The following is a 56887-nucleotide window of genomic DNA, read 5'->3' as shown; positions in this document are numbered from 1 at the left end:
AGAAGTGTTACGACCGGCAGGAGCGCATTGCGCCAGGCGTGGGAGAAAATGACGGCCTTCTCAGAGAGACCTTTTGCGCGGGCGGTTTTAATGTAATCCATGGAAAGTGAGCTGACCATGGCAGAACGGATATACCGCGTGGTGCTGGCCATGGAAGACATAACCAGGATTGCAACAGGCAGAACTAAGTGCCAAAGAATATCCTTGGTCTCAGCCCATTGCGTGGCTGCCTGCAGATTCGGGGTTTTCCAACCACTGACAGGGAACCAGCCGAGTTTAACGGCGAAGAAGTATATCAATACCAAAGCAGTAACAAAGGACGGGATCGAAACACCTACCAATGTTGCTACTTGGATAATTCTGTCGAAAACAGTGTTTTTCTTGACGGCCATCGCGATTCCCAGCGGAATGGTGATGAGCAATCCGAAAAAGACAACGAACAGGTTCATCAGAACCGTATTCTTCAACGGCACCTTGATGACATCCATAACTGGTTTGTTGTAGAGTGTTGAAGTTCCAAGATCAAGTGTGATCAGTCTGGAAAACCATTTCCAGTATCTGAGTGGCAGCGGGTCGTCCAGACCCATCTGGGCTCTTGTGATCGCATACATCTTTTGGAACGCTTCCGGAGACATGGTGGATTTTAAAGGATAGACCTTAGCCATCGCTGGGTCACCGGGAACGCTGTTATACATGAAAAAGATGATAACGGACAAGGCAACGAATACAAGTACGATATACATGAATCGCTTCAGTATATATTTTGCCATATTTTTCTCCCCCTCGTTTTAATCAATTTCTCTTTTAACGTGCAAATGAGGCCTTAAAAAGCCTCATTTGCTTCGTTAAAAGAATTATTTAGGTCTTAGTCCTGAACTGTTGCGTAGAGGATGGAATCCACTAAGCCACCGGTTGCGGAGGACTCGTAATTCTGAATCTTCGCATTGAAGAAGTCATGGATCTGGTTGGAATACAGTGGGAGGTCCGGAAGCAGTTCGTTCCATCTTGCGATGTAGTTCTGCCATCCTTCAAGGAATTTTTCCTTTTCGGTCGGAGCCACTTTCCAGAATCCTTCAGCCAGTTCTTCGAGCTGCTTGTCAACGATGAAGTTGGTGTTGTAGCCCTGAGCCAGTTTCTTCTCATCGGTTGTGTACTCATCTCTTGGTACATAACCAACTGGGAAGTTGGAAGCGAAGTTGAACATGTTGAATTCCTTAGCGCCGTATTTTTCACCCTGTGAAGCATCTCTGTAAACATAGTTCAGGAGTTCTTCGAAGGTCATAACGGTCTGCTGGATTTCCATACCGGCAGCAGCCACATCAGTGGACTTCTGCAGCTGGGTTACAAGCAGTTCGGAAACAGCGTTGTTCTCAGAGGATCCCCATTTGATGATGAGCGGCATGAACTCGCCCTTCTTGTCCGGGTTCTCTTTGTATCTGAGGCCAGTTCCGGAGTATGGTTTTCCATCCTTGTCCAGGTTCCAGCCGGCTTTGTCAAGGAGTTCCTTGGCAGCATTCAGGTCGTATGCATACTGGTTCAGTCTCGGTGCCAGGGCAGCCTGAGATTCTTTGTAGAACCACTGGCCTTCGCCGTAAGGTCCGTTAACAACAGTTCCAAATCCGCCAGTGAATGCCTGGGTGAACTTGTTTCTGTCCAGCAGGTGAGCAATCGCCTGTCTGACTTCTACATCCTTGGTCGGGTATACGTCAGCTACGAAAGCAAGCTTACCGTATCCTGCTCTGGGATATGCGAAGTAGTTGAACTTGTTGGATCCGTCTTCAACCAGGGTAAATCCTGCGTTGATTTCAGTTCCGGACATCATGTGGGTCAGAAGGTCAACTCCACCGGTTTTCAGCTCATCCATCGCGGTTGCGGATGTGATGTGTCTGAAGATTACAGTGTTGATGGAAGGTTTCTTGCCTTCCCAGTTTCCAACGTACTTGTCATTGATCTCAAGGACCATGATCTTGGAAGTCGGATCCCATTCTTTGACCTTGTAAGCGCCTGAAGCCGGTCTGTCTGGGTTGTTCTTCGCGCTTTCAATCGCCTTACCAAAGTTTTCTTCGGTGAAGTTGTCGCTGAAGTATGCACCCTTGCCGTCATCCTTGATCTCAACCTTGCCTGCTGCTGAATTGTTCAGCCAGTAGTCCAGATGAGTCGGTCCAACGGAAGCCTGGGTCAGTTCATAGAAGGAAGGAACGTATTCCTTATCGATGGTTACGGAGAACGTTTTGTCATCGATGAGGCGAACTCCTGAGAATTCCTTTGTTTTGCCTTCGAGGAAGTCAGCGTATCCTACATAGTAGTTACCATAGGTAGGCTTCGCATTAAGTTTCTGAAGGACCGGTGAGGAGAAAAGAAGGATCGATGCAACATAGTTGGTTGCGGTGATCGGAGTACCATCAGAGAATACCATACCATCATTGATTTTGAACTCGTAGGTTTTGGTACCATCTGCATTTTCGGTCACTTTGTGCTCTGCTACAACAGATTTGTTGATGAGCAGTTCGCCGTCCATTTTGGCTTCAACAGTTGCAGAACCTTCAACAAATGTCTTGATGTCGTTGTCGGTTGCATTGTTCTGCCACCAGGGAGGAGCAAAGTCACCCGTCGGCTCGGTTGTTGTTCCGATGATGACGGTGTTCTTGCCAGGGGTCTTGATGATGTCCGGTCTCTCGACCAGTGAGGCTGCCGTCAGCGGAGTCGTGGAGTCTGCAGTGGTTGTACCTGCAGGGGTTGAGTCCGCGGTTGTGGTTGACGGAGTTGATCCACCTGTTGTCGGCTGGGTAGCTGGGGTTGATGGTGTACAACCGGCAAGCACTGAGGCAGCCATAACGACAGGCAAAAGAAGTGATACGATTCTTTTCTTCATTAACTAATCCTCCTTAAGATTATCAAAATGAGTTGGTCCCATTAAAGATTAAACCTATATTAACACATCGTTCGACCTTTATACAATATTTATAAATCACTTTTTAAAATTACGGCCAGTGTAACGTTTAAATAAGCCCCATTCTATACATTCTTGTTTATAATTATGCATCTTCGCAATCCGGAACAAGCCGTATTTTGCTTTCATTGATAATTTCGTCGTAAATTAGCGAAATATCCATGCATAAATGACGAATTGGAAATCTAAACGCCTCGATTAAATCTGTTTGATAACGCTCAACAGGCCGTATTGTTCGAAAAGCCAAAACAATTCAATGGTTATTTAATGAGTTGTCATTTCTTTAAATAAACTGTTCGTTTTCGAGAATATCAGGGCCTTTTCCTCTTATTTTTTGATCATTACGATTCATCCAGCAGGATCCCTGTGCAATGAGTCGAAACTGAAGATACGATGTACACCTTACGGATTTGTCCGGCCAGATCTGCTTCGGTTTCAACCCGAACCTCGACAAAATGCTCAGTGAGTCCCCTCCCCATTGAACTATCACTGTGTTCAAACAGGATGGCCTGAACAGTCCCAATCAGACTGGCATGAAACAGATTCTCCATTTCATCTGAAAGGCTGGTCAGCTCATGGCTGCGGCGATCCTTGTCCGCCGGAGAAACCTGATTCGGCATGCCGGCAGCCGCGGTACCTGCGCGAGGGCTGTATTTGAAGACATGAGTCTTGGTCAGCCGCAGCCTTTTCAGGAAATCCAATGTTTCTTTGTGCTCATCCTCTGTTTCTCCGGGAAATCCGGTGATCAGATCGGTCGTAATACTGACCTGGGGAATTTGAACCCGAAGCGCATTCACAACTTCTTCATATTCCCGGGTAGTATAGCGCCGATTCATCCGCTTCAGAACTGAATCAGATCCGGACTGAAGACTTAAATGGAAGTGTGGACAAAGCTTCCTTAAGCGAGCGATCCGTTCCAGACGATCCCCTTTGAAAAACATTGGTTCGATGGAGCCGATACGAATACGCTTCAGCCCTTCAAATTGTTCCAGATCTTCAAGCAGCTCAATCAATCCATAGCTTGAATCACCCAGCAGAACGCCCTGATCTGGTTTATCCAGTCCATAGGAAGCAATATGAATGCCGGACAGTATCACTTCCTGAAAACCAGCCTCGACCAGCTGATGAATTTCCTTCAGGACAAGATCCTTTCTTTTGCTGGAGATCCCACCCCTGGCATAAGGGATCATGCAATAGGTGCAAAATCGGTTGCAGCCATCCTGGATCTTAAGAAATGCCCTGGTCTTGTCTTCAAAATCGCTGACATTCAGCGGCTCAAACTCATGGGAAGCCATGACGTCCGAAACCTCCACAATCCGCTCGCCAGTGGCCAGGCTGCGGTTAGCCAGTTCTACGACCCGGGATTTGTTGCGTGAACCCAGTACGATGTCAACTCCGTCAATGGCGGCGATTTCTTCCGGTGCAATCTGGGAATAACATCCGACCACGGCGATGACCGCATCCGGGTTCATCCGACGGGCGCGGCGGATCATCTGGCGGGACTTCTTGTCACCGGTATTCGTCACAGTGCAGGTATTAATGACATATACATCAGCCTTTGATTCAAAGGGAACTGCCTCGTAGCCGTCTTTTCGGAACAGCTCCAGCATGGCTTCCGAATCATAAATATTGACGCGGCAGCCCAAGGTTTCAAACGCGACTTTCATGAAGTTCCTCCTTCGCCGGACGAACACCAGCCATATCTCCGGCAATATACTGCAGGATCGATACAACACTAAGGGCACAGGTTTCTGTCCGCAGGATCCTGGGGCCCAGTGTAATTATTCTGGCTCCGTTCTCTTGCAGCCATTGGATTTCAGAAGACTCAAACCCACCTTCCGGTCCGACCACAATGCCAATTCGCCGCGAAGCGCGTATCTCATCCTCGCATCCGGCAAGACCGGTACCTTCCTGATTTTCATAAGGGACGAGAATCAGGTCCAATCCCCGCATTTCCTGTTCCAGTTCCGTCAGCTCGATGGGCTCAGCTACCTTCATAATCCTGCTCCGCATCGACTGTTTTCCGGCCTCCAGCGTAATCCGGCGCAGCCGGTCAAGTTTTTTATATTCCGACCGCACTTCCGGTATGACCCGTTGAGTAATCAGCGGCACCAGCCGCACAGCGCCAAGCTCGGTCAGTTTCTGACATACCAGTTCCATTTTCTGACCTTTGGGAAGTCCCTGAAAGATTGTCAATTCCAAAGGACTCTCATTGGTCTGGGCGATTTTTTCATCCAAACTCACCACAACCTCGGTCTTATTGATGGATCGAATCTCCCCCTGGTAATCCTGTCCGTCCAAATCGTTAACCAGTACCCTGTCCCCTTCCTTGAGGCGCAGTACCTTCCAGGCATGCTTGACGTCATCCCCGGTAATTCTGGCTGTCATCTCCGTAATATCCTGTGTAAAAAATTTATGCAATCATTGGCCTCCCATCGATCTTTTCATCAATCATATCGTATTGTCCGGTGATCCATGACGGATCGTTTTCAAATCCAATTATAACATGCATATTATTGGATTATTCACATCCTGTTTTCCTGCCTATGTTATAATACTCCGTAACTTAAACAGTACGTTTTTATTAAGGAGATGTTTTTTCATGAAAGAAGGAACCGTTAAATGGTTTAACCAGGAAAAGGGCTATGGCTTCATCGAAGTACCTGGTGAGAAAGACGTTTTCGTGCACTATCGTGCCATTATCTCAGATGAAATGAGAAAATCCCTCGATGAGGGCGATCGCGTCGAGTTTGAATTGGAAGAAGGCCCAAAGGGTCTCCAGGCAGCCAATGTTAAAAAACTGAGATAGCCCAGCAAACGAAACCACCCGACTCATACCGGCAAGACGGTATAAGTCAGGTGGTTTTTTTCATTGCATGGACTTGCGACATCCCCTCTTCCCGATCAATCAGTCAATGAACATTCAGCGTTCAGTGCCTGGATCGGCTGACGAATTGCCTGAATGAAATCCTAAGTCAGGGATTATTCGGCTGCTTTCAATCGAGCCACTACCGCCCGCCAGTCGTTCTCATTGCGCACTTCAAGAACTTCAAAGCCGGATGCACTCAGCTGATCGAGCACATCCTGTTCCCGCAGATGGATGATGCCTGAGCCGATGAACAGACCGCCCGGTTTCAGGACCCGGTCCAAGTCCTTTGCCAGGAAGATGATAACGTCGGCAATAATATTGGCGATAACTACATCGGCCTTGTCGCCGGTTTCATCCAGCAGGTTGCCTTCCTTAACCGTCACCTGGTTCATCTGATTGAGCCTGACATTGATATTTGCAGAATCCACGGCAACCGGATCCAGATCAATGGCCAGGACTTCCTTCGCCCCAAGCTTGGCTGCTGTGATTGCCAGGATTCCAGAACCGGTTCCCACATCAAATACCGTTTCTCCGCCCTTCACATAATCCTGAAGGATCTCAATGCACAGCTTGGTCGTCTCATGGGTGCCGGTACCAAATGCCATTCCGGGATCCATCTCCACCACCAGATCTTCCGGGGCGGCATTGTAATCTTCCCAGGTCGGCTTGATCACGATTCGGGAACCGATCCGGATCGGTTTGTAGTACTTTTTCCAGGAATTGGCCCAGTCTTCTTCGAAAACCTTTTTGCCCTCCACCCGAAATGGTTCGCTGCTGATTCCGAATTCTTTCAGTCCGACGATTCGTTCCCGCAAAAAGGACATGTGCTCTTCCATATTTTCGGTATCCGGGAAATACGCGGTCAGAACCGCTGCTTTTTCCCCTTCCGGGAACAGGTTTATATCGGCAAAATCCCAGGATAACGGTCCTGCTTCTCTTGTCAGAAGATCGGTGGGATCCTCCAGTGAGATTCCTTTGACATTCATTCCATACAAAATCCCTGTCACAGCCTCAATTGCCTCCAGAGGGACAACGATTCTGATTTCATTCCATTCACCATTCATGCTTTTTTTCCTTCCATTGATTCAAAATATCGTAGCGGGTGCGATCAATCCCAATCGGAGTGACCGATACAAATCCATCTTCCCAGGCCGCCAGGTCAGTTCCTTCAGAAAAAGGACGGTTAAGAGACAATGCCTGACGGGTGATCCGGATTCCTTTGGATTGGCTCCGGCTGCCGCCGGGGAAGTTGACATTGAGGACCGAATCGTCATGCCAGAGATTTTCCTCAAACAAAAATTCCAGAACCCGGGCCAGCTCCCGACGTGTCAGCGGATCATCACCCAGCGCTGAGGAGAAGGCCGCGGAAGGGATCCCATAAAGCAGTGCTTCGCTGGCCGCTCCGACTGTCCCGGAATAATTGATGTCTATGCCAAGATTCGTTCCATGGTTGATCCCGGAAAAGACGAAATCAAACGTCAGTCCCAGCCGGTCCATTGCCATAATCACACAATCCGCCGGCTTGCCAGTCACCTGATATGCCCGGATTCCTTCCAGAGCATGGTATTCCGTCACATGCAGCGGTTGGCGAACTGTAATGCCATGGCTCATGGCACTCTGCTCCTCCGCAGGTGCCACGACGGTAACATCGCCGAACCGGGCTGCGGTCTGTGCCAGCAATCGAATGCCGCCAGCGCTGATTCCGTCATCATTCGTGATCAGGATTTTCGGTTTTTCAGTCAGTTGTTTCATCTCCGCTCCTTCCAGGCAGTAGGAAATTGGATCTCTCCCGATGGGAGGGCACGGGTTTAATTCTCTGTGGTGTTCCCATTATAATCCAACTCCGGCTTTCGCAAAAGCCAGAGTTGCTCATACTCCAGCTCAAACTCCTGCTCAAACTCCTGCTCAAACTCGAACTCACGCACATGCTCCGCCTCCGAACATTAACGCCTGCTCATCCTCTTCAGGATTCTTGATCATGCATCAAGATTGAAGGTTCACTGTCCAGCCATCTGGAAACGAAGTAATTCTTCGGTCCGGCTCGAACGTGCCTCGGGCTCGAACGAGCCACGGCCCATGGAAATGGCCAAAGGGGCAGCGGCGCTGTTCCTTTGGCCATTTAAGCATTTGCCGTCAAAGCAATTTAGAATATCCCGAATTTTCGTTTTTTGTCGGCGGATTTCTTCTCACCGGCTTTTTTATCGGAGGCTGAGAATCCGGATGCTGCCAGATAAGCCTGCAGAGCTTCCTTCTGGGCATCATTGAGTTTTTGCGGCGTATCCACAATCACATTGACAAACTGGTCTCCGCGCTGATCCGATTTGGAATTGACCAGGGGAACTCCTTTGCCCTTGAGCCGGAATACCGTGCCGGATTGCGTTCCCGCAGGAATCTTGTAGCTCACTTCGCCATCCACTGTCGGGACACGGGTTTCCATGCCCAGGGCAGCCTGTGCAATATCAATATGCTTATCGATGAAAATGTTGGTGCCTTTGCGGACAAACGTTGAGCTGGGCTTGACCCTCAGCACCAGATGCACGTCTCCGGCGGGACCGCCTTTAAAGCCGGCACTGCCCTGGCCGCGCAACGGAATCACATTGTTGCTGTCTACGCCCTTGGGGATGTTCACCGTGACTTTGCGCTGGGTTCTGACCCGTCCCTTGCCGCGGCAGGTCGGACATGGTTCCTCAATTACCTCGCCTTCGCCATGACACACATCACAGACAGTTTCCGTCATCATATTGCCAAACATCGTCTGGCGCTGGGTGCGGATCCGGCCGGATCCCTGGCATTTGGAGCAGGTCCGTTTCTTGGATGGATCCTTGGCACCTGAACCATGGCAAGTATCACAGGTATCGTCCACTGTGAGGTTGATTTCCTTCTTCGTTCCGAATACGGCCTCCTCAAAGGTCAGATCCAGGTAGTATTCGATGCTTTCACCGCGACGGGGCGCATTGGCACTTTGCTGCCGACCTGATGAACCGGTGAAGCCTCCGAAGAACTGGCTGAAAATATCGCCCATATCGAAACCTTCAAAATCATATCCGGCATATCCTCCGCCCTGTCCGAAGCCACCATTGAAATCCGTGGTTCCGTACTGGTCGAACTGAGCTTTTTTCTGCGGATCGGAAAGAACCTGATACGCTTCATTGATCTCTTTGAATTTTTCCTCTGCCGCTTTGTCACCCTGGTTTCGATCCGGATGATACTTTATTGCCAGTTTGCGGAAGGCGCGCTTTATTTCTTCTTCGGTGGCATCCTTGGTCAGGCCAAGGAGCTCATAATAATCTTTATTGGCCATATTTACTCCCGTTCGTCAAGATTTTGAGAACCAGGCAGCCTGGTTCTCAAAATGACTTGTTGGTTATGATTTTTTCTGCTGCATGGATCACTCCATGACATTCCACTGAAACAGTGTATCAGAAATTACTGCTTGTCTTCAACCTCGAAATCTGCATCAACGACATTGTCGGGACCGGACTGTGACTGATCAGCTGTTCCCGCTTCCGGGCCGGCACCTTCCTCCGCAGAGGCCTGAGCGCTTGCCTGGTAAACCTTGGAGGATACCTCGTAGAAGGCCGTGGTCAGCTCATCCTGGGCTTTTTTAACCGCCTCCAGATCTTCGGAATCGGTCAGTTTCTTCAGCGCTTCGAGTTTCTCCTCGATGCTCGCCTTATCAGCGGCATCTACCTTGTCCTCGATATCCTTCAAAGCTTTTTCAGTCTGATAAACAGCCTGTTCCGCGTTGTTTTTGATTTCAACCCGTTCTTTCTTCAGGCGGTCTTCTTCCGCGAAGCGTTCTGCTTCCTGAACAGCCTTGTCGATATCAGCTGAAGTCATGTTGGAAGAGGCGGTGATCGTGATATTGGCTTCCTTGCCGGTTGCCTTGTCCACAGCGGTTACCTTGACGATACCGTTGGCATCAATGTCAAAGGATACTTCAATCTGCGGGATGCCGCGCGGTGCCGGAGCGATTCCGGAGAGCGTGAAGCGACCCAGTGTCTTGTTGTCCATGGCCATTTTGCGTTCACCCTGAACTACATGGACGTCGACTGAAGTCTGACCATCTGCTGCCGTGGTGAAGATCTGGCTCTTTTTGGCCGGAATCGTGGTGTTCCGTTCGATGATCGGGGTTGCAATTCCGCCCATGGTTTCAATTCCCAGGGTCAGCGGAGTAACATCCAGCAGGACAATGTCTTTGACGTCTCCGGTCAGAACACCGGCCTGAATGGCGGCACCCAAAGCGACCACTTCGTCCGGGTTGACACCCTTGGTGGGTTCCTTGCCTGTAAATTCCTTTACGATATCCTGAACTGCCGGGATTCTGGTGGATCCACCGACCAGGATTACCTTATCAATGCCGGATACTTTCAGTCCTGCATCCTCAATGGCCTGCTTCATGGGCTGCATCGTGGCCTTGACCAGATCGTCGGTAAGTTCATTGAACTTGGCTCTGGACAGTGACATATTGATATGCTTGGGTCCGGTGGCATCCGAGGTAATGAAGGGAAGGTTGATCTGAGCCGTTGTAGCGGAAGACAGTTCAATCTTTGCAGCCTCAGCAGCATCCTTGAGGCGCTGCATGGACATTTTATCATTGGTCAGATCGATGCCGTTGGACTTCTTAAACTCTTCAGCGATCCATTTTACGATTCTCTGATCGAAGTCATCTCCGCCCAGCTTTGTGTTTCCATTGGTGGAAAGAACTTCGAAAACGCCATCTCCAAGATCCAGGATGGATACATCAAATGTTCCGCCGCCCAGATCGTAGACCAGAATCTTGTGAGCGTCATCGGTTTTGTCAATACCATAAGCCAGGGATGCGGCCGTCGGTTCATTGACGATACGCAGGACTTCAAGTCCGGCAATTTTTCCGGCATCTTTGGTTGCCTGGCGCTGGCTGTCGTTGAAGTAAGCCGGAACCGTGATAACCGCCTGGGTAACGGTTTCGCCCAGGTAGCTTTCCGCGTCACGCTTCATTTTCTGAAGGACCATTGCTGAAATTTCCGGTGCGGTATACTTCTTGCCATTGACGTCTACTTTAAAGTCGGTTCCCATCTGGCGCTTGATGGAAGCGATGGTGTGGTCCGGATTGGTGATTGCCTGCCGCTTGGCTGTTGCTCCTACGAGCAGGTCTCCGTTGGGCTGGAATGATACGACGGAGGGTGTCGTCCGGGCTCCTTCGGAGTTCGGGATGACTACCGGGTTTCCGCCTTCCATAACCGCTACAACTGAGTTTGTGGTACCAAGGTCTATTCCAATTACTTTTGCCATAATAAGCCTCCTAAATATATCTTGAATCTAATATTTTGCTTGTTGTTTAAAATCAGCCTCGGTGAAGCATCCGCTGATTAGTTTGCTACTTTGACGACGGTATGGCGAATGACTTTATCACCGATCTTATACCCTCTTAAAAACACTTCCGAAATTTCTTTTTCTCCCTTATTATCATCCACTTCATGCATTACGGCCTCATGGTAATGGGGATCAAAGGGCTGATCCGTGGGAATTTCCTCCACCCCGAACCGCTGCATGGCCTGAACGAACTGGTCCAGCGTCATCTGAACGCCATCCTTTAATCCGGGCAGGTCATCCGTTTCCGAAATAAGCGCACGCTCCAGATTATCGATGACCGGGATAATATCCTTGAGCAGATTGGAAGTACACTGAGCGGAAAGCTCTTCCTTTTCCCGGGCAGAGCGCTTCCGGTAATTATCATACTCCGCAGACAGCCTGGTCAGGCGATCCTTGAATGCATCCAGCTCGTTTCCAAGCTTTTTATTCTCATCTTCCAGGTTCTTGATTTTTCGTCTGAAGAATATCATCTCATCCTCTTCTCCGGCGGAGGAAGCGGCTGCTTCGTCCTCACTGATTGTCGGGGCTTGCTCGTTCGATCCGTCGGATTCCGAATGAACCGGTTCCATCGGTTCCGGATCTTTTCCATTCGCTTCAGGGCTTTGACTCGCCATGGTCTCTTCTGCTCCGGCAGCCTGAGTCATTGCCTCTTCTTGCTTCAAAAGATCCTCTTTGTCTTTCCACTTATCCATCGTCCGTCTCCTCTGTGATATTTCTCAGTTTGCGGTTTAATTCATCAACAACACTCTTCAGGATTGAGCTCATTTTGGAATAATCCAGTCGCTTTGGTCCCAGGAGATTGATTGTTCCCACATCCTGTCCATTCAATTTATATTTAGCCGAGATAATCGACCAGTCTTTCGTTTCCGGTAAATTCGTTTCCTCGCCGATCACAATTCGGAATTCGTCCTCGCAATCTTCACAGGACTCGACATTGACCATCAGTTCATCGGGATTTTCCAAGACTTCCAGTACTTCTCTTGCCTTTTGGATATCATTGAATTCCGGATAGTCGAGGATATTGTTCTTGCCTTCTACGATGTAGCCATTGCTTTCATCGTAGAGCGCATCATGAACAGCGGCCATGATGGAGGCAAACAGTTCGGAATGTCCGGCCAGATCACGACGGATTGAATCCATAATTAAAATATCGATTTCCGAAGCTGCCAGTCCGGACAACTTGCCCGTCAAAAGATTCGACAGCATCAGAAGATCCTGCGGTTCCGGGACATCCTTGGTATCGAGAATCGTATTTTTCACCTGGTTGTTGCCAAGTACCAGCACCACCATGATGTGATGCTCACCCAGCGAGACCAGCTGAACCGTTCGGATCTGGGAAAATCGGGTAGAGGGCTTTCTGGTAATGATAGCCAGATTCGTCAGCTGCGACAGCATCTGCGAGGTTTGGCGGATGATCTTGTCTATTTGAAAGGAAGCGATGGACAGGATCTGCTTTTCAATCAGAGCAATTTCCTCTCTGGTAGCCTCTCCCCGTTCCATCAGCTGATCCACATATACCCGATACCCTTTCGAAGATGGGATCCGTCCGGCTGATGTATGAGGCTGCTCGAGGAAACCCATCTCTTCCAGATCGGACATCTCGTTGCGGATGGTGGCCGGACTGATGCCCAGGTCATATTTTTTCGCCAGGGTCCTTGATCCAACCGGTTCACCGGTTGAAACATAGTCTGAAATGATGGCTTTGAGTATTTCCAGCTTCCGATCATTCATTCCGTCTTCCAGCATTCCCCCACCTCCTTACTCTGTTAGCACTCATCTTGTTCGAGTGCTAATTAACCCATAACTAGGATATCATTTGAGGGAAACCATGTAAACCCTTTTTATTAGATTTAAATATTAAAAATACATGAAATCCAGGATTTCCTCACCCGATTTCTCGCTTCCGATTTCCTCAACCAATCGAACGCAAAAATAACCCTGAGCTCGCGCTCAGAGTTATTTTCATGAATTGAATCAAATGGGGTGATCGACAGACCAGCCCGATGCCTGCATGGGTTCGGCTGAACGGGTTCGCTGCACGAATTCTCATCGGCGTGTTGAATAAATTCTTACAGACTCTCCAAAGAAAATGATCTGGCTGTTTCGGTTTCTTCATTATATATATTTCAATCATCCGAAAGCCCGCGGAAAATTATGCAAAGTATTCAAATTCTTACTCAATCAAGGAAATCCTGTCCTTTTTTTCTGCTTGCATAGCTCTGCACCGATGTATGCCGGATTACGATTCGGAATGGGACTGATCCTCGACGACTTCTCTGGCCATCTGCCTTTGCTGCTGGGCGGCTTTTCTCTCCCCGAGAAAACGATCCACCTCCACCTGAGAGATGTCCGGCCAGGCATCCAGAATATAATAAAGATTGACTACATCCATGCGATTGTATTCCAGCAGGCGGCTCTTCTTTTCAGTCGGCATGCGCAGGATATAATTCGGATCGGCCATGACCGCGGCAAATGTCTTGGCTATGGTGGACCCTGAAATCGACGGACCCGTCCGTTCCACACCGGCGAATTGTTCCAGTGCGTTCAGACCGATCATTGCTGAGAAATCTTTATGGAATCGAGTCTGCAGGTCCACAACTTGAAACACCTCCCGCAGATTGGTGTTCAGTCCAAACTTGTGAAACATGGCGTGAAGAACCATCAGATCATTCCGGGCAGCGAAGGCAACCAGATGATCGTACCCTTCCCTGCGCTTGCGCATCAGATACTCGTGACTGCGGAGCACCATGGTCTTTAAATCCGTTTTATTTTCCAGGAAATACTGAGTGCAGATGAGTTCGTCGTTTTCCCGGACCGCAGCCCCAAAAATGCCCAGTGCAATGGGTTTATGATAAATATAATGTTCCAGGTCCAGATAAACGGACCGGGATGTCAGTTCTGTTTCCTCCGGCCCAGCCCCGGGATTGGCCGTCAACTCCCGGAGCTCCGGGCCATACAGCTTATACCGTGTGATTTGTTCGATCATCGACCAGCTCCACCTGACTCAGATTCATTCGATAAATCACATCTTTGCGTTCCACGATACAGGTTGCCTTGGCCATCAGCTCCGGATCATTCCGGACCAGGTTAATCAACTCCCTGGTTGGATTGATCAGATTGGGATAGCCAGTCAGGCGGAACATCGAGATATCCGCTGCCGTATCGCCGTAAGACCAGGACTGACTCAGATCGATATCATGGGTAACCGCCAGTTCTTCCAGTGCCTGCTGTTTGCTTTCGGCGGTCCACATGGGAATGATTTCTCCGGTATACCGGTGATTCCGATCCATCAGATAGCGGGAACCGCGAAAATCATCAAAGCCATAGAATTTCGCCATGGCTCCTACCAGTTCATACGGACTGCCTGACACGGTGATGCACATGTGGCCCTGTTCCTTATGCCACTGAATCCGCTGTCTGGTATACACATAAGTCCTCATGGCCTTATCTTCAATGACCCGCTTTACAATATGCTGAACCAGAGACCGATGATGTCCCATGATCGCCTGGGTATACATGCTGGACATCTTCAGCAGATACATGTCATATGTGCCCAGCCGGCGATCCCAGTTCACAAACTCCGGACGGACTTCATCATACCATTGCTCATAGCTGATGATTTCACATTTTACAAGCATCTTAAAGAGGTCAGCGATGAACCCTTCCCGGTATAGCGTGCCGTCAATGTCAAAAAATGCTGCAGTTTTTTTCATTCAGACCCCTTCTTCCATCTTTTATTTATTAACTCCTGTTCTCCTGGGCGGGCGAACTGGTTTAATATTCCATAATTTCTTGTCCGTGGACTCTTTCTCATCTTGTTCATGGCGTCTTTCAACAAGGCAACTCAGACTTAAGAACACATCCAGGGATAGCAACGTAGGCTGGTCTGCAGGCACAACAAGTCAGCCCCAATCGCCAAACCCAAATTGACCACAGGTCATCTCCCGAGTAAAGAATGAGATCACCAGGCCATCCGATCATCGGGTATTATATATATCTTCATTGTATCGATTTTCAGTCAGCCTGTCTTGCCAAAGATGATCTACCTGGTACGGTTATAGTAATTTTGCTTCAGATCCATCATGAGTTCCAAGTCACTGACAAAGTCATAGAGCGTAGCCCGACATTCAAACTCTTCTTTTGAAGCAGGCAGATCCATCTGATGGAAATGCTCCTGATACTGTCTGATCTGCTCGGCGGTGGATCCGGAAAACTCCATCTGATTCACCTGAAGTGCCAGCAGCTCGGTTAATCGGCCGACAATGGCAGTTTCCTGACCCGACCGTTTAATTCGGAGCAAATATCGCTCCAGATGCTTCATGACTTCCAGCTGACTAAGGCGCATATCCAGGTAACTGATCCGGTCCTCCAGGTTCCGCCTCTCGAAATTTGAGGATTCCTGTTCCACCCGCTCGCGGGCTCTCTCAAGCAGATTGGTCAGTTCAGCCATCAGATGCGGCCGAGGCGCCACTTCATCTGACTTCAGGCGGGAAGCCAGGTGAAGCAAAACCTCCTTCAACTTCTCCTCAATGGCTGCTACGTCTGCCTGCAATTGAGTTTCGATACTGGGAATGTGCAGGTTCACCAGCAGTGCACATCCAGCACCGATTACCATCTGCATAAACTCATTGCCCAGCCAGCCGGGCGCAACGGATCGAATGGCCAGCAAATGAGTCACCAAAACTGAACAAGGCACAATGGCTTCGTGGAATCCAAATCGAACCGCGATGGGTATAAACATTAAAAGGTAAAGACCGAATGCTACTGATGTGAACCCAAAGGTTAGAAACATCAGAGAACCGATGCTGAGAGCTACCAGTGTCGCGATGAGACGCTGCCTTGCCAGGTTAATGGATTTCCGTTTTGTATTCTGGACACTCAATATGGCAATAATTCCTGAGTTCCCTGCGTAACTCAATCCAATGAGCTGAGACAGAAATATCGCCGCGGTAGCCGCCACTGCTGTCTTCAGGGTTCGAAACCCAATCCTTGTTTTTATTAATTTAGTGACTTCCATTTTTCCCTCTTTTCCCCTGGATCCTCTGATCCCGCTGATCGGACTGTTTTAAAATGAATTGAATGTGCAGAAGCCGATGATTCCGGCGATTCTGTTCCGAGGGATCAAGCAAATTCATCGACTTGCAGAATACGTTTTCTCACAAATCAGTCCGATGTTCCTGAGACACCCGCTTATCCATTCGTGCTAGCCCAAGCTTGGCTGGAATCGCCACAACAGAGTCTTCCTGGTTAAATTTTACCGCATGACAAGGAATCTCGCTCACTTTTTTTCTGTGAAACCAGCGCTCCCGCTTATTTCTTGTCCAGGAACCCGGGGCTATTTGATCCGAGCAGCTGGTTCAAACAATCGAGGCAGCTGACGGTTACGTGTCCCGAGTGCGATTATCACTGTTGCTCCAAGGCTTCCGCTGATTATTCACTACCGTTGTAATGGCGAAAGATAAAATATTAACATTCGAAATGTTTTATTGACACGAAATCTTTGTAAAGATATAATGAACTTGAAGTTAATGATAATGATTTTCAATACTGATTAGTTCTTAAGGAGTGACCTTCCATGACAAACATAAATCGACTGAATATAGGCCAATCCGGCAAAATAGTGAAAGTAGAGGGCGATGCCCGTCTAACCAAGCGTCTGCAAGCTTTGGGATGCATTCCCGGCACGGTGCTGGAACTGGTGCGTATCGCTCCCCTGGGAGATCCGCTGGTGGTTTCCTTCCGCGGATTCAATCTGGCCATCCGTAAAAAGGATGCCTCTTCCATCTTTGTGGAGATCTAGGCTCTATGGTCATCGCATTGCTTGGGAATCCCAATGTGGGAAAAACGACTCTGTTCAATCTTCTGACGGGCAGCAACCAGTATGTTGGAAACTGGCCTGGCGTCACAGTAGAAAAAAAGGAAGGCTGGCACGGCGATATGAAAGTCGTCGACTTGCCAGGTATCTACGCGATGGATACTTACTCCAATGAAGAGAAAGTATCCAAAAACTTTTTAACCGAGGAAAAACCCGATCTGATCGTCAATATTCTGGACGCCTCGAACCTTTCGAGAAATCTTTATCTGACGAGTCAGGCTTCCGAATTCGGCATCCCCATGATCATTGCCCTGAACATGCTTGACATGGCAAAGAATAAAGGGATTCAGATTGACCCCGGCAAACTAAGTCAGAATATTGGCCTGCCGGTGATCCCCATCGTGGCTGCCAAGGGTCAGGGCATTGATGAACTGGTGAAACAGATCAAGTCAGGCGCAGGCCAGGTGACCTCCCTCCTGAAACCCCAGGCCAACGAAGCCAGAACTTACGAGAAGATCGATGCCATTGTCGCTGATTCACAGACTGGCGAAGGCAAAGTCCATGCGCTGACCGACACCATAGACCGGATTGTGCTGCATCCCGCAGCAGCTTACCCCATTTTCCTGCTACTGCTGTTTCTGGTCTTTAAACTGACCTTCTCCTGGGTGGGTGATCCCCTGTCCGGTGCCTTTGAAGAATACATCATCGGCCCCTTTGGAAGCCTGATTGACCACTTACTGGTCAATTCGTCCGACTGGTTCCGCAGCCTGGTTATCGACGGAGTCATTGGCGGAGTCGGTTCCGTGCTCGTGTTCCTTCCCATCATCATGACACTGTTTTTCGGGATTTCAGTTCTGGAAGAATCCGGCTACATGGCTCGGGCAGCCCTGATCATGGACCGTCTGATGCGCCGGGTGGGTCTTTCCGGAAAAGCGTTCATTCCCATGATTATCGGATTTGGCTGCTCGGTACCTGCGATCATGAGTGCCCGAACCCTTGAATCGGAAAAAGATCGAAAACTGGCGGCGCTGCTGGCACCATTAATGTCCTGCAATGCCCGACTGCCCGTATATATGCTGTTCAGCAGTCTTTTTTTTGCCAGGTACCAGGAGCTTGTGGTAATGAGCCTGTATCTTCTGGGTGTTTTCATCGCATTTATTGTGGGCCTGATTTTCAAGAATACTTTGTTCCGCAAAGAAGAAGAACCCCTTCTGATCGAACTGCCTGACTACCAGATTCCCCGCCTAAAGTCTCTGGTCCGAAACACCTGGGACAAAGGCAAAGGATTCATCCGCAAAGCTTCGACCATTATTTTCTCCTTATCCGTTCTGGTATGGTTCCTGTCCAACTTCAACTTTACCGGTATGGTTGACATCCCGGACAGCCTTCTGGCCGGACTGGGTACGGTGACAGCCCCCCTGCTCGCCCCCCTTGGTTTTGGCACCTGGCAGGCTTCGGTGTCCCTGATTGCCGGTTTAATGGCGAAGGAAGTCGTCATCTCCACCATGGAGATTGTCTACCAGGGTGATCTGACACAAATTCTGCCAACCGTCTTCAACCCGCTGTCCGCCTATGCCTTTTTAGTCTTCGTCCTTCTGTACACGCCCTGTGTGGCGGTTATCGCGACGTTCAAGAAAGAATTCGGAACCCGCATGATGCTTCTGTCCGTCAGCTACCAGCTGGGACTGGCATGGATCGTTTCATTCCTGGTGTATCAGCTGGGACAGCTCATCTTTTAGGAGTCCAAACATGAAAACTTTTGAAATTATCATGGCCATCGCGCTGCTGATCCTGGCCGTCTGGCTCTTTCTTCGGGCAGTCAGCTCCAAAAGCAAGGGAGTCAGCAATTGCGGCACCTGCGCGGCCAAATGTCCCAACCGCGATACCGGCGAAGGCTGTGGCGAACTTGTGTTTTTGAACCGTCCGGCAAATGATAAGACTTCAGATTAACATCAATCAATAGTCCTTCTAATCTCTCTTCGAGTGAACATGTCAAAGATTCGAAAAGACCTTAAATAGCCACACTAGCCGGCTAGATTCCAATCCACGACAAATTGTCTGGCCTGCCCGCATATCAAAAAACCAGAAGAGTCCATCAGGGCTCTTCTGGTTTTTTGATGTTAGTGAATGTCAGGGCCTATGGTCACTGCCATTACTCTTCCACAACGGACAGCCCCATCAGTCGAAGCAAATTCTGGGCTTTGGTCAACAACTCGACTTTGTCCTGGATGGAAATTCCGGTGGCATCGCTTTCCAGAAACCGGAATTCTTGCCCAACTATGCTTTTTCCGGCTTCGATTGGTTCCAGAAACATGTCCCGCGGTCGAACAAAGAGAGCCGGTCCCGGCAGATAGAGCGGAAAGTAAGTCACGAAAACTTCCCTGGTTTCAGTATGTGTCGATTCCCCGATCACAAAATACCAGTTATTTTTATAGTGGCGGTACAAACCGCCGGGAATAATCCGTCGTTCCATTATTACATCCGTTCCACAACATCGATGCCCAGAAGTCCCAGTCCGTTGGCGATGACCTGGCAGGTGGCTTCCACCAGTTTCAGCCGGGCATTGCGCAGTGAGGGTTCGGAGTTGCCAATGTTGATGTTGTTATAGAATTTATTGAATGTCTTGGCAACATCAAGGATGTAGCGGGTGAACACGCTGGGTTCGTATTTTTCTAATGCTTCCCGTTTCGCGTCATTGTAATGCTCCAGAACTTTCGCCAGTTCGAATTCCTCTTTCTCCTTCAACGCAGTCAGATCGCCCTCTCCGGTTGAAACATTCTTGCGCAGAATGCTGCGGCCTCGGGCATAGGTGTACTGAACATAGGGCGCAGTTTCGCCGTCAAAGTTCAGCACCTCGTTGAGGTCGAACATAATTTCCTTTTCCCGGGAGTTTTTCAGGTAAATGAACTTCACCCCGCCGATTCCGATCTTACGGGCTACTTCTTCCTTGTTTTCCAGCTCCGGGTTCTTTTCCTCAATAATATCGCGGGCTCTCTGGATGGCTTCCTTCAAAAGGTCGGTCAGATAGAACACCTTGCCTTCCCGTGTGGAGAACTTCATCCCCTGGAACTTCACCAGACCGAATCCGACATGGATCAGGTCCTTGGCCCACTCATTGCCCATCAGCTCCACCACTTTGAATACCTGGCGGAAATGAAGCGACTGGGGCGATCCCACCACGTACAGACATTTGTCGAAATCATACGTCTGTTTGCGATAGATGGCAGCGGTGACGTCCCGGGTACAGTAGATGGTAGATCCGTCGCTCTTCAAAATGATGGCAGGAGGCATGTTCCATTCATCCAGCATGACCACCTGAGCTCCCTGAGATTCAGTGAGCAGACCCTTTGCCCGGATCTGGTCAATCACCTGGGGCATGTAGTCCGAATAGAACGCTTCGCCTTTGAGCGAGTCAAATTCGATATTCAGGATATCGTAAACCTTCTGGAAATCCTTCAGGGACAAATTCTTGAAGCGGTTCCACAGGCCGGTCTCGTACTCAGCGCCGGCTTCCAGATTCTTGAAGTGACGGCGGCCTTCTTCGTCCAGGGCAGGATTTTTTTCAGCCTCATCGTGGAACTTGACGTAGATCCGAAGCAGCTCCCCAATTGGATCGGCTTCCAGTGCGGCTTCATCTCCCCACATGCGATAAGCGTAAATCAGCTTGCCAAACTGTGTGCCGTAATCGCCCAGATGGTTAATGCCGACAGTATCGTAGCCTTCTGACTGGTACATCCGGTACAGGGCATTGCCCAGACAGGTCGTGTACATCAGCGCTACATTGAAAGGTTTGGCGATATTGGGAGAAGAATATTCTACCAGGATCTTTTTTCCGGTGCCGGTATTTTCATTTCCGTACTCTACTCCCGATTCCAGGATCTTCTTCACGATATTGCCGACAAACTCGCCCTTATCAAGGAAAAAATTCAAGTAGGGTCCCAGGGCTTCGACTTTCTCGAGTCCGGCCGGGTCTACCTGATCGGCCAGTTCCTTCGCAATGACCGGCGGTGCTTTGCGCAGCTCCTTGGCCAGCGTATAGCAGGGAAAGGCGAAATCGCCCATATCCGAGCGTGGCGGGATCTCCATTAAGGCGTAGATTTTGTCTGCATCCAGTCCGGATGCCTGGGCAATCTTGTTTGCCACCATCAGTTTATAGTCCATTTCTTTATGCTCCTTTGACAGGATCGCCGGGGATCCCCAAAAATGAAACCCTTCACTTTGAAGGGATTAGTCTTGCCGGATCAAGCATTTTCCGGATCAACTTTACCTCTTATTATACTGTAATCTGCCGGAACCTTCAACGGATCGGGAATCGGCTTGCCATGTACTGCCCTATGCTGTCATGGGTTGCCATTGTTCCCATGGGTTGCCATTGTTTCCATGGGCTGGCTAAAGCTGGCATGAGCCGCCATGGTCTTACCATGAACTTAGAATGAGGTAGTCTGACCTACCGGATATTTCCTGCCATTTTTCTCCATCTTGTCCAGGAACACTGTGCTGAGATCGATCTCCAGCACATCGGCCAGATTGAGCAGATACGCCAGCACATCTGAAATTTCCTCCCCCAGATGCTCCCGAGTTGCCGGATCCTGACAGATAGTGCCTGATTCTTCCGGCGTTTTCCACTGGAATATTTCCATCAGTTCCGCTGCTTCAATTGCAATCGACATCGCCAGATTCTTCGGAGTATGGTATTCCTGCCAGCTGCGTTCCTCGGCAAACCGACTGGCCCAGCTCTTCAGCTGACTGATGGTGACTGTTTCATCCATTGCCTGGTCCTCTTTTTCCCTGATATTCAAATCATCTATTGCTTTGCCCATTGCGATGTGCCCTCCCTTGTTGATCATCTATTGTCATATTAATTTATATTTCTAGTAGAGAACGGACTTTTTGCTTATTCATTGACATAGAAGTTTTTCTATTTTTCGATGAACTGCCAACAGTAGTATGAGTTTATTTTCTTATAAACTCCATAGTATCAAACGGCCGCCTCTCCCGACCCTGAACAGATCCAAAAAATCCGGATCATGGAATCCCCTGATTAACCGTGGTATAATTATAATTTGAAACCATGATTCGTTCAATGAAAGGGGCGTTTCGCCATGAGGCTTGGAATTATCGATATCGGATCCAATACCATCCGTCTGGTCGTATGGGAATTGTACGGCAAGGGATTCTACCGAATTATCGAAGAAATAAAAGAGAATGTCAGAATCGGTCAGGATGGTCATATTCCGGTGATTTCCGAAGAAAAAATCATTGCCGCGCTTGCGGTCCTGAAGAAATTCAAGAAATTCGCCGCAAACCTGCAAGTCGGCCGAACCATCGTTGTGGCGACTGATCCGGTTCGTCGGGTGGACAATCGGGAAGATTTCCTGGAGCGAATCCGATTGGAAACGGGCTATGTGCCTATCGTACTCAACGAGTATGAAGAGTCCTATATGGATTTCCGGGGCGTTACCGGCTCCATGGAGGTCCAGAACAGCCTCATGGTGGATATCGGTGGCTCTTCCACCGAACTGGTCTGGATCCGCAACAATGAACTCATGGAATCTGCGTCCATTCCGTATGGAACGCTGACCTTGACCGAACGGTACCATCTGGAAGACATTGTTACCAGTGCCAATCATCAGGCCATGGATCAGCTCCTGGACAGCGAGTTCCGCCAGATCCCCTGGCTTTTCAGCCAGCCGTTCAAAACAATGATCCTGGTAGGAGGCTCCGCCCGTGCCATTGGACGCATGGACCGCAACAGAAAACATTATCCCCTGAGCCTGACTCATAACTATACGTTGCTGGATCTTGACATCAACGTGCTCTACACCCAGCTCATGACCAAAAATGCCCATGGCCGGGCGAGACTCCCTGGTTTGGAGATGGATCGGGCGGATGTCATCCTGGGAGCCATGGCGATCATTAAATCCCTGTGCGGACTGACGGGTCTGACAGAACTGCGCGTATCCGGAAACGGTCTGCGAGAAGGTATTCTGTACGAGCACATCCGGTCAAATTACGAATACTATCCGGAACGGCTGGACGCCTCCATCTACTCAATCCTGGCCCGTCACAACATGGATGTAGCTCACGCCGAGCACGTCTATAAGCTTTCGAACAAGCTGTTCCAGGCGCTGCAGGATGAAAAGCAGTTCCCGGCGGAATGGGGCGATGTTTTGAAATGCGCTGCAATGCTCCATGATACCGGAATGTCGATCCGATACTATGATCATGAGCGTCACAGCTTTTATCTGATCCTGAATTCGGAAATCAACGGGTTGAATCATCGGGAAATCCTGATGGCCGCACTGGCTGCCAGCTTCCACCGCAAGAACAATGATGACCTGCCGCTGGCACCTTACAGTCACCTGATCAACCGACTGGACATCAATATTGCCGAACGGCTGGGGCTGCTGATCGCCCTGGCGGAAACATTCGAAAAAAACCTCAATGGTCATATCTTTGACCTGGACGTGGAGGTTCGAAATGATCAGATCACTGTGTTCCCCATTTCCTATGAAGATCTCGAAACAGAACTGGCTGAAGCAAGCAAGCTCATCCCCAGATTCAGCCAGGTCTTCCGAAAGAATCTGGAAATTATACCACGGATCCTGACGCAGGAACCAGAACGTCAGGATACCTGATCATGAGAGGGAGTAGATCCCTCTTTTCTTTTTTTTGATAAGAGCAAGTAAATGAATCATAACCAATTTGTAAAAAAATCAACATTGTGCCAACCGCCCGGTCCATCGCCGTATAATATAAGAATAGAGGAGTGATATATTGGAATTTGAGAAACTGGACCTGAAACATCAGGCCATATTTGATCGATATCGACATCTGGGCAATCCTCTGTCTTCGGTCCAAAACTTTACAGCCCTATACATGTGGAAGGATGCACTCGGCATTGAAATCTGCGATACCGGAAGCATCATCTACTTCAGACGAACTGTCCCCCCGATTTTCGGGTTTCTTCCTCCTCTGACCAGCACCGATCAGGAGATTGTCCGTGCCGTCCGGGAAATGAAGCAATTTTCCCAGGAACATGAGTTTCCCTGTCAGATCATCGATGCAGAGCAGTGGATCATTGATCAGCTCGCCCGGTATGATATTCCCCACGAAGTGATCGAAGACCGGGATAATTCAGAGTATCTCTACAGCGGTGAAAAGCTTCGGACTTTGTCCGGTAAAAAGATGCACAGCAAGAAAAATCACTACAATCATTTTGTCAAAAACCAGAATTACGAGATTCGTCCCCTGACAGGGAATACCGGAGCGGCTCTGGCTATGGCAAAACGCTGGCTGGAAAACAGAGAATCCCCGTACACGCTGGGCGAACTGGAAGGCATCCAACTGGCATTCGAACATCTGGAAGCCTTGCCTGTGAAAGGCATCACCGTATTCGTTGACGGCGTCTGCCAGGCATTTACCATCAGTGAAGACCTCACTGAAGATGCTGTCCTGGTCCATGTTGAAAAAGCCAGCGACGAGGTTAACGGACTGTTCACCTTTGTGAACTCGGAAAACCAGAAAATCAACCATCCCGATGCCGTAACGGTAAACCGGGAACAGGATCTGGGGATCGAAGGTCTGCGCAAAGCCAAGCTTTCCTGGAAGCCCATCGGAATGGTTGACAAGTTCATTGTTCGGCTGTGCAGCCAGACCCAAACCCCCAACTAAACACAAAGACAGTAAATAACATATGAGGTGAAACAAGCATGAAAATTACTTTCGGTGGAAAAGAAGTCACTTTGATCGGAACTGAACTGAAAGTCGGCGATTCGCTGCCGGAGTTCAATCTGACCGCAACAGACCTGTCGACCTTCTCCTCCCGGGACATGAAGCTCCCCGCCATCGTTCTGACGTTCCCTTCCGTTGATACCAGCGTCTGTTCTCTGGAACTGCTGACGTTCAATGATCGCCTGGAAGGCCTGAACTACAACGTTTATGGCATTTCCTGCGATCTGCCCTTCACCCTGGATCGCTGGATCAAAACCAACGCCGGGGACTATATCACCATGCTTTCGGACTACAAGCACCACGATTTTGGAGAAGCCTCCGGCACTTTGATCAATGAGTTCCGCATTCTGGCCCGTGCTGCCTTTGTTTTTGACAAAGACGGGATCTGTCAGTATACCGAGTATCTGGCTGAAGTCGGAACGGAACCGAATTATGACCGGATCATGGAAGAGGCAAAAAAGTATTTTTAGTCAGACAGAAATCCCCAAAAATTGCTGCCCCGGACATCTTCCGATCAGGAGATGTCCGGGGCAGTGTTTATAGATTATTCTTCCTCTTTCTCCTGTCTGGCAACAGGCTCTGACTCCTCCGGCAGGCTGTCCCTGAGAGTTTCGTCAAACGCCAGCAGATCGCCCGGCTGACACTCCAGCACCCGGCAGATTGCATCAAGGGTTGAGAACCGGATTGCCTTGGCCTTCCCAGTCTTCAAGATGGAAAGATTGCTTTGGGTAATCCCAACCTTATCACTTAGTTCATTCAGCTGCATCTTTCGTCTGGCCAGCATGACATCCAGATTGACGATAATTCCCATTAAACCGTCAGCTCGTTTTCGGTGCGGAATTCTACTGCCCGGGCAAACAGATCGCGCAGAAAGAACATGACACTGGAAGCAGTGAAAAAAAACACCAGAAAGATCATCAAATAAGCTCCGACCAGCCCGACTTCATCCCCCAGCTGAGTCAGTGCATAAATCCATATTCCAAGAATCGCGGCGGTGGAGACCGCCAGACTGCGCCCCATCCAGCTTAAGGTTCGAACTGTTTTCTGAGAAAAGATCTTCTGCTCCGTCTGAGCTGCCGCTCTGATTCCCAGGAGCAGGGCGAAGAGCGCTCCGGTCAGCATAATCAGGCAGCCGATCAGAATCGGCCAGCGCATGTAGGCAATGGACGGATTACTCTCAGCAAAAGATTTCGATAAGTTCCACAAGAACAGATAGCTGTATAAACAAAGCAGAATGCAGACAGACATGGCACTTAAGAGAACACCCCGTTTGAAACTGGTCATAACAACCTCCTGAATATCTTACTATCTGCATTATATCTGTTTATTTATTGTTTTACAATATATTATTCACGATTAACAAGCATCCGAGCCCACTTTGGGTCCCGGATGCTTGTTAATCCCTATGGAATTTTAACCCGTTCAATGATTTCCGGATCGGATGCCCGGTTAGGTTTCCGGATTGGGTTTACGGTTCTCGCGGTAAGTGGTCCAGACTGCCCGTCCGGTCTTCTGCTGAGATTTTAGTTTCCATTCCAGCAGTTCGCCAAGACGCTCTTCCGTGATTGGCTGCTTCACGGCATCAATTCGATAGATCGGCATCCCGAAGCTTCTGAATTTCGACTCATATTCTGTCTGGATGTTGTCCGGATGATCCGCCGGGAGATTATCGGAGTGGTATACCATCTCGTAGCCGGCTTCCGGGAAATACTCCAGTGAAGTGACATAGAGCTCTTCGTCATCCGTTTTAAATTCCAGCCGGGACTGGTCTTTGGTAAACAGCCGGTAAAGCGCCAGGAATCGCGGATGAGTCAGTCGGCGCTTGTGGTGCCCGGCTTTCGGCCAAGGATTGGCAAAATTGATATAGATCTGATCAATCTCCCCTTCCCCGAATACCCGGTCCAGCTCTTCGGCTTTCACTGACAGGACTCGAATGTTCGTGAGTCCTTCTTCGTTTATTTTTCGAAGTGCATACACCAGCACTTCGTTTTTGAGATCCATGGCAATATAATTCCGCTCCGGGTGCCGGTGGGCCAGCTCACGGATAAAATCGCCTTTTCCGCAGCCAATTTCAAGGTCAATGGGGGCATCGTTGCCAAATTCGAGCTGCCACTTATTCTGTTTATCGTAAGGTTCGAGGTAAAATTTTGGGTCCTGCAGCATTTCCGGCAGTGCCCAGGGTTTATGACGCATTCGCATGGTACGATCCTCCCTGATCCATCCGGCCGTAGGATCCTACGGCCGGTTTTTTTCACTGTACTATAATACCACATCCCGAACCGGGATGAGAAATGAGGCAGGTCATAATCTCAGCACAGTTAGTATACTTTTGGGGTGACATAATCCTAGATCGTTGACAAATGAGGCAGGTCATAACGACCTGCCTCGAACAATGAACTTTATCGGTTAATTAACCCAGGCATTCCTTCATATCAGCTTCCACGTTGGAAATCGGAGCGATATTGAAGTTGTCTACCAGTACGTTGATGACATTGGGTGACAGGAACGCCGGCAGTGAGGGTCCGAGCTTAATGTTTTTCACGCCCAGTGACAGCAGAGTCAGCAGAATAACAACCGCTTTCTGCTCATACCAGGACAGGATCATGGACAACGGCAGATCATTGATGCCGCAGTTGAAAGCTTCGGCCAGGGCTCCGGCCACCTTGATCGCAGAGTAGGCGTCGTTGCACTGTCCGCAGTCCAGCAGGCGGGGCAGTCCAGCGACGGTTCCGAAGTCGAGCTTGTTAAAGCGGTATTTTCCGCAGGCCAGCGTCAGGATCACGGTATCCTGAGGAGTGGAAGTTGCAAAATCGGTGTAGTAGTTTCTGCCGGACTTTGCTCCGTCACAGCCGCCGATCAGGAAGAAGTGGCGGATTGCTCCGGACTTGACCGCTTCGACGATTTCACCGGCGTGAGACAGTGTAGCGTTGTGACCAAAGCCAGTAAGGATTTCCCTGGGTTTTTCATCTTCCGGGAAACCAGCCAGCGACAGTGCCTTCTCGATGACCGGGGTGAAATCCTTATGTCCGGTTTCATCTGCCAGGATGTGGAGGCAGTTGGGCATCTGAACCACTCCGGAGGTAAACATCCGGTCTTCATAGGAAGCGCGGGGGATCTGGATGCAGTTGGTCGTCATGAGGATCGCACCAGGCAGATTGTCGAATTCTTTCTGCTGATCCTGCCAGGCTCCGCCGTAGTTTCCAACCAGATGGCTGTATTTCTTCAGTTCCGGATAGCCGTGAGCAGGCAGCATTTCACCATGGGTATAGATGTTGACTCCCTTGCCATCGGTCTGTTCCAGCAGCATCTTGAGGTCTCTCAGATCATGACCGGATACCACGATGAACGGTCCCTTGACGCGGTTGATATTGACCTTGGTCGGGACCGGATTGCCATAGCTTCCGGTATTGGCGGCGTCAAGCAGTTCCATGACCCGCAGGTTTTTCTGACCCAGGTCCATGTTGATGTTGACCCAATCCCCTACCGTCAGGCTCTGATCCAGCGTCTTGGCCAGGAATCCGAGGAATGCCTTGTCAGAGGCTTCGTCCCGGTATCCCAGGACAGCGGCATGATGGCCGTAAGCCGCATATCCCTTCAATCCGTAGATTGCCAGTTCGCGCAGAGAAATGATGTCTTCTCCCAGTACGTCACGTCCGGACAGTACATGGAACTTCTTGCCATCCCGGATCTGGTCCTCGATGGACGCAGGCGCGTCGTATTCCGCTTCAGCGGGTCCGGTCACACCGGCTTCCTTCCGCAGGGCTTCCTTCACGGTCTGAGCTTTGATGATCAGCTTGTGCAGTGTTTCTTTATCAAAATTGACATTGGTCAATGTGGTAAACATAATATCATAGGCAAACCGGCCCAGCGTGGCGTCGATTTCTTTCCCCTGTTCAATCAGACGAGTCGCATAGTAACCAAGTCCCTTGGCCTGGTTGACGAGAAGATCCTGCAGTGAGGCGACTTCCGGATTCTTGCCGCAGACCCCCATCTTGGTGCAGCCTTTTCCTCCAACGGTTTGTTCACACTGATAACAGAACATATCGGTTGAAATGGTCGTGTTTAATTCGATCATGATTAAATCCTCCTGATTACGATTCATTTTCGGTTGCTTACATCTGTCATTATAGACAACTCCGGCGGCCTGCCAGTGTAACCCATGTTACACTCTGCCAAGTTTTATACCTAATTCATATATAGATTTTCTGCGCTCGTCTGCACTCGTCTGCACTCCTCTGCATTGCTCTGCATTGCTCCGAACACTGCTCTTCACTCGCCTGAATTTATCCTCATTCACATCTACCGCAAAATACTATGTAATCTCAATGTTTTTTTAGGATTCTCCAATTCCCGGCATCCGATCGGATTATTTTCTCTCCAATGGGGTAAATCGTCTTCATTCAGAAAAAATATTCATACACTATTTTGTTGGTTTAGAGAAAAAAATAGAATGCTGAAATACCATATGTATCCCAGAATGTATATTATTCAATATATATTAATGAAACTCCCGAGCCGTACTTACGGGATGCAGTCGCTTACGGGAATTCCCTGCATAAATACTGTTATATTTTTGCATAAGTCCAGATTCCCGCCAGTGCATTTTTATGTAACCTGATCTTAGCTGAACCCTTACAGCTACTGGATTCAAGGTGGTTTTTTATTTCAGCATCCACTATAATGTAAAAAGTAAATGGAGGTAATTAAATGCATATAGATTTAATTAAAGCCCCGCTTTTCTATGGCTGTGATAGAGAAGGGGTTGAACATGGACCTCAGACTTTGATGGATCATGGATTGATAGATATCTTACAGTCAGCCGGCAATCAGGTTCGTGATCGCGGTTTCATTCCAGTACCGGTCATTGAGCCGGAGAATAAATACCTTGCTCATTCCCATATGAAATATCTCGATGGCATCATAGACACCAACACTCACCTGGCAAACCAGGTTGTCTCGTCCCTGACCGAAGGCAGACTTCCCCTCGTGGTGGGTGGAGATCACTCGCTCGGACTGGGTTCTTTGGCTGGAGTAACCAAAGCGCTCGGCAATGAGGTGGCGGTCATCTGGATCGATGCTCATGCCGACATCAACACCCCGGAAACCTCGCCCTCGGGCAACATCCACGGCATGCCCCTGGGTGCTTCAATGGGCGAAGGGCATGAGTCCCTGACCAATTTCTACTACAATGGTCAGAAGGTCAATCCGCGCAACTGCTTCATCATTGGTGCGCGTTCCGTTGACGACGGAGAAGTCGAAATCATCGACCGCCTCGGCATTAACGTCTGGTACATGGAAGAAATCCGCGAAAAAGGCATGGGGATCATCATTCTGGAATTGATGGAACTCCTTCGCCGGCGCAATATCAAGGACATCCATATCTCTTACGATATTGATTCTCTGGATTCCGCCCTGGTTCCCGGAACCGGTACCCCGGTTGTTAACGGCATGGAATATGATGAGTCCGAAAAACTCATCCGAGCCATCACTTCCACCGGAATGGTCCGCTCCGTCGACATCGTGGAGTACAACCCTAAGCGCGATCATGAAGACCAGATCACTCTGAAATCCGTCCTGCACATGGTCCAGGTGTTCAGCAAAGCCCTGGCAGAGGTCGGAACCGAGCAGAAAGCAATTTAATATTTTCTCGTTCCGGCACGTACGCACCGTGCCATCATGAAGAAGGACGAGCGATTTGCCCACCGGGACTATCGCTCGTCCTTCCTTTATGTCTGTCTGGCTTTGGCAATCTCATTCGACTGCACAGGCCTCTCCAAGCTTGTGCTGCAGAGTTCTGAACTGTTCAGATTCATCCGTTGTTTTGCTTCTACCGTCTGACATTGTCGACCTGAAGATACTGGTCTTCCGTCCATTACCGAACCAGTCAGAAATTTCATTAAAAAAATACACTATTGCTCCCCTGATTAAACCTTGCGGATATTAAGAGGCATATTTTGTGGTTTTTGAATGGAAGAACCCCCTGATTTTATTAGGACGCAATTGCACAGTTTTTAAATGAGATCGAACATTATGTTCAAGCTCCTCATCGCTCCTGGGACTTGGTTTTTTACTTATGCCACGTTTGAGATCGCTGTTGAGCAATTCATCAGGATTGTACTCTGGAGCATACGGTGGCAGGTAGAACAGCTCAATTTCTTCCTTATGCTTTTCTACCCACGCCATGACTTTTTTAGCATGATGAACCCGCAGATTATCGAGCACCAGGAACACTTTCTTTTTGCTGTCATGCACCAACCGCCTCATAAAATCAATCAGTTTGTCGGCATTCATGTTGTCTTTATAGAGGACAAAGCGCAATTTTCCTCGATTGGAAATTGCTGAAAGCATGTTGATCTTGATGTGTTTTGCTTCGGTTCGAACCACGGGCGTTTGACCGATTGGCGCATACCCACGCAAGCAAGTTGACTGGTTTTGCAATCCGGTTTCATCTCCAAAGAAAATCTCTGCATTCTCAGCCTCTGCTCGTTCAGTAATGCCAGGAAACTCAGTTTCGACCCAGTGCTGCACCTTCTCTGTGTCTTGCTTGTAGGCGCGTTTCATCGGCCGCTGGACTGAGAATCCCCACCGCGCCAAGTAGACCCCTAAAGTAGATACGGGCAGGCTGATTTTATACTTTTCATAAATGAGCTCTGCAATGGTTTTTCTGCTCCACATGCAGTCTTTGAACTTCAATTGATCCGGTGTCTTATCAACCAGAATTTGTTGTATTTCCTTTTCCTGGGCAGGAGTAAGGGTTCGTTTGGCACCCTCTCGGCGACCACGCTTTTGGGGCTTGATCCCTGCGATCCCGCCTTCCTTGTATTGTTTCTTAGTGTTCTGGACGTGACGCAAGCTTACATCTAAGATTTCCGCTATTTCCTCATTCGTTTTACCTTTTTCTGATAGTCGGATGATGTTCTTGCGAATCTGATATTGCTCTTCCGGACTAAGCCGTACTGCTTGGGTCTTTAAATCATTATTCATAAGATTATTATATCAGAAATCATCAAGAAACGCAAGGTTTATTTAGTGTGTCAATATCTGCACTGATGATACCGAATGATCTCCTCAGTCAACACTTTCAATTACTCTTCAGAGATCGCTGGGTGAGACAGGTTCAGCTCCAGAGTATCTCCCCAGCCCTTCTGCTTGAGCTGACGGTACGCTTCCTTGTGTTTCCCCTTGCTCAGGCGAATGGAGGTGATGCCTTCAGCCCGACACAGCTCGACTTCCCGGAAGCCCTTGCTGATGAGCGGATGACGGATGATTCGTCCGAGTTCTTTCGTTCTGATCAAGGGAATCGTCGTGTCATCCTGACCCCGGCTGACGATCAGGTACGAGAACTTTTCATCCTCATAGGCCATCTGACCGGATTTCAATATCCTGAGCAGACGGGAGCGGGCAACCCTGGTATAGAAATGACACCAGTCTGCTTCCTCCTCCATCGCACAGGGGCCCGTAAAGGTGCAGGGAGCCAGAATGGAAAGGCCGGCTGCCACCAGCTGGCTGCGCACTTCAGTCAGCCGCCGGAAATGCTCCGGAGTACCCGGCACAATCAGGACGGCCATGTGTCGGGTCAGAGCGATCAGTTTTCTGGTAAACCGGCTCAGTTCTTCGCCATTCAGCTCGTTGATGGAGTAGCTGGCCAACACCAGATCAGACTCGGGCAAATCCGTTGTAAGAAAATCCGCCGCTTCCATAGATACGTTGAACTCCGGCGAGAGAAAGGGAGCCAGTTCCTTCAGCACAGTCTGACCGGCCTGGCGCATCGCCCCCTGTTCCTCCGCCAGGTGAGCGACCCGCAGCGAAGGAAACGCCAGGGAGACCGGCAGCACGGATACCGCAGGTCCGGCTCCCAGATCCAGAAAGGTTTCCGGACGAAACTCCGGAACTGCCTCCAGGAGGCGATCCATCACTTCATGGATCACCATGCCGGTAACAGGCAATCTCCAGGCCAGATAAGCCTGAGCCCCCGCTTCGTCCCGGATCTCCAGATCCCTGGTCCTGCCCTGCTTATCCCGATAACTGCTGCGGATTTCTTCACTCCGGCTGCGCAGAGCGGTCATGTCTGCCTCTTCCAGCAGGCTTTGACTGATTTCGTTGAACAGCTCATTCATTTGTGTCTTCGTCATAATAAATACCAGCCCCTAATTGCTAAAAAATCATGAATATATTGTATTTGTACTTGTTCTCAACCCAGTTGTAACCTATAATTTCATCAGGACAGGATTTTATCCTGCAGCCCTTGATGAAAAGAACACAGGAGGATAAAGTATGAAGAGTTATGTTTGTACATTATGTGGATATGTTTATGATCCGGCCGTAGGCGACGAAGACAACGGAGTTGCTCCGGGAACCCCATTCGAAGCCATTCCGGAAGAGTGGGTCTGCCCGCTTTGCGGAGCCGGCAAGGATCAGTTCGAAGAAGAATAAAAAATTCTCACAGCAGGCACGAACAGTGCCTGCTGTTTTTTATTGAACGTCGTGAGCTTCCAGGCTGTCCGGTTTCCGGCCGTTTACTCTGGCGGTCTGCCTGGGTCGGGTTCCCGATTCCCTCGCTGACCGCAACTCCAATGGCCATGGTTTCCTGATGCAGCACAATGTCCTGCTGCTTTCGACACCAGCGGAACCCGGCTTCTGAGCCCTCCGTGTCTGACCACTTTACAGGGCCGCCCGCTCCAGCACCAGGAAGTTGACCCGAGCACTGGATTCAGCCAGCAGCTGCGCAGCAGACAAAATTGTCGTGCCGCTGGTCATGATGTCATCAAACAGCAACAGGCGTTTTCCCCGGCATAGACCGTGCCAGTCTTTTATCACCGCAAACCCCTCGTCTGCGGCGATCCGGCGTTCTCTGAGATTCATGCCTTTATGCTCGGCCTGTCCCCGGTTGTCCAGACAGCGCAGAATGGGAATGCCGCTGAGAGATGACACCCGCCGCGCAATTTCAAAGGCGGGGTCGAATCCCCGCTGCCTGACTTTGCGGGGAATCGAGGGAATCGGAACCAGGTAATCCCAAACCGGTCCATCCTTCGAAATCAGGATCGACTTGCCCAGCTCCTGCCACCAGCAGTCGATCAAAGCATTGATTCCATCCAGAGCATCATAGGATAGCGATTGCTTGAATTTGTTGATCAGCTGTCGGGCCGGCCCCTGATAATGAAACATCGCCCAGCCGCTGAGTTCCTCGATCTCATAGGCACCCCAAAATTCCAGCTGGCTCATGCAGACGGAACAGATCCCCTGGCTTTCACAGCCGCAGACCGGACAGCTGATCCGCTCAAAGAATAAATTCTTTATGTGCTCAGTTACTTCATTCCAGCGGCCGGCCCTGGGCTTTACAGAAACAACTGGTCGCTTTCCCATATGATCCTGTTGTAATTCTGAGTCAGTTCCTTGGTCCGTTCCATATCGAAGGTGTGATGATGAGATACCAGGATTACTTCGCCGTTGAGGTCATCGCATAATCCGCTGCGCAGGCAGAGGAAAACGAACTGCCGATATTCGAAGCGGGGGGCATCGCTGTGGATCACAAGAAACTCAAAATTACCCGGCAGGTCCCGGTAATCCTCGATTTGGGTCGTGAACAGAATTTTTCCGGTTTCCGGCCTCGTCACCATTTCTCTGAGTCGGTGAGGGTCAACTCCATCGATAAAGTGAATGGACGAACTGTATACCGGATTGACGCGGCAAAGATACCGGGTCATGGAGGCAGCCGTTTCTTCATCGGGTACTACAATCACAACGGTCCTGCGGTCCTGCTGGAAGAATTGGATATACTCATAGACCGAGCTTGGGATTTCGGTTTTGATTTCCCCTTTCAGATCGATAAATCGCGGCTCCGTCACAAAGCTGCGGTCCCGTTTCAACGGCAGCTCGAGATTCATCACCTGACGGAACACCGGTTCCATCGAATAGGCCATGATGTGATCCGTTCGATAATACACATGATTGAGCAGCTCCTGCATCTCACTTTTGCGGTGAGTCGGGAATGTATTGACATCGTCATACACAATCAGATCATACCGGTCCCGGGACTGGAACGCCTGATCAAAGTCCAGCACAATCGTCAGGCAGTCGGGATTCTCCTCATGACAGAATTCAATGCCCCTTTCCCCCAGATACGCTTCGACGGACTCCGTTTCTGGCGCCGGTCCGGTGATATAGAGGACACGGGACTTCCCCAAAACATTATCCAGCAGGCCGGCCAGCGGTTCAAAGCCCCGGTAGGGGACCGTGACCACATTGATGGCCTTGACCGTCGAGCGATGATACCAGTTGATCAATTCACCGGTCAGCAGTTCCAAATCAACGATCATTCCTGATATTCTCCTTTGCGCACGGCGACGGACTTTCGAATACGGAAGCCCAGGGAAGTATAGCGTTCCAAGGACCGGTCATTGGCAATCATAAAGCGCAGGGCTCGCTGGTCTCCGACCAGCACCACCATTTTCCGGGCCCGGGTAACCGCCGTATAGATGAGATTGCGGTTGAGCAGCATGGGCGGACCCATGAACAGCGGGATCAGCACCACCGGGAACTCCGATCCCTGACTTTTATGAATGGTAATGGCATAGGCCAGTTCCAGATCATCCAGCTCCGATGGCGTGTAATCCACATAGCGCTCGTCATCATACAGCACCGTAACGATCTGGTCTTCTTCCTCAATTCTTACCACAAAGCCAACGTCCCCGTTAAATACCCCCGTCTCTTCCTGGTGCGTGCCCGGGGTCAGCTCCGGTGTCAGCCTGGATTTCAGCTGATAATTGTTCCGGTTTTGCATCACCTTGTCTCCGGTTCGGAACGAGGTGAATTTATAGTCCTCGCGGGACGGATTCAGCATTTCCTTCAGGAGCTCGTTGAGTCGGGTGACCCCCAGATCGCCTTTGCGCATCGGCGACAGGATCTGAAAATCCCGGACTTTGTCCCAGGCTGCATTGTAGCGGGGCAGTCTGGCATTCACCAGATCGATCATGGTTTGCACCGTAGAGGCGCCGTCCTTCGTGCTCATAAAGAAGAAATCGCTTCCCTTGGAGTTGAGAACAGGCTGATCCCCCTGATTGATGCGATGGGCATTGATTGTGATCATGGATTCCTGCCCCTGACGGTAGATTACTTCCAGCGCGACCACCTTGACCGCTCCGCCGCCGATCAGATCCGACAACACTCGGCCGGGACCGACGCTGGGCAGCTGATCAGCATCTCCGACCATAATAAGCCGGGTTCCCGGTTTCAGGGCTGCCATCAGCTTGTTCATAAGCAGCACATCAATCATGGAGGCTTCATCGATGATGACGCAGTCACAATCCAGTTCCCCGTCGCCTTCGACTTCCTCCCCATCCTCGGTTACACCAAGATCCAGCAGCCGGTGAATGGTTTTCGCTTCCTCTCCGGTGGTTTCGGTCATCCGCTTGGCGGCCCGGCCCGTCGGAGCTGCCATCCGGACAGACAATCCGGCTTCCTTGAGCATGGCCAGAATGCACTTGATGATCGTAGTTTTTCCCGTGCCCGGACCCCCGGTGATAATCTCAACCCCATGGTCCAGGATCCCGCGGATGGCCTCCTTTTGCAGCTCATGCAGCGCCATGCCCTGGGCGGCCTCATAGTCCTCGATGAAACGACCGGCATCCAGCGCCAGCTTGCGATAGGGATAGTCCGCCATGGCAAACAGGCGTGAGGCGATGTTGATCTCAGCATGCCAGTAGGCCGGCACAAAGACACATTGGACCCCATCCACTTCTTCTACCATCATTCCATCCTGCAAAACCAGGCTGCGCAGATTATCCAGCACCAGTTCAAGTGCCACTTCCAGGGTCTGGGCGGTTTCCGTCAGCAGCTTCTCCACCGGCATGCAGGTATTGCCCAGCCCGGAAAAGGAATTGACAATAAACTTGAGCCCGCTCTGGATTCGGAACGGAGAATCTTTTTCAATGCCCAGATTCGAAGCAATCCGGTCCGCGGTACGAAAACCAATGGAGGAAACCTCCTCGCACAGAATATAAGGATTCTCCCGTACGACGGTGATCGAATTCTGCCCGAACCGGTTGTATATTTTCATGCACTGATTTGGCGTAACGCCGTAACTCTGGAGAAACACCATGATGTTACGAACTTCACGGCTTTTATCGTAGCTTTTGCGAATGAGTTCCAGTTTCTTCACACCGATGCCTTCTACTTCAATCAGCCGATCCATGTCATGATCCATGATTTCAAACACTTCGGAACCGAACCGCTGGACCAGACGACGGGCTGTCACCGGACCAATGCCGCTGATGATGCCCGAAGACAGATATTTTTCCATGCCTTCCCTTGATTCGGGAAGGATCTCTTCACTGACGTTCACTTTCAGCTGGCTGCCGAACGACGGATGCTCCACCATTTCTCCGGACAGCGAAAGCAGCTGGCCTTCAAAGATCCAGGGAATGGTTCCGGTAAAGGTCAGGATTCCCTCATCTGTCTTCAGCCGGCCTACCACATAGCCCGACTCATCATTATGAAAGATGATGTCCTTGACGGTTCCTCTAAATTCCATGGTCATGTACCCTGCCTTCCATACGTTCTGTATTTATTATACCCTATCTCTGATCCAACCTTGGGACTTTCCTCGGCACATTAGGACTTTCCTCGACTTAACGAGACTTCCCTGGGCACAGGGACTTTCCTCGACTTGACGAGACTTCCCTCGGCACAGGGACTTTCCTCGGCTTGACGAGACTTTCCTCGAGTCAATACGACGTTCCTCGGCTTTCCGGGACTTTCGTCGACACATTTCAGTTTGATTATGGCCCTGCTGGGCTCTTTCATACATCGATCGCCAAGATTCACGATTTATTCAGTGCTTTGTCCCAAAATGAGCCACATCCCTTTGCTATAATAGGGACACTCTGAGCTGCGGTGTCGAATGAGAGACCAATGTACAGCCTCCCGGTGCCGTCAGCCTGAAAGGAGCCAATCCTATGATATTAAAAGATTATCTTCTGATCTACCCCGACCGGATTGAAAAAGGCACCCTGCGCCTGGAACAAGGAATCATCAAACGAATTAATCCCGACCAGATCCGACCCGATGAAACGGTCCGGGATGGCGAATCCACCCTGTATGTTTCCCCCGGCTTCATCGATCTCCACGTCCATGGGTCGGGCGGAGCCGATGTAATGGATGGAGATCTCCAATCGCTGCGGACCATCAGCCGGACATTATGCCAGTTCGGTACTACCTCATTTCTCGCCGCCACCATGACTCAGGCACCGACGAATATCCGTCAGGCTGTGCGTACCATCAAGGAACACTCTCTGGCGCTGGACGGAGCCAGAATCCTGGGAATCCACCTGGAAGGACCCTTCATCAACCCGGAGGCTGCCGGAGCCCAGTCTGAGGAACATGCCCTCCCCCCTTCGGTTGAAGCCTTCCGGAACTTGACCGGAGAGGACGCGGATTTTATTCGCTTGGTGACACTGGCACCGGAACTGACCGGATCCATTCCACTGATCCGGTATCTCGCCAGCCAGGATATTACCGTATCCATCGGCCATACCAGGGCAACTTATGAAGAGGCTCTGGCGGGGATTGAAGCCGGAATCAGCCATGCGACCCATCTGTTCAATGCCATGCCGCCCTTCCACCACCGACAGCCAGGTGCTGTCGGAGCTGTCTTTGATACGCCCGTCAGTTTCGAGATCATCCCGGATGGAATCCATGTGGCGAATCCGGTGCTGCGCACCGCGTTCAAGGTCAAAGGCGTGGAGCATTCCATTCTGGTTACCGATGCCATGATGGCCTGCGGCATGCCCGAGGGCGAGTATCGGCTTGGCGGTCAGATCGTTACGGTCAGAGACGGCGCCGCCCGTCTGAGCGACGGAACCCTGGCCGGATCAATTCTGACCATGGACCAGGCGGTACGTCACGTCCTGAGTCAGACCGACCTGACGCTGTATGAGGTGATCCGGATGGCAACCTGGAATCCGGCTCAGCGCTGCGGGGCATCCCGGAATAAGGGGCGGATCGCCGACGGGTATGATGCAGATCTGGTCATTTTCGATGAAGAGATCCGGATCCAGGAAGTCTACATCCGCGGCCGGAAAGTCTGCTGATTTATCCCGTCACCGGTCATTCAACCGCAGATCCATATCACCAGGAACTGCCATTTTGCGAGGAAGGGAGCGAGGTTGTTCATCGCTCCCTTCCCTATGCCTTGATGTATCACGCTGTGCCGTGTTTCACGTCTCATGCTTAACGGGTCTCACGCTGTGTCAGGCACTAAATTACACTCCATGTCACGAGCTTAATCACACGCTGTATCATGTGCTGTATCGTCCGTTCTGCCTTGCTTAATTACTCACGCTGTGCCTGCCGTTACTTATCCATTCTATCTCCGGCGGTGCGTTTATCTGGCTGCGATCCGTTTCATCCGGGGATGTGCTTGTGTGCCTCGCCGCAGAACGAGCAGCGCAATTTCCGGCTGGTTATTCACCCGCGGGATCGGCCAGATCTGACCCAGCCCGGAGGTTACATGTAGACAGGCGGCGCCGTGAGCAAAAAGCCCCTGATCCAGCTCCGGGAAGAAGGATCGTTCCGGAGCCAGCAGCCCCTTGCTTCCGATTCGAATCACTCCGCCATGGGTATGGCCGGACAGCATCAGATCAAAGCCATAGCGGGCAATGGAGCGAAAATAATTCGGCCGATGGACCAGCGCCACATTGAAACAGTCCGGGACCGGCGCCGGCAGATGGTCCGCGGGATCAAACCGGGCTTCGTTGAAGCCCAGCCCCTGGTAATGCTCCTGCCGGTCGGGCAGGCCGGAGAAGATCAGAGGCAGTCCCGGCACCTGCCAGCTCTGGCCGTCAAGCAGCCGGACATTGTATTGTGTCAGTGAGTCAAACAGGGTGGCACGATTGAGCGATTCAATGCCCGTAAGAGTCCGCCGGCCATTTTCATGGTTGCCGGAGACCATCAGCTTCACCAGCTTCTGATCCAGGCCGGAAACCAGGTTCCTCAGGGCTTCCCCGTCGTCAGAAGAGCCGTGGACCATGTCCCCGGTCATGCAGACCACATCCGGCTCCAGCGCCATGATCCGCCGCACCAGCGACTGGTTCTCCCGGCCGAAGCGAGCCCCGTGAAGATCGGATATGTGCACCATCCGATAGTGGTCGAGTTCCTTCGGCAGGTCCGGATAGAACAGCTGGGTTGCTTTCATCTTGATTGTTCTGGACTGGCCGGCCTGGATCATTACCAGGGACAGCAGACCGGCAGTCCCCCATAGTATTGTTTTAAATCGCCTGGTCATCCTTTCTCCTTTCTCTGAAAAAGACGAGCCGGCTCCAGGGGCCGGCATCGACTGATTCTCCCAGTCTGCTAAGCCATCAGCTTTTTGATCTGGTCAACTTTATTCAGTTCTTCCCATGGCAGATCCAGCTCCGGCCGGCCAAAATGACCGTAGGCAGCGATCTGGCGGTACAATGGGCGTCTCAGATCCAGATTCTGGATGATGGCACCGGGCCGCAGGTCGAACACCTGGCGGATGATCTCAATGATGCGTTCTTCCGAGAGCTTTCCGGTTCCGAAGGTATCCACCTCGATGGAGACCGGTTCAGCAACGCCGATGGCATAGGCCAGCTCAATTTCCAGCTTGTCAGCCACGCCGGCGGCAACCAGGTTCTTGGCAACCCAGCGGGCGGCATAGGCACCGGAACGGTCAACCTTGGTTGGATCCTTGCCGGAGAAAGCGCCGCCGCCGTGACGGCCGTATCCGCCGTAGGTGTCGACGATGATCTTACGTCCCGTCAGTCCGGAATCAGCTCCCGGTCCGCCAAGAACGAAGCGTCCGGTCGGATTGATCAGGAAGCGGGTGTTCTCGTCCATCAGATGAGCGTCAACCACCGGCTCAATGACATATTTCTTAATGTCCCGGGTGATCTGTTCCCAGCCGATTTCCGGTGCGTGCTGAGCGGAAATCACAATGGTGTCCACCCGGACCGGCTTTTCATTTTCGTACTCCACGGTGACCTGAGTCTTGCCATCAGGCCGCAGGTAAGGCAGGGTTCCGTCCTTGCGGACATCTGCCAGCTTCATGGCCAGCTTATGGGACAGATACACCGGCATCGGCATCAGGCTGTCCGTTTCGTTGGTTGCAAAACCAAACATCATGCCCTGATCTCCGGCTCCAAACTTTTCTTCCTGACTTTTCTGAGAAGCACCGCGCTTTTCCAGAGCATCATCGACACCCATTGCGATGTCCGGGCTCTGCTCGTTAATTGAGGTCAGAACGGCACAGGTATCAGCATCAAAACCATATTTGGCGCGGACGTAACCGATCTCCGACACCGTCTGGCGGACAATTTTAGGAATATCGACATAACAGCTGGTCGTGATTTCTCCCATGACCAGGACCATGCCGGTCGTGGCACAGGTTTCGCAGGCGACACGGGCATTGGGATCCTGAGCCAGGATGGCATCGAGCACCGCATCAGAGATCTGATCGCAGACTTTATCGGGATGTCCTTCCGTCACGGATTCCGAGGTAAACAGTTTCTTCATTTAATTCCTCCATCACATTTGATTTTTGCAGTTTGCTGAAATAACAACAGTCGGGTTCAGTGGCGCGGATCGGTGTTGTCAGGCCGATGAACGCATAAAAAAATTACCTCTTGCAACAAAACAAGAGGTAATTCAGTGGAATACTTCTCTCATCTTGCGCCATAGCGCAGGAATTGGCACCGTACATACTGCCGGTTGCCGGGTTTCACAGGGCCTTATTCCCTCCACCTCTCTGGATAAGAGTCAATATTTAATTATCGGATTGGTGGAGGAGAGTGGATTTGAACCACTGAAGTCTGTGACAACAGATTTACAGTCTGCCCCCTTTGGCCACTCGGGAACTCCTCCGGAGCTGGTGGTCAGAATCGAACTGACAACCTGCTGATTACAAATCAGCTGCTCTGCCTTTGAGCCACACCAGCATAGAACCGGCTTAGCCGGTTAGTGTCAGTTTCATGGTGGAGGAGAGTGGATTTGAACCACTGAAGTCTGTGACAACAGATTTACAGTCTGCCCCCTTTGGCCACTCGGGAACTCCTCCATAAGTAAACTGACAAAGACTATTATATACGGTAACCGGTCGATCTTACAAGCCTTTTTTTACGTTAATTTTCAAAACCCGGAAAAAATCTGCAAAAAACCCGATTTCAACCCAGCCAATCCCATTACTTCGCTTCAGGGAGCGATGTGGTGACCTCATTGTATCACATACCGGCGGGTAAGCCGGCTAAAAATAGTGATTTCCAGCATGAAAAACATATTTATTCATATTCAGATACTGACGTTCGTTTACTTAATCGATTATTTTGACGATCAGTTCGTTTTCATATCATTGCAGGCAAATCATTGATAATCCATCAGTTGACTCATTCACTTTTTATCCATATGATAGACATATTTATACAATCTTTCTTCAGGAGGTATCGTTATGTTTTTCTCATCCATCGTCTCTTCCCTCTTCGCCGATCCTGTACTCAAGCCAATCATCGCACTCAGTTTTGTTCTGATTGTGTACACCATCGGTGACATCATTTCGGTGAAAACCAAAAGTATCGTTTCCATGATGTTTACCTGTTCCGTCCTGTTCCTCATCGGATTCTGGTCCGGAGTACCCGTGGATCTGTTTGCCAGTTCCCAGCTCTTTGCCATCGGCGCTCTTTTGATCACCATGCTCCTGACCCATATGGGGACCATGCTGAATTTTCAGCAGCTGGTGCAGCAGTGGCGCACCGTCCTCATTGCGCTGGCCGCCATCGTTGGAATTGTCGTGCTGCTTCTGACCGTTGGCAGCCTGGTGATGGATCGAAACGCCGCCCTGATCGCAGCGCCGCCCATTGCCGGCGGAGTAATTGCCGGAATTCAGATGGCTGAGGCTGCCGCTAAAATCGGCAATGATTCCTATGTGGTTCTGGCAACTTTATTAGTTGTGGTTCAGGGTTTCATCGGCTATCCGGTGGCTTCCTTCTGTCTGAGAAAAGAGGCTGCCGCCATTCTGAAAAGAAAGGGCGCTCTGAGCAGCCCCGAAGCTGTTGCTGCTCCCACTCCCGCAGCTGAAAAGCCCGCCTTCCTGGCCAAATTCAAATCCGATAACATCCTGCTGGCAAAGACCGCAATCATTGCTCTCCTGGCCACTGTGATCTCTTACGCTGCCCAGAAAGCAGCCGGCTTCAATGTTCTGGATAAAAACATTCTGGCCCTGCTGTTCGGTGTAGTGGCTGCTGAAACCGGATTCCTGGAGCGCGGCGTTCTCTCCAAGGCCAATTCCTTTGGACTGGCCATGGCTGCCTTGATGGCCGTCATTTTCAACAATCTGTCCAAGGCTACCCCGGAAATTGTCATCAACTTGCTGCCCGTTATCGTAAAAGCCCTGGCGATCGGTGCCATCGGCATCGTGATCTTCTCCTTCCTGGCCGCCAAACTGCTGAAAGTTTCTCCCTATATCGGCATTGCCATCGGAGCCTCCGCTCTGTTCGGATTCCCCGGAACCTATATCATCTCCCATGAAGTTTCCAATACTGCGAGTGATGATCCGCTAGAGCAGAAGCTGGTTTTGGACCAGATCCTTCCCAGAATGCTGGTTGCCGGCTTCATCACCGTTTCCATCGCGTCAGTCGTTCTGGCGGGCTTGCTCAGTCCGATGGTCCGCTGATGGACCTTCGCCCATCCGGCGTTTCGATCCCGCTGCCAAAAACCATTTCGCTGCGCAGACCATTTCGCTGGGTGAGCCATCCCGCTGCGCAAATCCTTCCTGATCCCTCTCAATGAAAGGAGACAACATGAATATCAAAGAATTAGCCAAAAAATATGAACAATATATTGTCGATTCCCGACGTCACTTCCACATGAACCCCGAGCTTTCGGAACAGGAATTTGAAACGACAGAGTACATCGCCAAAGAGCTGGATCGCCTGGGCATCCCCTACATCCGCCCCACGGCCACCGGCTTGATCGGAACCATTCAGGGCGCTGCTCCGGGTCCCTGTGTTGGTCTGCGCGCCGACATCGACGCCCTGAACGTCACGGAAAAGAATGAGGTGCCCTACCGTTCCCAGGTCGAAGGAAAAATGCATGCCTGCGGGCATGATGCGCATGCGGCCATGCTGCTGGGCGCTGCGTCAATCCTGTCCGAACTGAAGGGCCAGTTCAACGGCAGCGTCAAGCTGATTTTCCAGCCCGCCGAGGAAGTCGGCCGGGGAGCTTCCCAGCTCATGGCCGCCGGCGACTGGTATCAGGAAGTGGATAACTTCTTCGGGGCTCATATCTGGTCGGTCATGCCGTCCGGTCAGGTCTCTGTCGAAGCCGGCGGCCGCATGGCAGCTGCCGACTGGTGGGAGGTCACCGTCAAGGGCAAGTCAGGCCATGGCTCCATGCCGCAGCAGGGGGTGGATGCCGCCCTCATCGCCTCGGCCATCGTCATGAACCTGCAGCCTCTGGTCAGCCGGGAAACCAGTCCGTTGGAATCCCTGGTCATCACCGTCGGAACCATTGAAGCTGGCAAGCGCTTTAACATCATTGCCGGCGACGCCAAGCTCTCCGGAACCAACCGCTACTTCTCCAAAGCTATTGCTGGCTCCATCGAAGGCGATATGAAACGAATCATCGAAAATACCGCCGCCATGTACCGCGGCGAAGCCACCCTGGATTACAAGTTCGTCACCCCGCCGCTGATCAATGACCCGGCCTCCTCTGATCTTGCCCGGGCCGCCGCGCTCAAGATCTTCGAGCCGCAGCAGATTGTACTGGAACCGGCAACCACCGGCGGCGAAGACTTCGCCTACTACATTCAGAACAAGCCGGGCTGTTTCGCCTTCATCGGCTGCGCCAATCCGGACAAGGGGACCCACATCGCCCATCACCATGAATGCTTCAACATTGATGAAGACGTTCTGGCCAACGGCGCTGCCCTGTATGCCCAGTACGCAGTGGACTTCCTGAACCAGAACTAATTCTTACCTTCAACCAAGGGGAGGTCCCTGGCAGCAGTCAGGGGCCTCCCCTTCTGATACTCCAGACAAATATTACTGAGAGTGGGAATTGAAATCTCCTGAGATTCCTCTTTCAATGAGCGGGAAGTCCGGCAGCAATCCGGCAGAAATTCCAGCCAGGCCAACAGCAGCCGGGTAAACAGAAACCGGGTCCCAGCAGCACACCAGCAGCAAGCTCCTGTGGTAGAATGAAGCCAGAGCAAACAATCGGCAAGCGAGGTAACAACATGCAGAATGAATTGAAGCGAGCCCTGGAGGCGGGGCATACCACTTATGGCACCTTCCTGGAAATCGGCCATATGAACAGCGTGGAGGCCATGGAAGGAACGGGTCTGGACTATGTCATTCTGGACGCGGAGCACAGTGCCATGGGCGCTGAAACCATCCTGGATTTAATCCGGGCATCGGAGATCGCCCGACTGACTCCCCTGGTCCGCATCGCGCAGATCAGCCACCGTGAAATTCAGCGCATCCTGGATTCCGGCGCACAGGGACTGGTTGTGCCGGGCATCAAAACTCTGGAAGAGCTCAGGCTGCTGGTAGACTTTGCCAAGTTCCCGCCCATCGGAGAACGCAGCTTCTGCCCCACCCGGGTCTCCCGCTGGGGGGCTCAGGAGTGGGCCAACGGCACTCTCGACGAGTACATGAGCCACTGTAACCAGGAAGTTCTGGTACTACCCCAGTGCGAAACCAGGGAGCTCCTGGAAGTCATCGAAGACGCCAGTGCCCTGGCCGGAATAGACGGGTTCTTTATCGGCCCCTACGATCTGTCCATCTCCATGGGCATTCCCGGTCAGTTTGACCATCCGGATTTTAAAGCCGCACTGCGCCGGATCTGCCAGGCTGTCCTGGCGAACGGAAAACTCCTGATGGTGTTCACCGGTGATCCCGCAAACGTCAAGGACATGACCGATTTGGGCATTCGGGGAATTACCCTGGGAATGGATACCGCCGTTCTGCATCAGGGTTATCGCAGACTGGTCCGAACCGCCAGGCAGAAATAACAAACCTCCCGGCTGACCCAAAGCAATAAAATCAAACGAAAAATCCGCAAATAATAATTTAACGAAAAAATCCCGAAACAAAAAAGGACCAGACGGTCCTTTTTGTTTCGGGATTTTTATGTGATTTTTTCATTCGGGGTTCATTGAGGCAGTCCCTGCTCAACGCCCGGCTGCCTTCCTCCCGGAAGCTATTCCGGCAGCAGCGCAGTTTTCAGCTGAGCGGTCAGTCGGATCTTTTCTTCCTTCAGGTGAGTGGGCGCACCGGGGCTGGTCAGCTCCCGTTCAACCGTTGCCAGCTGGGCACGAATTCCCGTTGCATCCAGAGCCTCTTTCCACTCGGCCTGATCCGTAATGAAAATGACTTCATTGTTCAGGACACGCAGAATACCGTCTCCGGTATAGAGGATCTTCTTCTGCCGGTCAGACAGCGTCAGAACGGTCGGGGACGGAATCGTCATCGCAATCAGCGGGGCATGGTGACTCAGGATGACGAACTGCCCGGTCGGGCTTTCCGCCTGAATGGAAAGAATCTCTTCGTCCCACAGGGTCTGTTCCATCGTGACAATTTTAAGATGCATCTCCGGTCATCTCCCTGGCTTTTTCCAGCACATCCTCGATGGTTCCGCAGAACAGGAAGGCGCCTTCCGGGATGTGGTCATGTTTGCCTTCCAGAATTTCCTGAATGCCGCGAATGGTTTCCCGGACCGGGACAAACCGGCCGGGCATACCGGTAAACTGTTCGGCTACCCGGAACGGCTGGGAGAAGAAGCGCTGAATCCGCCGGGCCCGGGCTACCAGAGCCCGATCCTCGTCTGACAGTTCCTCTACGCCGAGAATGGCGATAATATCCTGCAGTTCCTTGTACTTTTCCAGAACCTGAATGACCCGGCGGGCAACATCATAGTGCGTCTGCCCGACGATCTTCGGATCCAGGATCCGGGAATTGGACGCCAGGGGATCCACCGCCGGGTAGATACCCAGCTCCACGATTTTCCGATCGAGAACCGTGGTCGAGTCCAGATGGCTGAAGGTCGTTGCCGGAGCGGGATCCGTCAGGTCATCGGCGGGCACATAGACAGCCTGAACCGAAGTAATGGAGCCGCGGCGGGTTGAGGTGATCCGTTCCTGGAGCGCACCCATTTCCGTAGCGAGGGTCGGCTGGTAGCCTACCGCGGACGGAATCCGGCCCAGCAGCGCGGATACTTCCGAACCAGCCTGCGAGAACCGGAAGATATTGTCGATGAACAGCAGCACATCCTGTCCCTGATCGCGGAAATGCTCCGCCATGGTCAGACCCGTCAGAGCCACGCGCATGCGCGCTCCCGGAGGTTCATTCATCTGACCAAAGACCAGGGCTGTATTCTTGATAACCCCTGACTCCTGCATTTCCCGGTAAAGGTCATTGCCTTCACGGGAACGCTCGCCGACTCCGGTGAACACGGAGAGTCCGCCTGATTCCTTGGCGATATTGTTAATCAGTTCCTGAATCAGGACGGTTTTGCCGACCCCGGCACCACCGAACAGACCGACTTTACCGCCCTTCATATAGGGTGCCAGCAGGTCGATGACCTTGATTCCGGTCTCAAACATGGCCGGTTCAACCGACTGTTCCTCGAAGCTCGGAGGCTTGCGGTGGATCGGCAGGTACTTGTCGGCATAGACGGCGGGACCGCCATCAATGCTCTGGCCCAGTACATTGAAGAGCCGGCCCAGGGTCTGCTGGCCGACGGGCACCGTGATGGGCGCGCCGATATCCAACACTTCCATGCCGCGCTTCAGGCCTTCGGTGGGTTCCATGGAAATGGCCCGCACGATGTCGCCGCCTATGTGCTGCTCTACTTCGGCATAGAGCAGCCGATCGCCCAACTTGATCTCCAGGGCATTGAAGATCTGGGGCATGTTTTTCGAATTGAACTGGATATCCAGAACAGGTCCGATGATCTGTACGATCTTTCCTGCATTCTCTGCCATATTTCCTCCTATTTCAAAGCTTCCGCACCGCCGATGATCTCGGTGATCTCCTGAGTGATGACACTCTGGCGGAGGCGGTTCAGCTGCCGTGACAGATCCCGCAGGATGTCATCGGCATTTTTATTGGCACTGTCCATGGCCTTCATCCGGGTGGAGTGTTCCACCGTCTTGGCATGGAGCAGCATGTGATACATTTTCTCTTTCAGGTACATGCCAAGGATTTGATCCTGCATCATGGCCGGATCCGGGTCAAAGTCGAACCGGGCAGCAATCTCGTCGGACTCCCGCCGGGGGCGCGCAAAGGGCAGCAGCGTTTCCACCCGGATCTCATCGCGCAGGGCGGAGAGATAATGGTTGTAAATGATGCGAACCTCACTGACCTGACCAGTCCGATACAGTTCCAGCGGGTCTCTCAGCAGCAGTGCCGCTTCCCGCGGTCCCGGCAGATCACCCAGAGGAAACTCCTTCAGCGATCCCGCCTCGAGGTGTTCGTTGATCGGGGCGGTTCCCCGGTACCCCGTCGTCAGAATCAGAGGTTCCTTTGATTCCTGGGCAATGATCGCGATCGCCTCATGGGCCAGGCTGGAGTTATAGCCGCCGACCAGACCCTTGTCTGAGTTGAGCATCAGGTATAACCGTCGGGCCTGAGGATTCGGACTTTGAAGGAACAGCCCCGGGGTCTCCTCCGTGGGCGGAATGGAATTGAGGATCTCATTGACAATTTCACTGAAGGATTCATAATGGGCTGTATTTCCTGTCAGCAGGATTCGGGCCCGCTGATACTTGGAAGTAGCCACCAGCCCCATTGCCATGGTGATCTTGCGCGTCGACTTGACGGTCTTCAGCCTCCGCTTCAGCGCGATCAGAGTCGTTCCTGCCATGGTCTACACCTGCTCTCCGCTGTAGTATTCCCGGGTGAACTCCTCAATGGCTTCATCCAGTTCGCGCTGCAGAGCCGGGGATAGTTCCCCCGTGCTGATAATGGCTTTGCCGATGCTGGCATGGTAGGTGTCCATAAAATCAAGGAATTCGCGCTCGAAGGTGCGAACCTCGCGCACGGCCACCTGATTCAGCTTGTTGTTCATGACGGCATACAGGATCATGATCTGCTTTTCGTAGCGCATCGGTTCAAACTGCTGCTGTTTCAGGACTTCCACAATGCGCTGCCCCTTGTCCAGCAGACTGCGCGAGGATTCATCCAGGTCTGTGCCGAACTGGGCAAAGGATTCCAGTTCCCGGTACTGCGCCAGATCCAGTCTCAGTTTGCCCGCTACCCGCTTCATCGCCTTGGTCTGGGCATTGCCGCCGACGCGGGATACCGAAATACCCGGGTTGATGGCCGGACGGATGCCGTTGTAGAACAGATCCGATTCCAGAAAGATCTGGCCGTCGGTAATGGAAATGACATTGGTCGGGATATAGGCGGTAATGTCGCCGGCCAGGGTTTCAACGATGGGCAGAGCCGTCATGGAACCGCCTCCCAGATCATCGGACAGACGGGCTGCCCGTTCCAGCAGACGGGAGTGGATGTAGAAGACATCTCCCGGGTAAGCTTCCCGTCCCGGCGGACGCCGGAGCAGAAGCGACATGGCCCGGTATGCCACCGCATGCTTGGACAGATCATCATACACGATCAGGACATCCCGTCCCTTGTTCATGAAGTACTCCCCGATGGTACAGCCGGTATAGGCCGACAGGTACTGCAGCGGAGCGCTTTCTGCCGCCGTGGCTGCCACGATCGTGGTATAGTCCATGGCCCCGGCCTTGGTCAGAATATTGTAGATATTCGCCACGTTGCTCTGCTTTTGGCCGATGGCCACATAGATGCACAGAACGTTCTTGTTCTTTTGATTCAGAATCGTATCCAGCGCGATCTGGGTCTTGCCGGTCTGCCGGTCGCCGATGATCAGCTCCCGCTGACCCCGGCCGATGGGTACCATGGAATCGATGGCCTTGATACCGGTTTCCAGCGGAACAGTGACCGATTTTCGCTCAATGATGCCCGGCGCCTGGATTTCCACCGGCCGGAACAGCTTGGGCTCAATGTGCCCCTTGCCGTCGATGGCTTCACCTAAGGAGTTGACAACCCGGCCGATCATTTCTTCTCCGACGGGAACCTCCACCACACGTCCGGTTTTACGAACAAAATCGCCTTCCTTGATGGAATCTGAAGGACCGAGCACAACGGCTCCGACATTGTCATATTCCAGGTTCAGCGCCATGGCTTTGATGCCGCCCGGCATTTCCAGCAATTCGCCTTCCATGCAGTCATCCAGCCCGTAAATACGGGCGACACCGTCGCCGATCTGGACGACGGTGCCGGAGTCTACCGTCTGGACTTTCTTGTCAAACCGCTCGATTTCTTTGCGGATGACGGAAGTTATTTCTTCTGGTTTAATTCTCATTCTGCATTTACCTCAATGGTGGTGATCATGGATTTTTTCAGGTCATCCAGCATGGACCGGACACTGCCGTCGATGAGCTGGTCTCCCACCTGAATCAGAATTCCGCCGATCAGGTCCGGATCGATGGTCTCTTCCAGTTCGATCTGTTTCTGATAACGGTCCATGAGTTTCTGGCGCAGCGCGGTTCGCTGGTAGTCCTTTAAGGGCTGAACCGTGCGAATTCTGGCAACCAGAATCCCGCGCTCGTCCAGGTCAGTCTTTTTCAGTTCTTCCAGCTTTTCGCGCAAAAACAGAATCCGGTCTTTTTCAATCAGGATCAGAAGGAAGGTCAGCAGGTCTTCATCCATTTTGCCTTTAAACAGCTGAATAAAGAACTTCTTCTTTTCCTTCAGGGAAATTTCCGGATGCTTGATCAGCTGCTGAAACTCAGCGGACTCATCGATGACCTGGACGACGGCAGTCAGATCCTGGATGTACTTATTGACCTTATCCTTGGACTTTGCCACATCGTAGAGCGCCTGTGCATACCGTTTGTCTAGGAATTCATACATTATGCTTCATCCATCCTTCCCAGGATGTCATCGATGAGGCGGTCATGAGTCGCTTCCGTCGCATCTTCTCCGATGGCTTTGCGCGACAGCGTGCTGGCCAGTTCCACGACACTGCGTCTGGTTTCTTTTCTGGCCTGTTCGCGTTCCCGGTCTGCGTCAAGGGTTCCCCGCTGAACAATCAGGCGGGCTTCGGTGCGGGCGTCCTCTAAGATATCGTCATACAGGACTTCGGCTTTTTTCTTGTAGTCATTAATGATCCGGACCCCTTCCTGCTTGGCGGTCCGATGATCCTGGGTCGCCTTGGCCAGCAGCGACTCCGCTTCCGTGCGATCGGCTGCTGCCTGCTCCATGTTTTCCTGGATCATGGCCGTGCGCTGATCCATTGCCGCTTTGATTTTCCCAAAGAAAAACTTGCGGACAATGAGATAGAAAATAAGGAAATTCAGTATGCTTACTACAATTTCCGACAGATGAATACTCATGGTTCATTCCTCCCGTTTTAATGGATCGTCTGATGAATCGTCTGATGAATCGATTAGCTTACTCCGACAAAAATCAGAAGGATGGCAACCAGCAGTCCATAGATGGCGGTTGCTTCCGCAAACGCGGATCCGATAACCAGAACTGTAATGATCTTACCGGATGCGTCCGGCTGGCGTGATACGGATTCAACCGCCTTAGCCGTTGCCAGACCTGTTGAAATTCCTGCGCCCATACCTGTTAAAACCGCAATGGCTGCTGCCAGCGCTCTCAATCCTAATTCCATAATTTGTTAACTCCTTGTTCCTTTGGTTTGATTTCAATGTGTGTTCGAATTGTTCTGAATGTCAGCTATTGTAAAGTGTCCGATCAGGCGGGCACCCTGTTTTTCATTGGTTGCATCAGCAGGTGGGAACTTAGAATCCCCGGGCATCAATGCTCATGTTCTTCCGAGGATTCCTCTGCGATCAGCTTGATCTGGATCATGGTCAGGAACGTGAAGATCACGGCCTGAATGGCTCCGTCAAAGATGTCAAAGTACATGTGGAACGGGATCGGAATCACCAGACCGATAGCGGTCTGAATTTCCAGCAGCGCTCCATAGATCAGTGACATAATGACCGTGGCAGCCAGGATATTTCCGAACAGCCGCAACGCCAGACTGATTGGGAAGATGAGCCGTTCCAGTAAAGTAATCGGCAGCAGCAGCGGCATCGGCTTGATGTAGGATTTCAGGTACCCTTTCACTCCCGCCGATCGAATGGCGTGGCCATGAATAATGGTAAAAGAAATCAAACCCAGTCCCAGAGTGGTGGAAAAACTGGAAGTCGCCGGCTTGAAGCCGAACAGACCGACAAAGTTCTGTCCCATCAGGTAACTGATCAGGGCGCCGATGAACGGAACAAACTGAAAGTAGCCTTCTCCCATATTTTCTCGAACCAGTCCATAAACAGCGCCGTAAATTGTTTCTGACAGAATCTGGCGCCGCTCGGTCGGCAGCACACTCATTCGGTGACCCAGATAGATAAACAGCAGCGACAGCACGATCATTACGCCGGTGGATACCAGCATGGGCTTTGTGACAGCCAGTTCCAGACTGCCTATTTTGAGTACGTGTAGTGGTCCTTCGGTGATGAAGTCGACCATATGCATGTAAGCATCACTCCCCTTTTTAAAATTTTAAACTGCGCGGTCCGATGGGTATGGCCAACGACAGGTCCTGACCGGCACTGTCCCGAAAAATGTCAAAAAAAACAGAGACAGTCCTGTCGGAATGTCCCTGGTTTTATCTGAATCCTCTTGAGGGGCAAGGCGGCTTTTCATTATTCGGTCTATGACCTGATCTATTGAGTTTGAATAATAAGATCAATGATTCCAGTATGTTCCACATCCATCGTTTTTCAGCTCAAACATACAAAATTATATGCCTCTTACTGAGTCGAATCAAGGAGTAAATTCAATTTGATGCAACTGAAAACGTTGTAACGAACATTATTTAAACAATACTTAACAATTCCTCTCCCGTAATATGAAAAAACCGGTCAAAGTGACCGGTTTTCCAACAAATGTTGATAATTGGTCGGTTTCAGGCCGGATTCCGCCCTGTTCTGCAGTCCAGCGCAGTCCAAATCGAGTATTATGTCAACTTTTTCGTGTACAGCAGGATGCCGCCAAACAGCAGAGTGTAACCTACAAAGTAGAAAATTCCCAGCACTGGCTGAATACTGATCAAAAGCCAGGCCACTAGAACGGTAATCAGGATCTTCCCGAAATGGAGCAGTACGGTGAGAAATACTCCGCCGGAGCGGATGGCTGCTGCCGTCATCCGGACACTGAGCAGAAATCCCCCCGTGGCAACCAGGCTGCCAAGCAGCAGGGCCAACCCGGCCATCCCACCCCAGATCAGAGCGGACAGACCGGCCAGTGGCAAAGCGACAAACAGGCTGACCTGAATGACGCTCCTCAAAAGTGGCTTGAATTCATGATCCATGGTTCCCACTCCGTTCCCGGTCCGGCTGATCCGGATCCGCTTCTGAAAAAAATGCCGGCGGCAAATGGAAAAGGGATCTGATGCAGATCCCCTGTGTTCTCGTCGCGGACCGGATCATTTGGTGCCGAACAGGCGGTCGCCCGCATCGCCCAGACCAGGAATGATGTAGCCCTTCTCATTGAGTTTCTCATCAATGGATGCCAGATAGATGTCCACATCCGGGTGAGCTGCCTGAAGAGCTTGTATTCCTTCCGGGGCCGCGATCAGTCCGACAAAGCGGATGGAGGTGGCCCCCCGGCGCTTCAGCAGCGTGACTGCATCGGCGGCGGAGCCGCCGGTGGCGAGCATGGGATCCACGAGAATGATGTCCCGTTCGTTGATGTCCTGGGGCAGCTTGCAGAAGTATTCCACCGGCTGCAGGGTGGTTTCATCGCGATAAAGACCGATGTGACCGACTTTGGCCGCCGGAATCAGCTTGCGCATTCCTTCTACCATGCCCAGCCCTGCTCTCAGGATCGGAACAATGGCCAGCTTCTTGCCCGAAAGCATCTGGCACTTGGCAGGTCCCATCGGGGTTTCGATGACTACCTCCTCGGTATGGATGTTTCTGGTCACTTCATAAGCCATCAGCATGGCAATTTCTTCCACTACCTCACGGAATTCCTTGGATCCGGTATCTTTATCCCGGATAATTGCCAGCTTGTGCTGGATTAACGGATGTCTGATCTCTGTCACTGTACTCATTGGCTGTATCCTCCCTGCCTATCTGAATGTCGGAACAGGCCGGCCGATGCGGCGGACTCTGCCCTTATTTTGGTACGTCGTTCTTTTTTATTATATATCAAATGAAATATCATTTCATTTTTCGTGCGGAACTTTTCTTCTCCGGTTATTTTTCGTTAATTTGCTTCCGGATCCCCGATGCCCTGTTCCCGGGAATTCCCAGGATTCTCCATCCTGACGTCCGAAGTTTTCATTCGGCTCAGCCCATCTCCTGATCGCGAAGTCGTTTCACCACCCGGATCATCAGATCAGTCAAGCGGTCAAAGGTGGCTTCGTAATCAGACAGTGGTCCCCCAAAGGGATCCGGGATGTCCCCGCTGTCACCGGCATAGTCCGCCAGGGCATAGACTCGGGGGCAATCCGTGAGATTGCGGACAAAATCTGCCTGATCCCGGGTCATGGTCAATACGAGTCCGGCATCCCGGCAATCGTCCCCGGAGAGCTTGCGGGCAGGCTGATTCAGCTCCAGATTCAGGCGCTGCCGGAGCACCGTCCGGGTGTTGGGGTGGGTGGAAGTACCCGGTGCAATGAATAGTCCCCGCGACTCGACCTCAAGCTCCGGCGCCAGGGCTTTCAGGATTCCTTCTGCCATCGGGCTGCGGCAGGTATTGCCGGTACAGACAAAAATCACCTTCATTCCTTCACCTCCACCACGTCATAAGCCGCCGCTTTCTTGAGGCGGTTCATCAGTGACAGGCCCAAACCGGTTTCCGCCACGGCTTCCACCCAGATTCCGGTATAGCCCTGATCGTCAGCCCAGCGCAATGTTTCAAAAATCTCTCGGGCAGCTTCTGTCACGGATCCAAAGCGAACAACGGATGGATCCGAGTCGGCTGCGTCTGGCCCAAAAACGGTTCCGGACCAACTCGTGGTCGGATTCTGGTCCAAGCCGTCCGCGTCGATCAGCACGGCCAGGGTCTGCTCGTCCTTTCGGGTCTGCAGGTAGAGCTGCACCGCCTGCCGGGTTCCGCGCAGCAGCGTAACCTTGGCTCTGGGCGCATAATGGCGATACTTCATGCCCGGGGCCCGCGGCGACTCATCCCCCTGGAGGGTGGCCGACGGAACATAGACCACCTCGCCCAGGACCGCCCGCAGTTCTTCCAGCGTAATGGCGCCGGGCCGGAGCAGTTCCGGGACAGTGCCAGACAGGTCAATGATGGTGGATTCAAGCCCGACCCGGGACTGATCCATTCCAAGGATCAGATCAACCCGGCCCATCAGGTCCTCCTGGCAGCGGCGGAAGGTGGTCGGTGAGGGCCGCCCCGAAATATTGGCCGACGGCGCCGCAATGCCGCAGCCGGCCGCCTTGATCAACGCCAGCGCGGCCGGCTGATCCGGCATCCGGACCCCTACTGTATCCAGTCCGCCCGTGGTTTGGGCCGGCACACCGGGATCTTTCTTCATGATAATGGTCAATGGCCCCGGCCAGTAGCGATCCATCAGCCGGACGGCGGCCGGCGGAATTTCGGATACTATACCCGAAAGATCGCGGTCTGCCACGTGGATGATGAGCGGATTGTCGGAGGGGCGGCCCTTGGCCCGATAGATGCCCTGAACCGCCAGGGGATCCATGGCATTGGCTCCCAGTCCGTAGACCGTCTCCGTCGGGAAGACCACCGTTCCGCCGGCTCGAATGACGGCTCCGGCTTCCTCATATACCTTTTGACGCGACGCTTCATCCATTGCGGTCAGATCATAGCAGCGTGTCGGGATGTTCAGTTCTTCCACGGTTACCTCCTGTCGATTGATTCTGAAAAAAATGCAGTCTTCCGAGGAAGCTGCATTTTTTGAAACCTATCAGTTTCCACTATTCCCCATCAGCTTGAGCTTTTCGCTCTGATCGTAAGCCGTCAGGGCATCCAGCATTTCATCGATATCGCCATCCATGAAGGTTTCCAGCTTGTATAAGGTCAGTCCGATGCGGTGATCCGTCACGCGCCCCTGCGGATAGTTATAGGTCCGGATCCGCTCCGAGCGGTCTCCGGTTCCAACCTGGGACCGCCGCTCATCCGCGATGTTCTGGCTGCGTTCCTGCTCCGCGATCTCGTACAGTCTGGCCTGAAGCACTTTGAGCGCCTTTTCTTTGTTCTTCAGCTGGGATTTTTCATCCTGCATGGCCACCACCAGTCCGGACGGAATATGGGTAATCCGGACGGCTGAGTCGGTCGTATTGACGGACTGCCCACCGTTGCCTGAGGACCGGTAAACATCGATGCGCAGATCGTTGGGATCGATCTGGACGTCCACATCATCGACTTCCGGCAGAACAGCCACCGTCGCGGTGGAGGTGTGAATCCGACCGGAGGATTCCGTTTCCGGAACCCGCTGAACCCGGTGCACGCCGGACTCGTACTTGAGCCGGGAGTAGGCTCCCTCTCCCTTAATCATGAAAACGACTTCCTTAAAGCCGCCGATATCCGTTTCATTCAGGGACATCAGCTCCACCCGCCAGCCTCTGGATTCCGCGTACTTGACATAGAGTCGGTACAGCGAATGGGCAAACAGAGCCGCTTCATCACCGCCGGCACCGCCGCGGATTTCCACAAAGACGTTTTTCTTGTCATTGGGATCCGTCGGGATGAGCAGGATCCGAATCTCATCGTGAATTTTCTCGATTTCTGCTTCCAGGATCTTGTTGTCTTCCTGGAACATTTCCTTCATGTCCGGATCCAGTCCGTTTTCTGACAGCATAGCCTTGTTTTCTTCCAGCTGCTTCTCTCTGGACTTATATTCCCGATACTTGGTTACGATATCTTCCAGATCGGAATGCTCCCGCACCAGCTTCTGCCAGGCAGCCTGGTTCTGCATGATCACCGGGTCCGCGATCTGATGAGACAGTTCGTCATATTTATTTTCTATAAAGCTGAGTTTTTTCAGCATATTCATCACTCCATTTCGATTTCAACTTTGATTTGTCCGCCACTTCGATCTTGTTTGTCTTTCCTTGGTGTCCGGCGTCGCTACA

At 51.5% G+C, this 56887-nt stretch carries 53 protein-coding genes, 3 tRNA genes, 1 pseudogene and 1 riboswitch (2 of these 58 running past the window's edge); of the genes and pseudogenes, 13 read left to right on the top strand and 44 right to left on the bottom strand.

The annotated features are described in order from the left end of the window. The 4 genes from P6M73_RS06660 to P6M73_RS06645 all read right to left on the bottom strand — a co-directional run. Positions 1–770, bottom strand: partial view of an ABC transporter permease gene (locus tag P6M73_RS06660; RefSeq protein ID WP_277855331.1) — the 5' portion only. Its footprint begins 220 nt before the window's first position; 770 of the gene's 990 nt are visible here — the first part of the coding sequence; it begins with the start codon at positions 768–770; the stop codon falls past the left edge of the window. A 95-nt stretch (positions 771–865) separates the two neighbouring features. Then, positions 866–2872, bottom strand: coding sequence for an ABC transporter substrate-binding protein (locus P6M73_RS06655; protein WP_277855330.1), 2007 nt, complete (start codon positions 2870–2872; stop codon positions 866–868). A 419-nt stretch (positions 2873–3291) separates the two neighbouring features. Next, the gene (gene mtaB / locus P6M73_RS06650; RefSeq protein WP_277855329.1) at positions 3292–4617 is read right to left on the bottom strand and encodes a tRNA (N(6)-L-threonylcarbamoyladenosine(37)-C(2))-methylthiotransferase MtaB; all 1326 of its coding nucleotides are present in this window, start codon (positions 4615–4617) and stop codon (positions 3292–3294) included. Beyond that, entirely contained in the window at positions 4601–5371 is a 771-nt protein-coding gene (locus tag P6M73_RS06645) for an RsmE family RNA methyltransferase (RefSeq protein WP_277855328.1), read from the bottom strand. Before P6M73_RS06645 ends, mtaB begins: the two co-directional genes overlap by 17 nt. Before the next feature lie 181 nt (positions 5372–5552). Here P6M73_RS06645 and P6M73_RS06640 point away from each other — a divergent pair, with 181 nt between their 5' ends. Next, entirely contained in the window at positions 5553–5759 is a 207-nt protein-coding gene (locus tag P6M73_RS06640; protein ID WP_277855327.1) for a cold-shock protein, read from the top strand. 173 nt (positions 5760–5932) lie between these two features. Here the strand turns inward: P6M73_RS06640 and prmA are convergent, their stop codons facing one another. The 9 genes from prmA to P6M73_RS06595 form a co-directional block, all read right to left on the bottom strand. Further along, a complete protein-coding gene (prmA, locus tag P6M73_RS06635) occupies positions 5933–6883 on the bottom strand; it encodes a 50S ribosomal protein L11 methyltransferase (RefSeq protein WP_277855326.1) in 951 nt (316 codons plus the stop codon). Further along, complete coding sequence (gene surE / locus P6M73_RS06630; protein ID WP_277855325.1) at positions 6873–7571, bottom strand: 5'/3'-nucleotidase SurE; 699 nt, start codon at positions 7569–7571, stop codon at positions 6873–6875. The genes prmA and surE overlap by 11 nt, the downstream gene beginning before the upstream one ends. A gap of 391 nt (positions 7572–7962) precedes the next feature. Continuing rightward, the gene (dnaJ, locus tag P6M73_RS06625; protein ID WP_277855324.1) at positions 7963–9120 is read right to left on the bottom strand and encodes a molecular chaperone DnaJ; all 1158 of its coding nucleotides are present in this window, start codon (positions 9118–9120) and stop codon (positions 7963–7965) included. A 125-nt stretch (positions 9121–9245) separates the two neighbouring features. Next, positions 9246–11093, bottom strand: a complete 1848-nt coding sequence (gene dnaK, locus P6M73_RS06620; protein WP_277855323.1) for a molecular chaperone DnaK — start codon at positions 11091–11093, stop codon at positions 9246–9248. Positions 11094–11170: 77 nt separating this feature from the next. Further along, entirely contained in the window at positions 11171–11866 is a 696-nt protein-coding gene (grpE, locus tag P6M73_RS06615) for a nucleotide exchange factor GrpE (protein WP_277855322.1), read from the bottom strand. Further along, the gene (gene hrcA / locus P6M73_RS06610) at positions 11859–12920 is read right to left on the bottom strand and encodes a heat-inducible transcriptional repressor HrcA (RefSeq protein WP_277855321.1); all 1062 of its coding nucleotides are present in this window, start codon (positions 12918–12920) and stop codon (positions 11859–11861) included. The genes grpE and hrcA overlap by 8 nt, the downstream gene beginning before the upstream one ends. A 493-nt stretch (positions 12921–13413) precedes the next feature. After that, complete coding sequence (locus tag P6M73_RS06605) at positions 13414–14160, bottom strand: ribonuclease H-like domain-containing protein (RefSeq protein WP_277855320.1); 747 nt, start codon at positions 14158–14160, stop codon at positions 13414–13416. Beyond that, the gene (locus tag P6M73_RS06600) at positions 14135–14887 is read right to left on the bottom strand and encodes an HAD-IB family hydrolase (protein WP_277855319.1); all 753 of its coding nucleotides are present in this window, start codon (positions 14885–14887) and stop codon (positions 14135–14137) included. The genes P6M73_RS06605 and P6M73_RS06600 overlap by 26 nt, the downstream gene beginning before the upstream one ends. Before the next feature lie 329 nt (positions 14888–15216). Next, complete coding sequence (locus tag P6M73_RS06595; protein WP_277855318.1) at positions 15217–16191, bottom strand: aromatic acid exporter family protein; 975 nt, start codon at positions 16189–16191, stop codon at positions 15217–15219. Positions 16192–16749: 558 nt separating this feature from the next. Here P6M73_RS06595 and P6M73_RS06590 point away from each other — a divergent pair. Genes P6M73_RS06590 through P6M73_RS06580 form a run of 3 tightly spaced genes read left to right on the top strand, consistent with a single transcriptional unit; the run spans position 16750 to position 18939 of the window. Continuing rightward, positions 16750–16974, top strand: coding sequence for a FeoA family protein (locus P6M73_RS06590; RefSeq protein ID WP_277855317.1), 225 nt, complete (start codon positions 16750–16752; stop codon positions 16972–16974). 5 nt (positions 16975–16979) lie between these two features. Further along, on the top strand, positions 16980–18728 hold the full coding sequence (gene feoB / locus P6M73_RS06585) for a ferrous iron transport protein B (protein WP_277855316.1): 1749 nt from the start codon (positions 16980–16982) through the stop codon (positions 18726–18728). Positions 18729–18738: 10 nt separating this feature from the next. Then, positions 18739–18939: a FeoB-associated Cys-rich membrane protein gene (locus P6M73_RS06580; protein WP_277855315.1), complete on the top strand. Its 201-nt coding sequence runs from the start codon at positions 18739–18741 to the stop codon at positions 18937–18939. Between the two features lie 202 nt (positions 18940–19141). Here P6M73_RS06580 and P6M73_RS06575 read toward each other — a convergent pair whose 3' ends face one another. From P6M73_RS06575 to P6M73_RS06565, 3 genes are all read right to left on the bottom strand, one after another. Beyond that, a complete protein-coding gene (locus P6M73_RS06575; RefSeq protein ID WP_277855314.1) occupies positions 19142–19462 on the bottom strand; it encodes a DUF1653 domain-containing protein in 321 nt (106 codons plus the stop codon). 2 nt (positions 19463–19464) lie between these two features. Next, entirely contained in the window at positions 19465–21150 is a 1686-nt protein-coding gene (argS, locus tag P6M73_RS06570; protein WP_277855313.1) for an arginine--tRNA ligase, read from the bottom strand. Positions 21151–21416: 266 nt separating this feature from the next. Continuing rightward, positions 21417–21809: a nucleotide pyrophosphohydrolase gene (locus P6M73_RS06565; protein WP_277855312.1), complete on the bottom strand. Its 393-nt coding sequence runs from the start codon at positions 21807–21809 to the stop codon at positions 21417–21419. Positions 21810–22091: 282 nt separating this feature from the next. Here P6M73_RS06565 and P6M73_RS06560 point away from each other — a divergent pair, with 282 nt between their 5' ends. The 3 genes from P6M73_RS06560 (at position 22092) to tpx (ending at position 25193) form a co-directional block, all read left to right on the top strand. Then, the gene (locus P6M73_RS06560) at positions 22092–23627 is read left to right on the top strand and encodes a Ppx/GppA phosphatase family protein (protein WP_277855311.1); all 1536 of its coding nucleotides are present in this window, start codon (positions 22092–22094) and stop codon (positions 23625–23627) included. A gap of 139 nt (positions 23628–23766) precedes the next feature. After that, positions 23767–24663 carry a DUF2156 domain-containing protein gene (locus P6M73_RS06555; protein ID WP_277855310.1) on the top strand — a complete coding sequence of 299 codons (897 nt, stop codon included), beginning with the start codon at positions 23767–23769 and terminating at the stop codon, positions 24661–24663. Between the two features lie 38 nt (positions 24664–24701). After that, positions 24702–25193, top strand: coding sequence for a thiol peroxidase (gene tpx, locus P6M73_RS06550; RefSeq protein WP_277855309.1), 492 nt, complete (start codon positions 24702–24704; stop codon positions 25191–25193). 146 nt (positions 25194–25339) lie between these two features. Here the strand turns inward: tpx and P6M73_RS06545 are convergent. From P6M73_RS06545 to hcp, 4 genes and pseudogenes are all read right to left on the bottom strand, one after another. Next, positions 25340–25534: pseudogene (locus P6M73_RS06545) on the bottom strand (helix-turn-helix domain-containing protein); the annotation flags it as partial. Then, positions 25534–26007: a DUF2975 domain-containing protein gene (locus tag P6M73_RS06540; protein WP_277855308.1), complete on the bottom strand. Its 474-nt coding sequence runs from the start codon at positions 26005–26007 to the stop codon at positions 25534–25536. The gene P6M73_RS06540 and the pseudogene P6M73_RS06545, both read right to left, overlap by 1 nt. 165 nt (positions 26008–26172) lie before the next feature. After that, positions 26173–26922, bottom strand: coding sequence for a tRNA (guanosine(46)-N7)-methyltransferase TrmB (trmB, locus tag P6M73_RS06535; protein WP_277855307.1), 750 nt, complete (start codon positions 26920–26922; stop codon positions 26173–26175). Between the two features lie 211 nt (positions 26923–27133). Further along, complete coding sequence (gene hcp, locus P6M73_RS06530; RefSeq protein WP_277855306.1) at positions 27134–28798, bottom strand: hydroxylamine reductase; 1665 nt, start codon at positions 28796–28798, stop codon at positions 27134–27136. 632 nt (positions 28799–29430) lie between these two features. On the opposite strand from hcp, the gene rocF reads away from it, so the two are divergent. Then, on the top strand, positions 29431–30363 hold the full coding sequence (gene rocF / locus P6M73_RS06525; RefSeq protein ID WP_277855305.1) for an arginase: 933 nt from the start codon (positions 29431–29433) through the stop codon (positions 30361–30363). A 300-nt stretch (positions 30364–30663) separates the two neighbouring features. Here the strand turns inward: rocF and P6M73_RS06520 are convergent, their stop codons facing one another. Next, on the bottom strand, positions 30664–31707 hold the full coding sequence (locus P6M73_RS06520) for an IS630 family transposase (RefSeq protein WP_277854088.1): 1044 nt from the start codon (positions 31705–31707) through the stop codon (positions 30664–30666). 101 nt (positions 31708–31808) lie between these two features. Next, positions 31809–32855 carry a small ribosomal subunit Rsm22 family protein gene (locus P6M73_RS06515; protein ID WP_277855304.1) on the bottom strand — a complete coding sequence of 349 codons (1047 nt, stop codon included), beginning with the start codon at positions 32853–32855 and terminating at the stop codon, positions 31809–31811. A gap of 142 nt (positions 32856–32997) precedes the next feature. Here P6M73_RS06515 and rd point away from each other — a divergent pair, with 142 nt between their 5' ends. After that, entirely contained in the window at positions 32998–33156 is a 159-nt protein-coding gene (gene rd / locus P6M73_RS06510) for a rubredoxin (RefSeq protein WP_277855303.1), read from the top strand. Positions 33157–33384: 228 nt separating this feature from the next. Here the strand turns inward: rd and P6M73_RS06505 are convergent, their stop codons facing one another. From P6M73_RS06505 to recD2, 3 genes are read right to left on the bottom strand one after another with little or no spacing between them, the layout of a single operon-like run. Next, positions 33385–34086 carry a ComF family protein gene (locus tag P6M73_RS06505; RefSeq protein ID WP_277855302.1) on the bottom strand — a complete coding sequence of 234 codons (702 nt, stop codon included), beginning with the start codon at positions 34084–34086 and terminating at the stop codon, positions 33385–33387. Next, positions 34059–35039 carry a hypothetical protein gene (locus P6M73_RS06500; protein ID WP_277855301.1) on the bottom strand — a complete coding sequence of 327 codons (981 nt, stop codon included), beginning with the start codon at positions 35037–35039 and terminating at the stop codon, positions 34059–34061. The genes P6M73_RS06505 and P6M73_RS06500 overlap by 28 nt, the downstream gene beginning before the upstream one ends. Next, positions 35036–37258 (bottom strand): SF1B family DNA helicase RecD2, encoded by a 2223-nt coding sequence (gene recD2, locus P6M73_RS06495; protein WP_277855300.1) that lies wholly within the window; start codon positions 37256–37258, stop codon positions 35036–35038. The genes P6M73_RS06500 and recD2 overlap by 4 nt, the downstream gene beginning before the upstream one ends. 418 nt (positions 37259–37676) lie before the next feature. On the opposite strand from recD2, the gene nagA reads away from it, so the two are divergent. After that, complete coding sequence (gene nagA, locus P6M73_RS06490) at positions 37677–38810, top strand: N-acetylglucosamine-6-phosphate deacetylase (RefSeq protein ID WP_277855299.1); 1134 nt, start codon at positions 37677–37679, stop codon at positions 38808–38810. 293 nt (positions 38811–39103) lie between these two features. Here the strand turns inward: nagA and P6M73_RS06485 are convergent, their stop codons facing one another. From P6M73_RS06485 to P6M73_RS06465, 5 genes are all read right to left on the bottom strand, one after another. After that, a complete protein-coding gene (locus tag P6M73_RS06485; protein ID WP_277855298.1) occupies positions 39104–40003 on the bottom strand; it encodes a metallophosphoesterase in 900 nt (299 codons plus the stop codon). Between the two features lie 68 nt (positions 40004–40071). Continuing rightward, positions 40072–41253, bottom strand: a complete 1182-nt coding sequence (metK, locus tag P6M73_RS06480; RefSeq protein ID WP_277855297.1) for a methionine adenosyltransferase — start codon at positions 41251–41253, stop codon at positions 40072–40074. 146 nt (positions 41254–41399) lie between these two features. Next, positions 41400–41496, bottom strand: a riboswitch (SAM riboswitch). Positions 41497–41516: 20 nt separating this feature from the next. Then, a tRNA-Tyr gene (locus P6M73_RS06475) sits at positions 41517–41601 on the bottom strand. A gap of 2 nt (positions 41602–41603) precedes the next feature. Then, positions 41604–41675, bottom strand: a tRNA-Thr gene (locus tag P6M73_RS06470). Between the two features lie 34 nt (positions 41676–41709). Further along, a tRNA-Tyr gene (locus P6M73_RS06465) sits at positions 41710–41794 on the bottom strand. A gap of 387 nt (positions 41795–42181) precedes the next feature. Here P6M73_RS06465 and P6M73_RS06460 point away from each other — a divergent pair. From P6M73_RS06460 to P6M73_RS06450, 3 genes are all read left to right on the top strand, one after another. Then, positions 42182–43402: a hypothetical protein gene (locus P6M73_RS06460; RefSeq protein WP_277855296.1), complete on the top strand. Its 1221-nt coding sequence runs from the start codon at positions 42182–42184 to the stop codon at positions 43400–43402. A 127-nt stretch (positions 43403–43529) separates the two neighbouring features. After that, on the top strand, positions 43530–44699 hold the full coding sequence (locus P6M73_RS06455) for an amidohydrolase (protein ID WP_277855295.1): 1170 nt from the start codon (positions 43530–43532) through the stop codon (positions 44697–44699). Between the two features lie 266 nt (positions 44700–44965). After that, positions 44966–45742 carry an HpcH/HpaI aldolase family protein gene (locus P6M73_RS06450; RefSeq protein WP_277855294.1) on the top strand — a complete coding sequence of 259 codons (777 nt, stop codon included), beginning with the start codon at positions 44966–44968 and terminating at the stop codon, positions 45740–45742. A gap of 188 nt (positions 45743–45930) precedes the next feature. Here P6M73_RS06450 and P6M73_RS06445 read toward each other — a convergent pair whose 3' ends face one another. The 14 genes from P6M73_RS06445 to prmC form a co-directional block, all read right to left on the bottom strand. Further along, the gene (locus P6M73_RS06445) at positions 45931–46320 is read right to left on the bottom strand and encodes a FoF1 ATP synthase subunit delta/epsilon (RefSeq protein WP_277855293.1); all 390 of its coding nucleotides are present in this window, start codon (positions 46318–46320) and stop codon (positions 45931–45933) included. After that, on the bottom strand, positions 46310–47713 hold the full coding sequence (gene atpD, locus P6M73_RS06440) for a F0F1 ATP synthase subunit beta (protein WP_277855292.1): 1404 nt from the start codon (positions 47711–47713) through the stop codon (positions 46310–46312). Before atpD ends, P6M73_RS06445 begins: the two co-directional genes overlap by 11 nt. 8 nt (positions 47714–47721) lie before the next feature. Continuing rightward, positions 47722–48594 (bottom strand): ATP synthase F1 subunit gamma, encoded by an 873-nt coding sequence (gene atpG / locus P6M73_RS06435; RefSeq protein ID WP_277855291.1) that lies wholly within the window; start codon positions 48592–48594, stop codon positions 47722–47724. A gap of 3 nt (positions 48595–48597) precedes the next feature. Continuing rightward, the gene (gene atpA / locus P6M73_RS06430) at positions 48598–50118 is read right to left on the bottom strand and encodes a F0F1 ATP synthase subunit alpha (RefSeq protein WP_277855290.1); all 1521 of its coding nucleotides are present in this window, start codon (positions 50116–50118) and stop codon (positions 48598–48600) included. Beyond that, complete coding sequence (locus P6M73_RS06425) at positions 50115–50669, bottom strand: F0F1 ATP synthase subunit delta (RefSeq protein ID WP_277855289.1); 555 nt, start codon at positions 50667–50669, stop codon at positions 50115–50117. The genes atpA and P6M73_RS06425 overlap by 4 nt, the downstream gene beginning before the upstream one ends. Beyond that, a complete protein-coding gene (locus P6M73_RS06420; RefSeq protein ID WP_277855288.1) occupies positions 50669–51151 on the bottom strand; it encodes a F0F1 ATP synthase subunit B in 483 nt (160 codons plus the stop codon). Before P6M73_RS06420 ends, P6M73_RS06425 begins: the two co-directional genes overlap by 1 nt. A gap of 53 nt (positions 51152–51204) precedes the next feature. After that, on the bottom strand, positions 51205–51435 hold the full coding sequence (atpE, locus tag P6M73_RS06415; protein WP_277855287.1) for an ATP synthase F0 subunit C: 231 nt from the start codon (positions 51433–51435) through the stop codon (positions 51205–51207). Between the two features lie 146 nt (positions 51436–51581). Next, on the bottom strand, positions 51582–52301 hold the full coding sequence (locus tag P6M73_RS06410; protein ID WP_277855286.1) for a F0F1 ATP synthase subunit A: 720 nt from the start codon (positions 52299–52301) through the stop codon (positions 51582–51584). A gap of 484 nt (positions 52302–52785) precedes the next feature. After that, positions 52786–53139: a hypothetical protein gene (locus P6M73_RS06405; protein ID WP_277855285.1), complete on the bottom strand. Its 354-nt coding sequence runs from the start codon at positions 53137–53139 to the stop codon at positions 52786–52788. 114 nt (positions 53140–53253) lie between these two features. Continuing rightward, entirely contained in the window at positions 53254–53883 is a 630-nt protein-coding gene (gene upp, locus P6M73_RS06400) for a uracil phosphoribosyltransferase (RefSeq protein ID WP_277855284.1), read from the bottom strand. Positions 53884–54121: 238 nt separating this feature from the next. Then, a complete protein-coding gene (locus P6M73_RS06395) occupies positions 54122–54559 on the bottom strand; it encodes an arsenate reductase/protein-tyrosine-phosphatase family protein (RefSeq protein WP_277855283.1) in 438 nt (145 codons plus the stop codon). After that, complete coding sequence (locus tag P6M73_RS06390; protein ID WP_277855282.1) at positions 54556–55650, bottom strand: L-threonylcarbamoyladenylate synthase; 1095 nt, start codon at positions 55648–55650, stop codon at positions 54556–54558. The genes P6M73_RS06395 and P6M73_RS06390 overlap by 4 nt, the downstream gene beginning before the upstream one ends. Positions 55651–55719: 69 nt before the next feature. After that, positions 55720–56802, bottom strand: a complete 1083-nt coding sequence (gene prfA / locus P6M73_RS06385; protein ID WP_277855281.1) for a peptide chain release factor 1 — start codon at positions 56800–56802, stop codon at positions 55720–55722. 80 nt (positions 56803–56882) lie between these two features. Next, positions 56883–56887 carry the 3' end of a peptide chain release factor N(5)-glutamine methyltransferase gene (gene prmC, locus P6M73_RS06380; protein WP_277855280.1) on the bottom strand. 1747 nt of this gene lie beyond the right edge of the window, so the window shows 5 of its 1752 coding nt (coding positions 1748–1752); its start codon lies off the right edge, out of view — the gene reads right to left on this strand; the stop codon is at positions 56883–56885.

Source organism: Anaerococcoides asporogena, from assembly GCF_029590275.1.
Taxonomy (GTDB): Bacteria; Bacillota; Clostridia; order Clostridiales; family Clostridiaceae; genus JG1575.
The sequence above is the reverse complement of the archived record's forward strand: the minus strand, read 5'-3'. Positions and strand labels throughout refer to the sequence as shown.

What these genes read in the sequence shown, in the direction of transcription:
- P6M73_RS06450 (WP_277855294.1), top strand. Translation starts at nt 44,966, where the DNA reads ATGCAGAATGAATTGAAGCGAGCCCTGGAGGCGGGGCATACCACTTAT.
- P6M73_RS06515 (WP_277855304.1), bottom strand. Translation starts at nt 32,855, where the DNA reads ATGACGAAGACACAAATGAATGAGCTGTTCAACGAAATCAGTCAAAGC.
- P6M73_RS06500 (WP_277855301.1), bottom strand. Translation starts at nt 35,039, where the DNA reads ATGATCGTTGATTTGGAACTGCTGACCGGTGAATTGATCAACTGGTAT.
- P6M73_RS06600 (WP_277855319.1), bottom strand. Translation starts at nt 14,887, where the DNA reads ATGAAAAAAACTGCAGCATTTTTTGACATTGACGGCACGCTATACCGG.
- nagA (WP_277855299.1), top strand. Translation starts at nt 37,677, where the DNA reads ATGATATTAAAAGATTATCTTCTGATCTACCCCGACCGGATTGAAAAA.
- P6M73_RS06590 (WP_277855317.1), top strand. Translation starts at nt 16,750, where the DNA reads ATGACAAACATAAATCGACTGAATATAGGCCAATCCGGCAAAATAGTG.
- metK (WP_277855297.1), bottom strand. Translation starts at nt 41,253, where the DNA reads ATGAAGAAACTGTTTACCTCGGAATCCGTGACGGAAGGACATCCCGAT.
- P6M73_RS06505 (WP_277855302.1), bottom strand. Translation starts at nt 34,086, where the DNA reads ATGGGAAAGCGACCAGTTGTTTCTGTAAAGCCCAGGGCCGGCCGCTGG.
- P6M73_RS06395 (WP_277855283.1), bottom strand. Translation starts at nt 54,559, where the DNA reads ATGAAGGTGATTTTTGTCTGTACCGGCAATACCTGCCGCAGCCCGATG.
- mtaB (WP_277855329.1), bottom strand. Translation starts at nt 4,617, where the DNA reads ATGAAAGTCGCGTTTGAAACCTTGGGCTGCCGCGTCAATATTTATGAT.
- atpA (WP_277855290.1), bottom strand. Translation starts at nt 50,118, where the DNA reads ATGAGAATTAAACCAGAAGAAATAACTTCCGTCATCCGCAAAGAAATC.
- surE (WP_277855325.1), bottom strand. Translation starts at nt 7,571, where the DNA reads ATGAAACAACTGACTGAAAAACCGAAAATCCTGATCACGAATGATGAC.
- dnaK (WP_277855323.1), bottom strand. Translation starts at nt 11,093, where the DNA reads ATGGCAAAAGTAATTGGAATAGACCTTGGTACCACAAACTCAGTTGTA.
- P6M73_RS06420 (WP_277855288.1), bottom strand. Translation starts at nt 51,151, where the DNA reads ATGAGTATTCATCTGTCGGAAATTGTAGTAAGCATACTGAATTTCCTT.
- argS (WP_277855313.1), bottom strand. Translation starts at nt 21,150, where the DNA reads ATGGACTATAAACTGATGGTGGCAAACAAGATTGCCCAGGCATCCGGA.
- P6M73_RS06565 (WP_277855312.1), bottom strand. Translation starts at nt 21,809, where the DNA reads ATGGGCAAAGCAATAGATGATTTGAATATCAGGGAAAAAGAGGACCAG.
- P6M73_RS06595 (WP_277855318.1), bottom strand. Translation starts at nt 16,191, where the DNA reads ATGGAAGTCACTAAATTAATAAAAACAAGGATTGGGTTTCGAACCCTG.
- atpD (WP_277855292.1), bottom strand. Translation starts at nt 47,713, where the DNA reads ATGGCAGAGAATGCAGGAAAGATCGTACAGATCATCGGACCTGTTCTG.
- prfA (WP_277855281.1), bottom strand. Translation starts at nt 56,802, where the DNA reads ATGCTGAAAAAACTCAGCTTTATAGAAAATAAATATGACGAACTGTCT.
- prmA (WP_277855326.1), bottom strand. Translation starts at nt 6,883, where the DNA reads ATGAATGGTGAATGGAATGAAATCAGAATCGTTGTCCCTCTGGAGGCA.
- P6M73_RS06445 (WP_277855293.1), bottom strand. Translation starts at nt 46,320, where the DNA reads ATGCATCTTAAAATTGTCACGATGGAACAGACCCTGTGGGACGAAGAG.
- P6M73_RS06540 (WP_277855308.1), bottom strand. Translation starts at nt 26,007, where the DNA reads ATGACCAGTTTCAAACGGGGTGTTCTCTTAAGTGCCATGTCTGTCTGC.
- P6M73_RS06580 (WP_277855315.1), top strand. Translation starts at nt 18,739, where the DNA reads ATGAAAACTTTTGAAATTATCATGGCCATCGCGCTGCTGATCCTGGCC.
- rd (WP_277855303.1), top strand. Translation starts at nt 32,998, where the DNA reads ATGAAGAGTTATGTTTGTACATTATGTGGATATGTTTATGATCCGGCC.
- P6M73_RS06560 (WP_277855311.1), top strand. Translation starts at nt 22,092, where the DNA reads ATGAGGCTTGGAATTATCGATATCGGATCCAATACCATCCGTCTGGTC.
- recD2 (WP_277855300.1), bottom strand. Translation starts at nt 37,258, where the DNA reads ATGACCATGGAATTTAGAGGAACCGTCAAGGACATCATCTTTCATAAT.
- P6M73_RS06640 (WP_277855327.1), top strand. Translation starts at nt 5,553, where the DNA reads ATGAAAGAAGGAACCGTTAAATGGTTTAACCAGGAAAAGGGCTATGGC.
- atpE (WP_277855287.1), bottom strand. Translation starts at nt 51,435, where the DNA reads ATGGAATTAGGATTGAGAGCGCTGGCAGCAGCCATTGCGGTTTTAACA.
- P6M73_RS06605 (WP_277855320.1), bottom strand. Translation starts at nt 14,160, where the DNA reads ATGATCGAACAAATCACACGGTATAAGCTGTATGGCCCGGAGCTCCGG.
- P6M73_RS06410 (WP_277855286.1), bottom strand. Translation starts at nt 52,301, where the DNA reads ATGCATATGGTCGACTTCATCACCGAAGGACCACTACACGTACTCAAA.
- P6M73_RS06405 (WP_277855285.1), bottom strand. Translation starts at nt 53,139, where the DNA reads ATGGATCATGAATTCAAGCCACTTTTGAGGAGCGTCATTCAGGTCAGC.
- P6M73_RS06575 (WP_277855314.1), bottom strand. Translation starts at nt 19,462, where the DNA reads ATGGAACGACGGATTATTCCCGGCGGTTTGTACCGCCACTATAAAAAT.
- rocF (WP_277855305.1), top strand. Translation starts at nt 29,431, where the DNA reads ATGCATATAGATTTAATTAAAGCCCCGCTTTTCTATGGCTGTGATAGA.
- P6M73_RS06655 (WP_277855330.1), bottom strand. Translation starts at nt 2,872, where the DNA reads ATGAAGAAAAGAATCGTATCACTTCTTTTGCCTGTCGTTATGGCTGCC.
- hrcA (WP_277855321.1), bottom strand. Translation starts at nt 12,920, where the DNA reads ATGCTGGAAGACGGAATGAATGATCGGAAGCTGGAAATACTCAAAGCC.
- P6M73_RS06425 (WP_277855289.1), bottom strand. Translation starts at nt 50,669, where the DNA reads ATGTATGAATTCCTAGACAAACGGTATGCACAGGCGCTCTACGATGTG.
- trmB (WP_277855307.1), bottom strand. Translation starts at nt 26,922, where the DNA reads ATGCGAATGCGTCATAAACCCTGGGCACTGCCGGAAATGCTGCAGGAC.
- feoB (WP_277855316.1), top strand. Translation starts at nt 16,980, where the DNA reads ATGGTCATCGCATTGCTTGGGAATCCCAATGTGGGAAAAACGACTCTG.
- dnaJ (WP_277855324.1), bottom strand. Translation starts at nt 9,120, where the DNA reads ATGGCCAATAAAGATTATTATGAGCTCCTTGGCCTGACCAAGGATGCC.
- upp (WP_277855284.1), bottom strand. Translation starts at nt 53,883, where the DNA reads ATGAGTACAGTGACAGAGATCAGACATCCGTTAATCCAGCACAAGCTG.
- atpG (WP_277855291.1), bottom strand. Translation starts at nt 48,594, where the DNA reads ATGGCAGGAACGACTCTGATCGCGCTGAAGCGGAGGCTGAAGACCGTC.
- hcp (WP_277855306.1), bottom strand. Translation starts at nt 28,798, where the DNA reads ATGATCGAATTAAACACGACCATTTCAACCGATATGTTCTGTTATCAG.
- grpE (WP_277855322.1), bottom strand. Translation starts at nt 11,866, where the DNA reads ATGGATAAGTGGAAAGACAAAGAGGATCTTTTGAAGCAAGAAGAGGCA.
- P6M73_RS06485 (WP_277855298.1), bottom strand. Translation starts at nt 40,003, where the DNA reads ATGACCAGGCGATTTAAAACAATACTATGGGGGACTGCCGGTCTGCTG.
- P6M73_RS06520 (WP_277854088.1), bottom strand. Translation starts at nt 31,707, where the DNA reads ATGAATAATGATTTAAAGACCCAAGCAGTACGGCTTAGTCCGGAAGAG.
- tpx (WP_277855309.1), top strand. Translation starts at nt 24,702, where the DNA reads ATGAAAATTACTTTCGGTGGAAAAGAAGTCACTTTGATCGGAACTGAA.
- P6M73_RS06455 (WP_277855295.1), top strand. Translation starts at nt 43,530, where the DNA reads ATGAATATCAAAGAATTAGCCAAAAAATATGAACAATATATTGTCGAT.
- P6M73_RS06460 (WP_277855296.1), top strand. Translation starts at nt 42,182, where the DNA reads ATGTTTTTCTCATCCATCGTCTCTTCCCTCTTCGCCGATCCTGTACTC.